This is a genomic window from Afipia sp. MLSD5-FHT05B12, assembly GCF_058793355.1.
Window position 1 is genome coordinate 1 of the sequence record NZ_JBXAFS010000025.1, and the last position, 48,249, is coordinate 48,249.

The 48,249-nt window shown below is 58.4% G+C and carries 47 protein-coding genes and 2 pseudogenes; 30 read left to right on the forward strand and 19 right to left on the reverse strand.

The window, feature by feature from the left end:
* Window positions 1–214: 214 nt before the first annotated feature.
* The 7 genes from AC1Q6J_RS20930 to dctP are packed head-to-tail and all read right to left on the reverse strand — an operon-like array spanning window position 215 to window position 6,741.
* Window positions 215–577 carry a nuclear transport factor 2 family protein gene (locus AC1Q6J_RS20930; protein ID WP_492281076.1) on the reverse strand — a complete coding sequence of 121 codons (363 nt, stop codon included), beginning with the start codon at window positions 575–577 and terminating at the stop codon, window positions 215–217.
* Between the two features lie 60 nt (window positions 578–637).
* Window positions 638–844 carry a hypothetical protein gene (locus tag AC1Q6J_RS20935; RefSeq protein ID WP_492281077.1) on the reverse strand — a complete coding sequence of 69 codons (207 nt, stop codon included), beginning with the start codon at window positions 842–844 and terminating at the stop codon, window positions 638–640.
* A gap of 26 nt (window positions 845–870) precedes the next feature.
* Complete coding sequence (locus AC1Q6J_RS20940; protein ID WP_492281078.1) at window positions 871–2,394, reverse strand: malonate--CoA ligase; 1,524 nt, start codon at window positions 2,392–2,394, stop codon at window positions 871–873.
* Entirely contained in the window at window positions 2,391–3,797 is a 1,407-nt protein-coding gene (locus AC1Q6J_RS20945; RefSeq protein WP_492281079.1) for a malonyl-CoA decarboxylase, read from the reverse strand. Before AC1Q6J_RS20945 ends, AC1Q6J_RS20940 begins: the two co-directional genes overlap by 4 nt.
* A gap of 18 nt (window positions 3,798–3,815) precedes the next feature.
* Window positions 3,816–5,171: a TRAP transporter large permease gene (locus tag AC1Q6J_RS20950; RefSeq protein ID WP_492281080.1), complete on the reverse strand. Its 1,356-nt coding sequence runs from the start codon at window positions 5,169–5,171 to the stop codon at window positions 3,816–3,818.
* Entirely contained in the window at window positions 5,168–5,725 is a 558-nt protein-coding gene (locus AC1Q6J_RS20955; protein WP_492281081.1) for a TRAP transporter small permease, read from the reverse strand. The genes AC1Q6J_RS20950 and AC1Q6J_RS20955 overlap by 4 nt, the downstream gene beginning before the upstream one ends.
* Window positions 5,722–6,741, reverse strand: coding sequence for a TRAP transporter substrate-binding protein DctP (gene dctP, locus AC1Q6J_RS20960; RefSeq protein WP_492281082.1), 1,020 nt, complete (start codon window positions 6,739–6,741; stop codon window positions 5,722–5,724). Before dctP ends, AC1Q6J_RS20955 begins: the two co-directional genes overlap by 4 nt.
* Before the next feature lie 122 nt (window positions 6,742–6,863).
* On the opposite strand from dctP, the gene AC1Q6J_RS20965 reads away from it, so the two are divergent.
* Window positions 6,864–7,547 (forward strand): GntR family transcriptional regulator, encoded by a 684-nt coding sequence (locus AC1Q6J_RS20965; RefSeq protein WP_492281083.1) that lies wholly within the window; start codon window positions 6,864–6,866, stop codon window positions 7,545–7,547.
* 390 nt (window positions 7,548–7,937) lie between these two features.
* Here AC1Q6J_RS20965 and AC1Q6J_RS20970 read toward each other — a convergent pair whose 3' ends face one another.
* Window positions 7,938–8,429, reverse strand: coding sequence for a winged helix-turn-helix transcriptional regulator (locus AC1Q6J_RS20970; RefSeq protein ID WP_492281084.1), 492 nt, complete (start codon window positions 8,427–8,429; stop codon window positions 7,938–7,940).
* Between the two features lie 70 nt (window positions 8,430–8,499).
* On the opposite strand from AC1Q6J_RS20970, the gene AC1Q6J_RS20975 reads away from it, so the two are divergent.
* The 3 genes from AC1Q6J_RS20975 to AC1Q6J_RS20985 all read left to right on the forward strand — a co-directional run bounded on the left by AC1Q6J_RS20975 (window position 8,500) and on the right by AC1Q6J_RS20985 (window position 10,856).
* Window positions 8,500–8,967, forward strand: a complete 468-nt coding sequence (locus AC1Q6J_RS20975; RefSeq protein WP_492281085.1) for a tautomerase family protein — start codon at window positions 8,500–8,502, stop codon at window positions 8,965–8,967.
* A 151-nt stretch (window positions 8,968–9,118) separates the two neighbouring features.
* Complete coding sequence (locus AC1Q6J_RS20980; protein WP_492281086.1) at window positions 9,119–9,922, forward strand: dienelactone hydrolase family protein; 804 nt, start codon at window positions 9,119–9,121, stop codon at window positions 9,920–9,922.
* Between the two features lie 37 nt (window positions 9,923–9,959).
* On the forward strand, window positions 9,960–10,856 hold the full coding sequence (locus tag AC1Q6J_RS20985; protein ID WP_492281087.1) for a ketopantoate reductase family protein: 897 nt from the start codon (window positions 9,960–9,962) through the stop codon (window positions 10,854–10,856).
* Between the two features lie 44 nt (window positions 10,857–10,900).
* Here AC1Q6J_RS20985 and AC1Q6J_RS20990 read toward each other — a convergent pair whose 3' ends face one another.
* Window positions 10,901–11,704 carry a crotonase/enoyl-CoA hydratase family protein gene (locus tag AC1Q6J_RS20990; protein ID WP_492281088.1) on the reverse strand — a complete coding sequence of 268 codons (804 nt, stop codon included), beginning with the start codon at window positions 11,702–11,704 and terminating at the stop codon, window positions 10,901–10,903.
* Window positions 11,705–11,855: 151 nt separating this feature from the next.
* Here AC1Q6J_RS20990 and gcvA point away from each other — a divergent pair, with 151 nt between their 5' ends.
* The 9 genes from gcvA (at window position 11,856) to AC1Q6J_RS21035 (ending at window position 19,324) form a co-directional block, all read left to right on the forward strand.
* Entirely contained in the window at window positions 11,856–12,740 is an 885-nt protein-coding gene (gene gcvA / locus AC1Q6J_RS20995; RefSeq protein WP_492281089.1) for a transcriptional regulator GcvA, read from the forward strand.
* Between the two features lie 174 nt (window positions 12,741–12,914).
* Window positions 12,915–13,682, forward strand: a complete 768-nt coding sequence (locus AC1Q6J_RS21000; RefSeq protein WP_492281090.1) for an isocitrate lyase/PEP mutase family protein — start codon at window positions 12,915–12,917, stop codon at window positions 13,680–13,682.
* Between the two features lie 115 nt (window positions 13,683–13,797).
* Window positions 13,798–14,148 carry an antibiotic biosynthesis monooxygenase family protein gene (locus AC1Q6J_RS21005; RefSeq protein WP_492281091.1) on the forward strand — a complete coding sequence of 117 codons (351 nt, stop codon included), beginning with the start codon at window positions 13,798–13,800 and terminating at the stop codon, window positions 14,146–14,148.
* 184 nt (window positions 14,149–14,332) lie between these two features.
* Window positions 14,333–15,235 (forward strand): NAD(P)-dependent oxidoreductase, encoded by a 903-nt coding sequence (locus AC1Q6J_RS21010; RefSeq protein ID WP_492281092.1) that lies wholly within the window; start codon window positions 14,333–14,335, stop codon window positions 15,233–15,235.
* 61 nt (window positions 15,236–15,296) lie between these two features.
* Window positions 15,297–16,130 carry a beta-keto acid cleavage family enzyme gene (locus tag AC1Q6J_RS21015; RefSeq protein WP_492281093.1) on the forward strand — a complete coding sequence of 278 codons (834 nt, stop codon included), beginning with the start codon at window positions 15,297–15,299 and terminating at the stop codon, window positions 16,128–16,130.
* A 174-nt stretch (window positions 16,131–16,304) separates the two neighbouring features.
* Window positions 16,305–16,814, forward strand: a complete 510-nt coding sequence (locus tag AC1Q6J_RS21020; RefSeq protein ID WP_492281094.1) for a VOC family protein — start codon at window positions 16,305–16,307, stop codon at window positions 16,812–16,814.
* Between the two features lie 87 nt (window positions 16,815–16,901).
* Entirely contained in the window at window positions 16,902–18,059 is a 1,158-nt protein-coding gene (locus AC1Q6J_RS21025) for an acyl-CoA dehydrogenase family protein (protein ID WP_492281121.1), read from the forward strand.
* An 11-nt stretch (window positions 18,060–18,070) separates the two neighbouring features.
* Window positions 18,071–18,604: a flavin reductase family protein gene (locus tag AC1Q6J_RS21030; RefSeq protein WP_492281122.1), complete on the forward strand. Its 534-nt coding sequence runs from the start codon at window positions 18,071–18,073 to the stop codon at window positions 18,602–18,604.
* 18 nt (window positions 18,605–18,622) lie between these two features.
* Window positions 18,623–19,324 carry a TetR/AcrR family transcriptional regulator gene (locus AC1Q6J_RS21035; RefSeq protein ID WP_492281095.1) on the forward strand — a complete coding sequence of 234 codons (702 nt, stop codon included), beginning with the start codon at window positions 18,623–18,625 and terminating at the stop codon, window positions 19,322–19,324.
* Here AC1Q6J_RS21035 and AC1Q6J_RS21040 read toward each other — a convergent pair.
* From AC1Q6J_RS21040 to AC1Q6J_RS21050, 3 genes are read right to left on the reverse strand one after another with little or no spacing between them, the layout of a single operon-like run.
* On the reverse strand, window positions 19,292–20,281 hold the full coding sequence (locus tag AC1Q6J_RS21040) for a Gfo/Idh/MocA family protein (protein ID WP_492281096.1): 990 nt from the start codon (window positions 20,279–20,281) through the stop codon (window positions 19,292–19,294). The two genes, AC1Q6J_RS21035 and AC1Q6J_RS21040, sit on opposite strands and share 33 nt — an antisense overlap.
* 21 nt (window positions 20,282–20,302) lie before the next feature.
* On the reverse strand, window positions 20,303–21,178 hold the full coding sequence (locus AC1Q6J_RS21045; protein ID WP_492281097.1) for a polysaccharide deacetylase family protein: 876 nt from the start codon (window positions 21,176–21,178) through the stop codon (window positions 20,303–20,305).
* 22 nt (window positions 21,179–21,200) lie between these two features.
* Window positions 21,201–22,307, reverse strand: a complete 1,107-nt coding sequence (locus AC1Q6J_RS21050; protein WP_492281098.1) for an LLM class flavin-dependent oxidoreductase — start codon at window positions 22,305–22,307, stop codon at window positions 21,201–21,203.
* Window positions 22,308–22,429: 122 nt separating this feature from the next.
* Here AC1Q6J_RS21050 and AC1Q6J_RS21055 point away from each other — a divergent pair.
* A pseudogene (locus AC1Q6J_RS21055) lies at window positions 22,430–22,537 on the forward strand (LysR family transcriptional regulator); the annotation flags it as partial.
* Window positions 22,538–22,808: 271 nt separating this feature from the next.
* Window positions 22,809–23,369 (forward strand): substrate-binding domain-containing protein, encoded by a 561-nt coding sequence (locus AC1Q6J_RS21060; protein ID WP_492281099.1) that lies wholly within the window; start codon window positions 22,809–22,811, stop codon window positions 23,367–23,369.
* Here the strand turns inward: AC1Q6J_RS21060 and AC1Q6J_RS21065 are convergent.
* Window positions 23,333–23,566, reverse strand: coding sequence for a hypothetical protein (locus AC1Q6J_RS21065; RefSeq protein WP_492281100.1), 234 nt, complete (start codon window positions 23,564–23,566; stop codon window positions 23,333–23,335). The genes AC1Q6J_RS21060 and AC1Q6J_RS21065 overlap by 37 nt on opposite strands.
* Window positions 23,567–23,618: 52 nt before the next feature.
* Here AC1Q6J_RS21065 and AC1Q6J_RS21070 point away from each other — a divergent pair, with 52 nt between their 5' ends.
* The 11 genes from AC1Q6J_RS21070 to AC1Q6J_RS21120 all read left to right on the forward strand — a co-directional run bounded on the left by AC1Q6J_RS21070 (window position 23,619) and on the right by AC1Q6J_RS21120 (window position 35,197).
* Window positions 23,619–24,500, forward strand: a complete 882-nt coding sequence (locus tag AC1Q6J_RS21070; RefSeq protein ID WP_492281101.1) for an FAD binding domain-containing protein — start codon at window positions 23,619–23,621, stop codon at window positions 24,498–24,500.
* A complete protein-coding gene (locus tag AC1Q6J_RS21075) occupies window positions 24,497–24,979 on the forward strand; it encodes a (2Fe-2S)-binding protein (protein WP_492281102.1) in 483 nt (160 codons plus the stop codon). Before AC1Q6J_RS21070 ends, AC1Q6J_RS21075 begins: the two co-directional genes overlap by 4 nt.
* Window positions 24,979–27,372, forward strand: a complete 2,394-nt coding sequence (locus tag AC1Q6J_RS21080; protein WP_492281103.1) for a xanthine dehydrogenase family protein molybdopterin-binding subunit — start codon at window positions 24,979–24,981, stop codon at window positions 27,370–27,372. The genes AC1Q6J_RS21075 and AC1Q6J_RS21080 overlap by 1 nt, the downstream gene beginning before the upstream one ends.
* A gap of 39 nt (window positions 27,373–27,411) precedes the next feature.
* On the forward strand, window positions 27,412–28,665 hold the full coding sequence (locus AC1Q6J_RS21085; protein WP_492281104.1) for an ABC transporter substrate-binding protein: 1,254 nt from the start codon (window positions 27,412–27,414) through the stop codon (window positions 28,663–28,665).
* 57 nt (window positions 28,666–28,722) lie between these two features.
* Complete coding sequence (locus tag AC1Q6J_RS21090; protein WP_492281105.1) at window positions 28,723–29,607, forward strand: branched-chain amino acid ABC transporter permease; 885 nt, start codon at window positions 28,723–28,725, stop codon at window positions 29,605–29,607.
* A gap of 15 nt (window positions 29,608–29,622) precedes the next feature.
* The gene (locus tag AC1Q6J_RS21095; protein WP_492281106.1) at window positions 29,623–30,609 is read left to right on the forward strand and encodes a branched-chain amino acid ABC transporter permease; all 987 of its coding nucleotides are present in this window, start codon (window positions 29,623–29,625) and stop codon (window positions 30,607–30,609) included.
* Window positions 30,606–31,373, forward strand: coding sequence for an ABC transporter ATP-binding protein (locus tag AC1Q6J_RS21100; protein ID WP_492281107.1), 768 nt, complete (start codon window positions 30,606–30,608; stop codon window positions 31,371–31,373). The genes AC1Q6J_RS21095 and AC1Q6J_RS21100 overlap by 4 nt, the downstream gene beginning before the upstream one ends.
* A 4-nt stretch (window positions 31,374–31,377) precedes the next feature.
* Window positions 31,378–32,082 carry an ABC transporter ATP-binding protein gene (locus AC1Q6J_RS21105; protein ID WP_492281108.1) on the forward strand — a complete coding sequence of 235 codons (705 nt, stop codon included), beginning with the start codon at window positions 31,378–31,380 and terminating at the stop codon, window positions 32,080–32,082.
* A 71-nt stretch (window positions 32,083–32,153) separates the two neighbouring features.
* Window positions 32,154–33,104: a cyclase family protein gene (locus tag AC1Q6J_RS21110; protein WP_492281109.1), complete on the forward strand. Its 951-nt coding sequence runs from the start codon at window positions 32,154–32,156 to the stop codon at window positions 33,102–33,104.
* Window positions 33,105–33,119: 15 nt separating this feature from the next.
* Entirely contained in the window at window positions 33,120–34,427 is a 1,308-nt protein-coding gene (gene hisD / locus AC1Q6J_RS21115) for a histidinol dehydrogenase (protein WP_492281110.1), read from the forward strand.
* Window positions 34,424–35,197 (forward strand): SDR family NAD(P)-dependent oxidoreductase, encoded by a 774-nt coding sequence (locus AC1Q6J_RS21120; protein ID WP_492281111.1) that lies wholly within the window; start codon window positions 34,424–34,426, stop codon window positions 35,195–35,197. Before hisD ends, AC1Q6J_RS21120 begins: the two co-directional genes overlap by 4 nt.
* A 21-nt stretch (window positions 35,198–35,218) precedes the next feature.
* On the opposite strand, the gene AC1Q6J_RS21125 is transcribed toward AC1Q6J_RS21120, so the two are convergent.
* From AC1Q6J_RS21125 to AC1Q6J_RS21150, 6 genes are all read right to left on the reverse strand, one after another.
* Entirely contained in the window at window positions 35,219–35,518 is a 300-nt protein-coding gene (locus tag AC1Q6J_RS21125) for a putative quinol monooxygenase (protein ID WP_492281112.1), read from the reverse strand.
* Between the two features lie 153 nt (window positions 35,519–35,671).
* The gene (locus AC1Q6J_RS21130; protein WP_492281113.1) at window positions 35,672–36,559 is read right to left on the reverse strand and encodes a 2-hydroxy-3-oxopropionate reductase; all 888 of its coding nucleotides are present in this window, start codon (window positions 36,557–36,559) and stop codon (window positions 35,672–35,674) included.
* 26 nt (window positions 36,560–36,585) lie between these two features.
* Window positions 36,586–37,371, reverse strand: a complete 786-nt coding sequence (gene hyi / locus AC1Q6J_RS21135) for a hydroxypyruvate isomerase (protein WP_492281114.1) — start codon at window positions 37,369–37,371, stop codon at window positions 36,586–36,588.
* 32 nt (window positions 37,372–37,403) lie between these two features.
* Window positions 37,404–39,203: a glyoxylate carboligase gene (gene gcl, locus AC1Q6J_RS21140; protein WP_492281115.1), complete on the reverse strand. Its 1,800-nt coding sequence runs from the start codon at window positions 39,201–39,203 to the stop codon at window positions 37,404–37,406.
* A gap of 176 nt (window positions 39,204–39,379) precedes the next feature.
* Window positions 39,380–40,231 carry an IclR family transcriptional regulator gene (locus AC1Q6J_RS21145; protein WP_492281116.1) on the reverse strand — a complete coding sequence of 284 codons (852 nt, stop codon included), beginning with the start codon at window positions 40,229–40,231 and terminating at the stop codon, window positions 39,380–39,382.
* An 86-nt stretch (window positions 40,232–40,317) separates the two neighbouring features.
* Complete coding sequence (locus AC1Q6J_RS21150) at window positions 40,318–42,486, reverse strand: acetate--CoA ligase family protein (RefSeq protein ID WP_492281117.1); 2,169 nt, start codon at window positions 42,484–42,486, stop codon at window positions 40,318–40,320.
* A 294-nt stretch (window positions 42,487–42,780) separates the two neighbouring features.
* Between AC1Q6J_RS21150 and AC1Q6J_RS21155 the strand changes: the two genes are divergently transcribed.
* The 4 genes and pseudogenes from AC1Q6J_RS21155 to AC1Q6J_RS21170 form a co-directional block, all read left to right on the forward strand.
* On the forward strand, window positions 42,781–43,506 hold the full coding sequence (locus AC1Q6J_RS21155; protein WP_492281118.1) for a GntR family transcriptional regulator: 726 nt from the start codon (window positions 42,781–42,783) through the stop codon (window positions 43,504–43,506).
* 37 nt (window positions 43,507–43,543) lie between these two features.
* Window positions 43,544–45,286, forward strand: a complete 1,743-nt coding sequence (gene oxc, locus AC1Q6J_RS21160; RefSeq protein WP_492281119.1) for an oxalyl-CoA decarboxylase — start codon at window positions 43,544–43,546, stop codon at window positions 45,284–45,286.
* 93 nt (window positions 45,287–45,379) lie between these two features.
* A complete protein-coding gene (gene frc, locus AC1Q6J_RS21165; RefSeq protein ID WP_492281120.1) occupies window positions 45,380–46,660 on the forward strand; it encodes a formyl-CoA transferase in 1,281 nt (426 codons plus the stop codon).
* A 922-nt stretch (window positions 46,661–47,582) separates the two neighbouring features.
* A pseudogene (locus AC1Q6J_RS21170) lies at window positions 47,583–48,176 on the forward strand (Bug family tripartite tricarboxylate transporter substrate binding protein); the annotation flags it as partial.
* Window positions 48,177–48,249 lie beyond the last annotated feature (73 nt).

Here is a 48,249-nt window from a genome sequence, read left to right on the forward strand (position 1 = left end):
GACGAGGCCTGCGCGGCTGCAGGTCTTGCAAAAATCAAGGGCCGGTTGCCGCAATGAATGATTCCGAAATCTCGCACACCAGCGCGGTAAGCCGCTCGGTCTTGCGGACGGTGTGCCCGTTTCGCTGAAATATCAGGTTCGGACAGTGGCGAACGGGGCATCGGCCTCGCACGATCCGGCTGTCCGCGCCGCCCATTTCGGAACCTGCCCGTCGTTACATGCGCTGTTTTCGAAACGAATTCTTCCTGACGATCTTATCGCCGCGGAAGTGGAAAATGTCGCATCCCTTGACCTCGATATACTGACCGCCTGTGTTTGTGCCGGTAAATGTCCATTCCGAAACGCCGCGCTCGCCGCTGATAAAGTGGCGGGCGTTCTTCCAGCGTGCATCGGGGACCGTCTGCCAGGCCAGCATGAAGCCGCGGCGGACAGCCTCGCGGCCTTCAAATGTGGTCCCAGATACGTCGTTGCCAGTGCCAGACTCGAACACGCAATCGTCGGTCATGAAGGACATGAGGGCGTCGATGTCATGCCGGTTCCATGCGTCCGCGAAGGCTTGAAGGACATCAATTGTCATTTGCGGGATCGTCATTGAAGTTAGCTCGTTATTGTTCTTTTGCATCAGGTGCTCGCGCTACTATGCTTCCGCTTTTGTGAGATCGGCGAGGCCAAGCCTCGCGTAGAGAAATTCGGCCATCAGAGTTTCGACATCAGTCTTGCCGCCATCCTTGCGGTCGACAACCGCAGTTCTCAGGTAGAAATGATTCTGGCCCGCGATTTCGACGCCGACCTTGGTCATGTGTTGGCGCATCTCATCGACGCCGCCAAGGATGAGGCCGTTCATGCGCTCGGGCGTGGAGGGGGCCCTTTTTATTCGGCCTTCGCTGAATAGAGATCGACAAAGCGCTCCCGCAGCAGGTTCTTCTGCACCTTGCCCATGGTGTTGCGCGGCAATGTGTCGACAAAGATAACGTGCTTGGGCTGCTTGAATTTTGCCAGCCTTCCCGACAGCGCATCGAGGATGGCGTGTTCGTCCACGGCCGATCCGGGCGCCCGCACCACGGCGGCGGTGACACCTTCGCCAAAGTCGGCGTGGGGAACGCCGATCACCGCGCTTTCGGATACGCCCGGGATCGCGTCGATCTCGGTCTCGATCTCCTTCGGATAGACGTTAAAGCCGCCGGTGATGATCAGATCCTTGCCGCGGCCGACGATATGGAGATATCCCTGCGAGTCGAGCTTGCCGAGGTCGCCGGTGATGAAGTAGCCGTCGGGTCGGAATTCGGAAGCGGTCTTCTCCGGCATGTTCCAGTAGCCGGAAAACACGTTCGGGCCCTTCACCTCGATCATTCCGACTTCACCCGTGAGGAGCCGCGCGCCGCTATCGGGATCTGCGACCCGAACCTGGACCGCGGGCAGGGCGCGACCCACCGAGCCGGCGATACGTGGACCGTCATACGGATTGGAAGCGATCATGCCGGTCTCGGTCATGCCGTAGCGCTCGAGGATTTCGTGACCCGTCCGCGCTTTCCAGTCGCGATGAGTCTCCGCCAGGAGGGGGGCGGAGCCGGCGACGAATAATCTCATTTTGGCGGTCGACTGCTCGTTCAGATTGGTACTCTGCAGCAAGCGAACATAGAAGGTCGGCACACCCATCAGCACCGTGGCCCGCGCCATCGCATCGAGGATTCGTTCGGCATCGAACTTCTGCATGAAGATCAGGCGCGCGCGGGCGGCGAATGTCACGTTGCAGGCTACAAACAGACCATGGATATGGAAGATCGGCAGCGCGTGGATCAGGACGTCGTCACGCGAGTAGTGCCATTCCTGAACGAGCGTCATGGCGTTCGAGACCAGATTGCCATGCGTCAGCATGGCTCCCTTGGAGCGGCCGGTGGTGCCGGACGTATAGAGGATGGCTGCGAGATCGTCCTTGTCTCGCCGCACCGTATCAAAATGGGTCGGGAAAGCGGAAGCCGCGTCGACGAACGATCCATGGCCGTTCTGATCGAGAGTCTCGACGCGCCCACCCGCCATCGCCGCGATGGCACGTAGATCGGAAGCTTCCCTGGGATCGCAGACGATCAAGGTCGGCTGTGCATCGCGGATAAAATATTCCGCTTCTGCCGCAGTGTAGGCCGTGTTGAGCGGCAGATAGACCGCACCTGCCCGAAGCGTCGCGAGATACAGCGCGATGGCCTCGACCGATTTTTCTACCTTGGCCGCGACGCGGTGCCCGGCACCGACGCCGATGCTTGCGAGGTAGTTGGCGAACGAGCCGCTGAGGTGGGCAAGGTCGGCATGGCTCAGCGCGGAGCCATCCTCTTTCTCTATGCAGATCGCCGAATCGGAATCCACAGAGGCCAGCAGACGATCGTACAGGTTCCAGGTCATGATGTGCTCTTTCGCGATTGGGTTTGGTTACCGGGGACGAGATCGCGCGACGACAAATTCACCCACAGCGATTTTTTCACGGCGTCGGCGGCGACGACGGTGCCATGCTCGGCAAAAGCCTCGTGGTTGGCCTCGATGTGATCGAGCGCGTAGAGATAGTTGACCATCATCCCGAACGATTGCTTCACCCCCTTCTCGGACGGATCGCCGAGAAAGTTGAGTCGCTCGAGGCGGGCGCCGTTGCCGAGATGGAAGCGGGCGACGGGATCGACCGGCTTGCCGGACGACTGCTTCGCCTTCAGGAAGTAGTAGGCGGCAAGCGAGGTCAGGGCATCCTTCGCCGCTTCGATGTTGTCGCCCTCTTCTAGCGCTGCGAGCGCGCGGCGGGTCTCCTCGTCGAGCGCCGGCGAGGCTTCGGTCTTGAGCTCGCGACGGACCCAGCCCGCAAAGCCCGGGCCTGGCGACAGGGTGACGAAGGTCTTCAGGTTGGGCAGCTCCCGCGCGAGATCCTGCACCACCTGCTTGATCAGGAAGTTGCCGAAGGTCACGCCGGCAAGACCCTTTTGCGTGTTCGAGATCGAGTAGAACACCGCTGTGGTGGCTTCGCGCGCGGCGATCGCCCGGCGCGACTTGTCGAGCAGCGGGCCGATCGCACCCGGGATATCTTTTGTGAGCGCGACCTCGACGAAGATCAGCGGCTCGTTGATGAGCTGCGGGTGGAAGAAGGCGTAGCAGCGCCGGTCCGAGGGCTCGAGGCGGTTGCGCAAATCGTCCCAGTCCTGGATGGCGTGGACCGCCTCGTACCGGATGATCTTCTCCAGGATGCTGGCGGACGTATTCCAGTCGATCGGGCGCAGCACGAGAAATCCGCGATTGAACCAGGACGAGAAGAGGTGAACAAAATCATCGTCGACCGCCTGCAACTCGGGATGAGCTGGAAGCAGCGATAGTAGAACTTGGCGCATTCGCACTAGGGCGGCGGTGCCGCCCGGGGCGAGGTTGAGGCGCCGGATCAATTCCTGCCGACGCGGCTCAGCCGCGGTGTGCAGCGCTTCGAGGTTGCTGCGGTCACCGTCCGCCTTGCGCTGATAGGCGGCGACCGCGAGCTCGATCGCGCGGCGGTCGGGCCCGAACCGGTCGGCAAGCGAAGAGAGGAACTTCAGTCGCTGCGGCTCTGCAGCGTCTGCGAAGGCACAGAGCAGCGATTGCGCCAGCGCGACGCCTGATGCTTCCCCGCGCCGCGACAGCAGCGCTTCGCCCAGGACTTCGAGATCACGATCCTCGGCCGGCTCGCGCAGCGGCTTCCTGCCGAGCACGGCGCGGCCGCGCTCGGTCAGCGTCTCGATCAACCCTTGCAGGAATTCGGGCGCTGCTATTCCCGTGGACTTGATATCTTTCAACATGGCTCGTCACCGTTTTGATTATCGGGTAGGCGGTCCCATGACCAGATTGGGTAACCAGGTGGAGATCGAGGGAACGAAGCAGAGCATCACAACGGCCAGTGCCATGAGCAGAACGAAGGGCAGCGTTCCCCAGATTACGTCGCGTAAGGGAATGTCCGGTGCGATGTTCCGGATGACGAAGATGTTGAGGCCAACCGGCGGATGGATAAGGCCCATCTCCATCACGATGGTCATCACCACGCCGAACCAGATCAGGTCGAAGCCCGCATCCTTCAGCGGCGGCAGGATGATGGGCGCGGTCATCAGGATGATGGAGACCGGCGGCAGGAAGAAGCCGAGTACCACCACCAACACCAGGATCGTTCCGAGTAGAACCCATTTTGAGAGCTGCATCGCAACGATCGCCTGAGCCGCTGCCTGGCTGATATGGAGATAGCTCATAACGTATGAGTAGAGCAGCGACATGCCGATAATCAGCATCAGCATGGTCGATTCTCTCAGCGTCGATTCCAGGATCGGCCTGAGATCGGCCGAGCGCCACACTCCGTAAATCGAGGCGATCAGGGCCAGTGCGAGGATTCCGCCGAGGCCCGCAGTTTCCGATGGCGTCGCGTAGCCGCCATACAGCGCGATCATCACACCACTGAGCAGAACAATGAAGGGTAGGACACGCGGCAGCGCGCCGAACCGCGCCGCCATCGTGAATCGCTCTTGCGACAGGATTGCGTGCTGTTCGAGATCTGCCTGATAGGCTCGCCGCGCTGCAGCGTATTCGGCCTTGAACTTCAGGACCGCGTAGGTCGCAAACAGCAGAACCAGAAAAAGCCCCGGGCCGATCCCGGCGAGAAACAGGCGCCCGAGCGACTGCTCCGCCGCAACAGCGTAGAGGATCATCGTGATCGAGGGCGGCAGCAGGATTCCCAGCGTTCCGCCGGCTGCAATGATACCCGCAGCAAAGCCGCCGGAATATCCACGCTTGCGCATCTCCGGAATGCCGGCCGAGCCGATAGCAGAGCAGGTCGCTGGAGACGATCCTGCCATCGCCGCGAACAGTGCGCAGGCAAAGACGTTGGCGATTCCGAGCCCGCCCGGAATGCGCCCCATCCAGACATGCAACGCACTGTAGAGATCCTGTCCGGCTTTTGACTTGCCGATCGCGGCGCCTTTCAGAATGAAAAGCGGAATAGCAAGCAACGTGATCGAGGCCATTTCTTCATAGACGTTCTGCGTCACCGTATCGAGCGATGCGCCGGGCATGAAGAAGTACATGAAGATGACGGCGACCGTGCCGAGCGCGAGCGCAATCGGCATGCCCGAGGCCATGATGGCAAGCGTCGCGCCGCCATACATCATTCCGATGGCAAACGTGTTCATTTGCCCCTCCATCCGTCGATCGCTGATACGAACTGGATCGCGATCTGCAGTGTCAGCAGCGTCATGCCGAGTGCCATTGTGAAGTAGGGAATCCACAAGGGTGGTGCCCAAGTTGATCCAGAGACCTGCCCATCGACCCACGCCTCGTGCAACAGTGTCCAGGATTTCCAGGAGAAGAAGCTGCAGAACAGAACGCTTGCCGCATCCACTACAAGCCTTCGGATGGCGTTTCCATGGGGCGACAGATAGCCGGTAAATGCCTCGATTCCGATATGGCCGCGGCTGGATTGAACGAAGGCGGTCGACAGGAACGTGCCGCCGACGAGCAGGAAGACCGCGGCCTCATCCTGCCAATAGGTTGCGGCATTGAAGAAATAGCGCGCAGCGACGCTGTAGCTTAGGATCGCGCTTGCGACGATGAGGGCGATCGAGCAAATCACAACGATCATCTTGTTCAACACGGCCATGGCGTTGTTGATATTCGCCATGATCGAGCCGGGTCGCGATGCCGTCACAATGACGGAATGGTCGAGGTCAACACCGTGCGCACTCATGATCCAGCCTCCATCGCAAGCTTGATCAGGCGAGCGCAGTTTTCACTCTTGTTGGTGTAGTCCTTCCAAGCTGTTTCACGCGCCAGGTTTCTCCAATTCCTGATCACACCGCTATCGAGATCGTGGATCGTTGCGCCGGCTGCCTCATAGACTTTTGCCACGCGAATATCGTCCTGTACGGCCGAGGTGCGGCCGTATTCTTCGAGTTCGGCGCCGACCGACATGATGATGTCGCGTTCCTCGGTGGAAAGACGATCGAACACGGCCTTCGACATGAGGAGTGGCTCAAGCATGAACCAGTAGCTCTTGGCTCGTCCGGTTGTCAGATGCTTGGCGATTTCTTCCAATCTGAACGACATCAGGCTTGTGGACGAGGTGAGCGCGGCGTCGCAGGCACCGGTCTGTATTGCTGCATAGAGTTCATTGGAGGGGAGTGAAAGAACGGAGGCGCCGGCGGCCTGTAACACCAGATCCATCTCGCGCGAGCCGCCACGGATCTTCATGCCTTTAGCATCGGCAACTTCGACCAGTGGACGTGAGCGGCTGGCGGCACCGCCTGCCTGCCAGATCCAGGTGACAATGACGACGCCCTTTGCCAAAAGAAACTTGCTGAGTTCCTGGCCGATTGGCTTGTTCTTCCAGCCAAGGCCTTCGTCGTAACCGGTGACGAGGCCCGGCATCAAACCGATGTTGAGTTCGGGAAGATCGCCGCCGGCGTAGGAAATTGGTATGAGGCTCATGTCGAGCGCGCCTTTCCGCATCGCCGAGAACTGCGCGTTGGTCTTCATCAGCGATGAGCCGGGATAGACGTCTGCGGTCATCGCTCCCTTGCTGCGCTCCTGGATCAGCGCCGCGAATCGTCGGCAAAGCCGGTCCCGAAAATCGCCCTCGGTGGCAGTGCCACCAGGAAACTGATGCGAGATTTTCAGTGCTGTTCCCGCGCGGACACTTTCGAACTTGAGCACGGCCGGCGCAGCGATTCCGAGCGCAAGAGCCCGTCGTCTTGAAATATTCATTCCATACCTCCCATGGTGTTATTGCATTTTTATTTGCTATTTTTGTATACAATATAGATTGAATTGCATTATGTATGTTTTGTCAAGCCCGTGGTATAGAAAAAATCGGGTAGGTGTATGCAATGAGCCAAGCCTTCAGACTGAAACAGTTGATCGAGGATGCTGTAATTGCGGGGGAATTTCTCCCCGGCGATCGGCTGGACGAAGCTTCGTTGGCGGAGCGATTCGGAGTGTCGCGGACCCCCATCCGGGAAGCACTGCTTCAGCTTGGTGCTGAAGGCTTCATCGATGTTCGGCCACGCCGCGGCGCGATCGTCAGCGTCCCTTCACCGACCAGATTGTTCGAGATGTTCGAAACCATGGCGGAGATTGAAAGCGCCTGCGGGCGACTTGCGGCACGTCGCCTGACTCCCGACCATGAAGCAGCCATTGAAGCAGCGCATCGGGGCTGTGAAATTCCGGCGAAAGCAGGCGATAGCGAACGCTATTACGAAATGAACCGCCTGTTTCACGAGGCGATCTACCGCGCCAGCCGGAACGAATTTCTGGCCGATCAGGCGTTAGCACTGCACAAGCGGTTGAGCGCTTATCGCCGCATCCAGCTGCGCGCGCGCAACCGGCTTATGCAATCGCTGCAGGAGCATGCCGGTATTCTTGAGGCGATCCGCGCCGGTGACGAGCAACTGGCGGCAAGCCGGCTTCACGACCATGTCCTGGTGCAGGGTGAGCGGTTCTCGGACATGGTACTCGGACTGGCGGGGAATGGCCGATCGGCTGCCGCTGGAAGCAGGCGTGGGACGAAATAAGGGCGTTCATCGCCTGCGGTCGAATCTTTCACCGCCGGTTTAAACTGGCGACATCACTCCAGCGCGCCGTATGTCCTCATCGCTTGGATACCATCCACCACCGGCACCTGAAGCTATGTCTGGTCAACATCAAGGGAGATAGTCAAATCCTGAACTAACATTTTGATCGGACCACGCCGCAGGGTGTCGGTCAGCATTGGTGGGAATTCTAATCGGATCTATTGATGACCAGTGTTTCGCCAATGAAACGACCACCATAGATAGAAACAAACGTGACCGAATATCCGCTAACTCGTTGATTTGTCGCAATCGTCTTGGTTGATAGGCTCGCTCATAACGGTCTGGTTGCAGGTTCGAGTCCTGCCGGGCCCACCAATCCGTCGGTTGCTGCTACCGAGTGTTCTTCGCGGATCGGCGCGAGGGGAGGGTGATAACCGTCTCAATGTCGGATTTCTTCACCGGCTTCCCATGCTCGTCAACCAGTGCGACGAAGAGCTTTTGTCCCGTTGTCTTTGATCGGAGTGTCAAAGGCCCGGAGCCGTTGCCGATCCACTGATCGCTCCATTCAGTCAATGCCATGAAGGATAGGCTGAGTGACTGGCCCATGTCGGTGAGCGGATATTCAATCCGCGCCCGCTGCCCATCCTCGCGATATTCCTGTCGTTCCATGACGCCGGCTTCGACAAGCCGCGCGAGGCGATTGCTGAGTACGCTTCGGGGGATTTCCAGCTCGTTCTGAAAGTCATCGAACCGCCTGAGCCCGTACAGCGCTGATCGGAGAATAACCAAGATCCAGCGGTCGCCGATCAGCCCAAACGCTTTCCAGAGGTTGCAATCGCCGGGCGGGACAGGTGAGCGGCGGATAAGGGGAGTATCGGTCATGTGCGCCACTTTATCTGAGTTGCAAAATTGGATCTAGGTAGTTATAACCTGAGTTCATAATTTGGACTCAATGGAAGATGACATGCCTCTCATCACGATAAAGGCTCCAGCCGGCGTATTGAACGCGGAAATCAAGGCCGCTCTGGCCAGAAATCTGGTTTCGGCGGCCGCGGAATGCGAGCAAATCCCCGACGATCCCAAGAAACGCGCTCTTTGCATGGTCATGATCGAGGAAGCGGCTGCCGGAAACTGGACTTTTGGCGGCCTCGATCTGTCGGACATGCTGATATCGTTTGTCGCCACAGTGAACCTTGCCAAAGGTGTTCTCGACGATCGAAGCCGGGTGCGGTTTGTTGAACTGGCGCATAGAGCCATCATTGAGTCGCTCCCTGGGGAGAAGCGCAGGATCAGCACCTCCATCATCATAGACGAAGTTGAGGATGGGATGTGGGGTGTTGGCGGAAGCCTCTGGGGTTTGCGCGAGCACGCTGCCGCATCCGGTTACAAGCATTTGCAGCATCTTGTCGTCAGTCGTTGACGTCAACAAGCAGCCCCGCTGTGCGGGATGCAGGGCCGGTTGCTCGCTTCATGCGTTGAGGCTGGCCGCTGTCCATCGGATGCGGAGCCGCTCTTCGAGCACTCTAGCCTGTGATACTAAACAAAGGAGTCTGATGATGCCGGATCGGTCAATGAACAAGGACGATGCTCTCGAGGATTTCACGGCTCGGGAGATCACGCTCAATGACGTCACAAAGATCGTGCATGTCGCTGGAGCCGGACCCGCTGTGATCGTCATGACGGAAATGCCTGGTATCAGCCCACATGTCGCTCGCTTCAGCCGCTGGGTCCGCGACGCAGGGTTCACTGTGTACATGCCATCGCTGTTCGGCCGTGATGGCGCCTTGCCGGGCGCGGAGGAAGGCGCAATGGTTTTTCAGCGAGCCTGCGTCAGCGCCGAGTTCCGTGCGTTTGCTGCCAACGAATCCAGTCCGGTGACTGTATGGCTCCGGGCGCTGGCGCGACATGCGCATGAGGAGTGTGGCGGCCCGGGAGTAGGTGCGATCGGAATGTGCTTCACGGGAAACTTCGCGCTTTCAATGATGCTGGAATCCTCAATGCTGGCGCCCGTCGTGTCCCAGCCGTCGTTACCGTTGAACGATCCAGCTGCTACCGGCATGTCCACTGACGAACTTGCCGCAGTTCGGGAGCGTCTCGAGAGGGACGATCTCACGGTCATGGCTTATCGCTTCGCGGGAGACAAGTTTTGCAGAGCCCAGCGATTTGCCGCCTTTTCCGAAGCGCTCGGCGACCGTTTTGTGACCCACGTACTCCCGGATAGCGCAGCCAATACGGACTTGCCTCCATTCTTCGCAACCCATGTCACCACTCCCCACAGCGTGGTGACAGCGCACCTGATCGACGAAGCGGGGCAGCCGACCATTGCCGCGCGAGACGAGATCCTGTCGTTCTTTGCTCGCCGGCTCAATTCATGACTAAATACATGCGGTCTTAACTGGTTCGAGGCGGAGCATGAAAATTGCGGTTATGGGCGCCGGCGCCGTCGGCTGCTATTTCGGTGCAATGCTCGCAAGGGCCGGGAATGCAGTGACACTGATAGGCCGGTCTCAACATGTGGAAGCGATCAGGCAGCATGGCCTCTTGCTCGAACACCGCGAGTTCAAGGATCATGTGCAGGTATTTGCCACGACCGACGCCGCTGGTGTCACGAATGCGGACGTCGTTCTGTTTTGCGTGAAATCGGCTGACACGGAAGCCGCAGGGTGTCTGATCGCACCTCACTTGAAGCACGGTGCGGTGGTCTTGTGTTTGCAGAACGGTGTCGACAATGCCGATCGCCTGCAAGCCACGATTGATCAGGCTGCTGTGCCAGCGATCGTCTACGTCGCGGCCGAAATGGCTGGACCCGGTCATGTCAGGCATCATGGCAGGGGCGAGTTGATCATCGGCGCTTCGCCATCAAGTACAGGTATCGCGGCAATCTTCACACAGGCTGGCGTACCTACAGCGGTCTCCGACAAGGTTGCCGATGAACTTTGGGTCAAGCTCATTACGAACTGTGCATACAACGCGTTGTCGGCGGTCGCGCAACTGCCTTACGGGCGGCTGTTCAAAGTCAACGGGGTAACGGAAGTCATCAGAAGTGTTGTACGTGAATGCGCGGCGGTCGCATCGGCTTTGGGCGTTGCCGTGCCGGGGAACATCGGTGAGGCCGTGTTGGCCTTGGCCGACTCAATGCCAAATCAATACTCATCCACGGCGCAAGATCTGGCGCGTGGCAAGAAATCGGAGATAGACTATCTGAACGGGTATGTCGTTCGAAAGGGAGGGGAGCTTTCGATTCCAACGCCGGCCAATCTGACGCTCCTCGTCATGGTCAAGTTGCTTGAAGAAAAAGCCGATGAGTAATCCGACTGGCCGACAGGCTGGCGCCTGCCGGCCAATCGGGGGTATCAATGTCCATTGAAGTGCGCAGGCCGGCGCTCGAGGAACGCATTGATTCCTTCGCGGATATCATGTGTGTGTACAACGCGTGCGAACTGATTGGCCTCCACGGCCAATCCCTCGTCGATGGAAAGGTTAATGCCACGCGTGACGCTCGCGAGGCAGGCACTGACGGCGATTGGAGATTTCTCGATAATTGCCGCGGCGAGACTCTTTGCTCGTGTCAGAAGCTGGACATGCGGCACGACTTCATTGACGAGTCCAATGCGCGCGGCTTCTTCCGCGGAGATCGATTCGCCAGTCAAAATCAGTTGCAACGCGCGCTTTCTGCCAATGTGGCGTGGCAGACGCTGCGTTCCGCCGAACGGGGGAGGGAAGCCGAGGTTGATCTCCGGTTTGGCAAAGCGGGAACGGTCGCTTGCGATAGCGAGCGGACACGCTTCGACGACTTCGCATCCGCCGCCGAAGGCAAGGCCATTGACGGCTGCGATAATCGGCTTTGGAAAATTTTCGACACGTCTGGTGAGGGCTTGTCCACGCCCCACAAAATCGCGCATCGCCGTTGTCATGCCGGCTTCAACGCTCGACGAGAATCCAGCAATGTCAGCGCCTGCGCTGAAGGCTTTCTCGCCGGCTCCGGTCAAGATTACGATTCGGATCGAGTCGTCCCGTTCGATGGCGTCGAGGTGCTGCTGAATTGCATCGATCGTCTCATAGTTCAAGGCATTGAGTTTGTTCGGGCGGTTGAGGGTAAGCGTGGCGATGCCATTCTCTGTTTCGATCAGGACGGGGCGTTCGGCGGACGTGGTCATGATTATCTTCCTTGTCGTGAGTTGACCGGACGTTGCAGCCATTACCGGGGGCAGACAAATTGATAATCTTCTCCGATGCATGAGAAATGTTCACTTCGGCAGACAGCCGTGATGCTGATAAGTTACAATCAGTCTTGAAGAGGAACGGGCTATGCGCCTTCGGCTGCCCCCATTGAACGCGCTTCGTCTGTTCGAGGCATCGGCTCGGTTGCTCAGCTTCAAGAATGCGGCCGAAGAGCTTCTGCTCACGCCCAGCGCGGTCAGCCATGGCATCCAATCCCTTGAGGCGTGGCTGGGAGCTTCGCTTTTTATACGAACCACGAAGGGGCTCGTGCTTTCGGAGGCTGGAACTGCGTACTATCCGATCGTTCAGCAGGCTCTCGAATTGCTGGCGAACGGGAGTGCGAAAATTGCCGGGAGGTCCAGCCTTGGTCAGCTCTCGATCAGTACGGCGCCTACATTCGCCGTCCGCTGGCTGCTACCAAGACTCCAAAAATTTCGCGAGCTCCATCCGGAGATTCACGTCATCATCGATACGGCTCAACAACGAACCGAGTTGTCTGAGATCGGCGTTGACCTTGCTATTCGAATGGGAAAAGGCAATTGGCAGGGCGTCGTTGCCGACAGGCTGTTGACGGAAGAGATGGTTCCGGTGTGCTCGCCCCTTATCTACGGTCGCGTGCGTGATCTTGCGAATATTGAGGAAGCTCCGCTGATCCACGTGACAACAGTCAGTGAGGATTGGGAGGCATGGGCGCGTGAAGCGGGCCGTCCAGGGCCGGATCCTGCGAAGGGACTACAGTTCGATACAATACAGATGGCGTTCGAAGCCGCACGCCAAGGCTTAGGCGTCGCTATTGGACGAAGGCCTCTGGTCAATTCGGAACTGGCTTCCGGTGACCTCGTCGAAGTATGGCAGGCCGTTTGCAGCACGACTTCTTACTGGCTGGTCGGCGCGGAAAGCAGGGCCGACGATCCACGAATTGCCGCCTTCCGCTCATGGATACTCAGCGAGGCCGCAGCGCCGGTCGGGTGAATTGCACTCGTCTGGTTTGCAGTATCATTCAATTGAATGTGTCGTTTGAGGCGTTAGTCTTCCTCCCGACTGATCGCTAGCTTGAGGCTGGTTCAATTTTAATGTCCCGCGCTCTCCTTCAGCCTTCGAACAAGGGAGGTGTTGAGTCTGCGTGTTGGAGCTGGAGCGAGTTTAATGTCTTCTCGTAATGCGGCGAAGCGGGCGCGCTTTCGCGCTCTTCATCAGGACGGTTGTTTCGTTCTTCCAAATCCCTGGGATACCGGGGGCGCGCGAAGATTGGAAAAGCTCGGATTTAAAGCGTTGGCTTCGACAGGAGCGGGCTTTGCGTGGTCAATTGGGCGGGAGGATGGTCAGGTATCGCGGGATGAAATGCTGGGTCATCTGCGGACCCTTTGCGCCGCCACCGACCTGCCGGTCAACGCAGATTTTGAAACCGGCTATGCGGATCACGCTGATGGAGTGTTTGCCAATGTTCTGATGGCTATTGATACCGGGGTTTCCGGGCTTTCGCTCGAGGATCGGAATGGCCCGGACCTTCTTGACTTCTCGATAGCTGTTGAGCGGGTTCGCGCGGCAAGACGCGCCATCGATCAATCCGGCGAAGATGTCATTCTTGTCGGGCGATCAGAAGGATATTTTATCGGACGGCCAGATCGCTCGGATACGATTGCCCGTCTTGTCGCATATTCAGAGGCAGGTGCTGATTGTCTCTATGCACCGGGCGTAAAGGAGCTGACGGACATCGCGAGTATTGTTGCGGCCGTCAGGCCCAAGCCGGTCAATGTCATGATAACGGGCCCCAGTCCGAGCGTGGCTGATCTCGCTGCCGTTGGAGTCCGCCGGATTAGCTCTGGAGGCTCTCTTGCCGCAGCTGCGTGGAGAGGCTTTGATGCCGCCGCAAAGATGTTGCTCGACGAAGGGCGATTACCGCCGCGACGATAATGCGAGAATCCAACCTTCTTCCCTCTAGCCCGCGTTTGGTCGGGTTAGAATCTCGTTTTGTTGACCGCTCCCGAGTTGAAGCGGTCCCTCCAGTCAAACCAATCAAGAGGCAATTATGATTGCAGTTATCTTTGAATCATGGCCGGCGCCGGGAAAGATGCAGAGTTACCTCGACATGGGAGCGAAGCTCGGTCCGCAGCTGGAGAAGATGGATGGCTTTATCTCAATCGAACGATTTCAGAGTTTCTCGAATCCAGGCAAGTTACTCGCGCTTTCGATATGGCGGGATGAGGAGGCGGTAACCGCTTTCCGGAATTGGGAGGTCCATCGCGGTGTCCAGTCAAACAGCCGCAAGGATGTTTTTACGAACTACCGGCTGCGCGTTGCTGCCGTCTTGCGCGACTACGGGATGACGGACCGCGAGCAGGCGCCTGCCGATAGCAAGGTTGCGCATTCGCCGATTTAGCAGTCGCTGCGCAACCAACCCCTGACTTGCAGAAGATTTCTCTTCGCCTTTCCGGTTAGAAGGCCTGTGCCATAACCTGAATGCGTGAACTCGGGGTTTCCGCTCCGGCAGTTTGCTGTTGTCAGATCAAGACCCTTGCTGATATTGCGCGTCACAACCATGCTGTTGACGAGAGGCGCGCAGAATGAATCAGAATGTTGGTATTGTTGGCGTCGGGATTATGGGCACCGCAATGGCGCGCAATCTGCGCGAGGCTGGTTTTACCGTCGTTGGCTATGATCCTGTGACATCGGCAGCCGAGCGTCTTATTACTTTCGGAGGGCAGGCGCTGACATCTCCTCGTGCCGTTGCCGAAGCGGCGCCGATCATCATCATGTCGTTGCCGACGGCCGAAGCGTTGACTGAGGTGATTAGCGGCGTCGATGGCATCGCTCAGGCCGATGGGGTCGGTCAGATCGTCATCGAATGTTCCACGTTGCCGCTCGATATCAAGCAGGCCGCGTTCGATATCATGGCGAAGAATGGCAAGATTCTCCTCGATTGTCCGATTAGTGGAACGGGTGCGCAGGCGGTCGCAAAGGACCTCGTGATTCTGGGCAGCGGCGACAAGAAGGCTTTTGAGCTTTGCGCTCCGGTTTTCGCCGGCATGTCCCGTGTACAGCATTACCTTGGGCCGTTCGGCCGTGGCAGCATTATGAAGTACATCGCCAATCATCTTGTCACGATCCATAATGTGGCGGCGGCGGAAGCCATGGTTCTGGGTATGAAGGCTGGTATAGAGCCCGCCGTTGTCTACGATACGCTCGCGGACAGTGCAGGCACCTCGCGGATGTTTCAGATGCGCGGCCCCTTGATGCGCGATGAAAGTTATGACGAGCCGACCGCGACGATCCGTATGCAGCTCAAGGATATATCAATCATTGACGCTTTCGCGGCGGATCTCGACTGTGCATTGCCGGTCTATGCGGCAGCATCGCAAGTCTACCACGCAGGTTCTGCGCTCGGACGCCGGGAGCAAGACACGGCAGCGGTCTGTGCTGTGCTTGAGACGATGCATGGAATTGACCGAAAGAAGCTCAGGTCGTAGAGCAGTCGGTGCTTTCGCTTCTCATTCGCTCGATTGAGCTTCACCGAAGGGTAGGGTCGGTATGGCCGATCTGACAATCATGGTCGCGCCGAATGGCGCGCGCAAGGGCCATGCCGAACATCCCAATCTGCCGCTGACAGCCGACGCGATCGCAGCGGATACGCTCGCGTGCAAGAGCGCCGGTGCGCAAGCCATTCATATGCATGTTCGCGATGCGGATGGCCGTCATACGCTTGATGCGTCGCGCTATCTAGCCGCCACCGAAGCCGTGCGGCGGCTCGCCGGTCCTGAGTTCGTTGTGCAGATTACAACCGAAGCGGTCGGCATGTTCAAGCCGGACGAGCAGATCGCCGTGGTGCGAGCGGTTTGTCCCGAGGCTGTCAGTATTGCAATCAAGGAATTGATCCCGGACGCAAGCGCGGAAAGCGCAGCTGCTGGCCTGTATCGATGGGCGCACGAACAGCGGATTGCCGTTCAGCATATCGTTTATGCGGCGAACGAATTCGATCATCTGCTCGATCTCATGAAGCGCGGGATCATCCCCGGAGATCGCCATTCCGTTATTTTTCCGCTTGGCCGCTACGCCGCAGCTCAGGAAAGCGACCCCGCTGAACTCGCTCCCTTCGTTGCGAAGGTCCGGGATAATGGAGGCGGTGAGCGTTTCGATTGGTGGGTTTGCGCGTTTGGGGCATCCGAGACGGCATCGTTGGTCGCCGCGGCGGCCATGGGCGGTCATTGCCGGATCGGATTCGAGAACAGCTTCGTCAATGCAGATGGCAGCCGGGCCGACAGCAACGCCGAGCGCGTCCATGATCTGCGGGCGGCGTTGTGCGGAATTCACCGCCCGCGTTCATCGCGCGCTCAGATACTGAGAGCGCTTGGTAAGCCAGATTAGGTTACCTCGAACGACCTAAAGGTCCGGCTTCGCACTGGAAAATTCGATATTTGAGGGGAGCAATTTTGCGCGCTGCATGCCTCGTGCGGCTCCGTGCTTGCAATTCCGGTTCCGGTGAGTTATTTATCAGGTGATAAAATAAAAAGCCTTCAACAAGCCTACGGGAGTGCAGACATGAAAGTCCTTGGTTTTAACCACCTTTCCATTGGCGCAAAGAACCTCGAAGAGTCCGCTCGTTTCTATCAGACCGTGCTGGGTATGGAGTTGATCCCGACCTACAATTTCGGTTTCAAGACCAGGTACCTGCGTTGCGGGGATCTTCAACTTCATCTTTTCGAACTTGAAGATAGTGTCCCGGTTTATCAGCACTTTGCGCTCGACGTTGACGATTTTCATGCGGCTCATGAGAGGGCGAAAGCGATCGGAGCGCTTGATTTCTCGGCGTTCCGTAATGCCGTCAACGAGTTGCCAGACGGTTGCGTGCAGATGTATCTGCGTGATCCCGCCGGGAATTTGGTCGAGATTGATTGGCCGGATGTGAATACCCTGGATCGTTCGCGTATTCCGGAGATGAAATTGCTGTCCGAGTTTGCGACTCAGGACGACGAGGGATTGAGAGCATCGCTCTATCTCGACCGTCCGCATATCAAGCCAAATGCTCCGAGGAAAGCCGCGGCGAGATAATTTTTCAGGGAGGCGAGTATGTCGGGCACTGTCCACAAGCTTGATCTGGACCGGCGTTCAAACGGTCAAGACGACGCTTATTCAGAGATGCTGGAGCGCGCACACGCGCTCGTTCCAAAGTTGCGCGAGCGTGCTGCAAAGACCGAGGAGATGCGGCGCCTTCCTCCAGAAACCGAACGGGAGCTTCATGAATCCGGTCTGTTCAGAATTCTCCAGCCCAAGAGGGTCGGCGGCTCGGAGCTCGATTATGTAGCCCTTGTTGATTTCGCGGATGTCGTCGCGCTTGCTGACGCGTCGGTCGCTTGGAATCTTGCGAACCTCGCCAGCCATCACTGGATGCTGGGCATGTTCGACGTGCGGGCACAGGATTTGATCTGGAAAGATAACGTCGATGCTCTCATCGCGTCGTCGTTTGTATTTCCCGCCGGCCGAGCAACGAAAGTGGCCGGCGGATATACCCTGTCAGGCCGCTGGCCGTTTTCGTCAGGCGTGGATTCATGCGCCTGGAACATGCTTGCAGGGATCGTTTCGTCCGATGATGATGCGGATGGCGTGGAGTACCGAATCTTTCTGTTGAGGCAATCCGACTACAAAATTCTCGACACGTGGAGTTCGACTGGCCTGAAAGGGACCGGCTCAAACGATGTCGAAGCGAAGGATGTTTTCGTTCCTGACTACATGACGCTCGCGGTGAAGGACGTTGCCGGTGGCGTGACGCCTGGGAGCGCGGTAAATCCCAGTGCGCTCTACACCTTGCCCGTATTCTCCCTGTTTCCATTCGTGCTGTCAGGCGCAGGCCTGGGCAATGCGCAGGCGTGTCTTGATGATTATGTCGGGATCGCCAAGCATCGCGCTTCGACCTACAACCGCGCGAAACTTGGCGACCTGCAAACGACGCAAATCAAGGTCGCGGAGGCCTCCGCCAAAATTGATGCCGCGCGTCTCATCATGCGCCGGACCTCTATTGAGGCCATGTCTGATGCACGCCGTGGCGCTGTCCCCGATCTTCTGGAGAAAACCCGATACCGGCGTGACGGCGCATATGCGGTCAATCTATGCACCGAAGCGGTCTCGACGCTATTTTCGGCGAGCGGTGCGCGCGGGCTGTACACCACGGGTGCCCTGCAACGGCAGTTTCGCGATGCCCATGCGATTAATGCGCACATTGCGTTCAGTTTCGACGCTGCCGGAACCAACTACGGCCGTGTCGCGCTTGATCTCCCATCCGAAAACCTGACCCTCTGAGAGGCCAGGTGATGGTTGCATCGCAGAATTCGGTGGATTTCAGGAATGAGTTGTCGAGCGATAGTTCGCCGATTGATCCGCGCGATTTTCGGAACGCGTTGGGAGCCTATGCGACCGGTGTGACGGTCATCACGGCAGCAACGCCAGATGGCAGGCAGGCGGGTTTGACCTGCAATTCGTTCTCGTCGGTTTCGCTGAATCCGCCGCTCGTTTTGTGGAGCCTGGTGTCCCACTCCCCAAGCATGAGCATTTTTCAGAACGCGAGCCATTTTGCGGTCAATGTATTGGGAGCATCCCAGCAGGGGCTGGCAAAGCAATTTGCCGCGCGCGCCGCCGACAAGTTTGCTGGGGTCTCATGGACGCCGGGTCTTGGCGATGCGCCGGTTCTCGCGGATGCGGTGGCTACATTTCAGTGCCGCAGCGCCGACCGCTATTACGGGGGCGACCACGTTATTTTCCTTGGTGCCGTCGAAGCTTATGATTACAACCGTGCGGAGCCGCTGCTGTTTGCACGCGGAAGCTTTGGTCACTTTGTTCCTGGGTAATAGTCCCAGCAGGTTTTTATGAAAAAGAAGCCGTCAGCATCGGTTGCGCGCGTCAAGCAGAAGCGCCTGTCTCCTGAAGACCGGCGTCAGGAATTCGTTCGCAAGGCAACCGAGTTCTTTTCCGAAGAGGGGTTCAATGGTGGCACGCGCGAACTCGCGCGCCGGTTGGGTGTAACCCAGCCGCTGTTGTATCGCTATTTTCCGAGCAAGGAAGAACTGATCAAGGAAGTCTATCGCAAGGTTTATCTCGAGCCGCTCGACACCGGCTGGGAGAAGCTTCTCACCAACCGCTCGCGGCCCATCCGCGAACGCCTGGTGCAGTTCTACGAGGCTTATACCAATGTAATCTTTTCGCGAAAATGGCTCAGAATCTATCTGTTCTCAGGCCTCAAAGGTCTCGACATCAATCGCTGGTATGTCGGTGTCGTGCGGGACAAGATTTTGACGCGCATCATCAAGGAAGTCAGATTCGAAGCGGGGCTGCCGACGCAAGCCAAGCCGACGGCATCCGAGATCGAAATGGCGTGGGTCTTCCACGGCGGCATTTTCTATTACGGGGTCCGAAGGTACATCTATGAGATGGAGCCGCTTCAGGAAAAAGAAGAAATGATCGCCAATGCAATCGACGGATATCTCGCTGGATTTGCCCGCGTGTCCGGCGATGGCGCCAAGCGGCCAGCTGTAAAATCAAACCGGCTCAATGCTGCCGCTGGCGGCTGATCGCTGAATGGCTTCGAACGTCCGAACATTCATCAGCATTTCTTCATGCGTTACCGGATAGAAGCTTTCGCCTAGCGCCGCCCGTCCGAAGGCTTCCAGGTTTTCGCGCACCGCTGGGTGAGGCTGATAGTAAGCGGTTTCTGGCGCCCGATCGCGCTGAACGCGCGTCACGTCCCAGCCAGTTGGATTTTCCGGATGGGTCCGGTCGCGGATTTCCATCCAGCCCTTTGACCCCAGCAACGCAAGCCGACCCATAAAGGGGGTTGCAAGGACCGCGTTCAGCGTGGCCGTCGTGCGGTTCTCGAATCCGATGGTGATCGAGAGCGTGTCCCCGTTTGCAAAACGGCTCCCGAGCGTAGCAAGCCGCGCCCAGACATGGGTGGGTTTCCCGAGAATCGCGATCGAGAGATCGACCAGATGAATACCGGTCGCCGATAGAGGGCCAACGGGATTCTCCGTATTCGACAGGCGCCAGTTGTCCGGCTGCAGCTTGAGAAACTTGTCCTGACTGAAATTTCCCTCCAGCACGAGCGCGTTGCCGAACTCGCCATCTGCGAACCGCTTGCGCATCTCGATGACGGCTGGCTCAAAACGCCGCTCATGGCCGATGCCGAGTTGCACCTTTGCCTTCGTGACAGCGGCAATGGCCCGTTCTGCATCGGCTCCTGTCGTGCAAAGCGGCTTTTCGCAGAACACATGACGGCCGGATATGGCGGCGGCTTCGATCTGCGCCGCATGGCGATCTTGGGGCGTGCAGAGGATAACGGCGTCGATGTCGGAGCGCGTCAGGGCATCCTCGAAGCGGCTGGATGTTTCAAGGCCCAGCGCGGCACCTTTCGCGCGCATCGGCTCCAGAGGGTCGATGCCCAGCACCGGCCTGATGACCTCGCTGGCCGCAAGATTGCTGGCAATGGTCTGTCCCCACCATCCCAGTCCGACAATGGCGGCTCGGATCATGTTTGAACTCCAATCTGGATTTTAAGCTTTGACCATCTGGCCGCGATACCAGTCGCCGATTTCGCTCGCGGTCATCAAGGCGACGCCGTCATGGCCGATCACATAGTCGAGCAGTTGCTCAAGATACTTGATGCGGTGCGGGACGCCTGTGATGTACGGATGAATTGAGATCGCCATCACGCGGGCATTGTCGGCGCCTTCGAGATACAGCCGGTCGAACTGGTCGATACACCGGCGCATGAATTGATCCGACGCCATGTGCTGCAATGCATGGACGACGATGTCGTTGGTCTCGACGGTGTAGGGAATCGTCGTGATCGTGCCGTGCGGGGTGTCGATGTCCTGCGGAAGATCGTCGATGACCCAATCTGCGACGTACTCGATGCCGTTCAGCCGAAGAAGATCGAGGGTGTCGTTGGTCTCCGTCAATCCGGGGCTTTCCCACGATCGGGGCGCCTTACCCGCGAATTTCGCAATGGCGTCGACAGCGCGCTTGATGGCGTCGCCTTGATTGTCGAGTTTATGCATCGGCCCTTGCAGATAGCCATGCCCCATAAATTCAAACCCGGCATCGCGTGCGGCAGCCGCCACGCGCGGATACGATGTGCAGACGTTGCCGTTGATGGCGAGTGTGGCCGGAATGCTCCGGTCCGTCAGCGCCTTCAACTGCCGCCAGAAGCCTGCGCGCATTCCGTATTCATGCCACGCCCAGTTCGGCACATCGGGGAGCAGCGGCTGCCCCATCGGCGGACTGAGAACCGTGCGCGGCATCGCATTCTCGATCCGCCATTCTTCGACATTCAGAATGATCCAGACCGCCAGCTTCTTGCCGCTGGGAAGGACCAGTTTGGGGCGGTCGATGAGGGCCTGATAGGGAACGCGGTCGGTGAGGGCCAATGGGGAATTCCTGCTTTAGCAATTACTCTGCGGCTTTTGCCTGCCCGGGCGAACCTGCGTTCACCAGCGGCAGGACTTTCTCCGCCGTCAGGATCATGGACCTTCGCCCGAGTTCGCGATCTTTCCAATCCTTGCCAGCGTAAAGCAGCGTCCCGAATGTGCCGACCTCGTCCTGAAAAGCAAGAAGCTGATCGGCAACGCTGTCCGGCGTGCCGTAGATGATCAGCTTGTCGCAGATCATTTCCAGTGTCACCTCGTCGTCGGGTTGATCGCGGCGGGTCTTGAACAGTTCGATCCGTCCGTTCTTCTTCAGCTTCGTGAACAGCGACCTATAATAGTTCACATAAGGGCCGTTTGGATCGGTGGCATAGGCTTTGGCTGTCGCAGCATCGTCAGCAACGAACACACTCTTGGCGACCCGCCAGTTCGCAGGATCCGCCGGGCGGCCGCCGCGCTCGCAGCCTTCAACGTACTTCGGCCAGTGGCTTTTGACCCATGCGGGCATCAGAAAGTTTGCAGAAATCGGATCCCATCCCCGAATGGCTGCTTCGGTAACGCCGTTTGAAAAGGGCGCGACCGCTGTCACGACGATCGGCGGATGCGGCCGCTGCAGCGGGCGCGGGATGTAGCCTTGACCGATTTCCTTGATCTGCGTTCGCCGCGTGGACACCGTCCAGTACTTGCCCTGAAGATTGTAAGGCGGCTCCCCCGACCAGATGCCGAGCACCTGATTGATCGCCTCGAGGAACATCTCGTTGCGGTTGAAATCGAGATTGCCGAACAGCTCCGCATCCGACAGAAGCCCGCCGGGGCTGATACCGAAAATGAAACGGCCGTCGAGCATATGGTCCAGCATCGCGATGGTGGCTGCGACCGTTGCCGGATGCGTGTTGGGCATATTCACAGTGCCGGTGCCAAGCCTGATTTGCTTGGTCGCAGCGGCGATCCACGCCAGGAACGTCACGCAGGACGTGATGTTCTCGGCCTTGTCGGTGACATGCTCTCCGACATAAGCCTCGGTAAATCCGAGTTCATCGGCGAGCAGAAACGCCTCGCGATCCTCGACCAGAGACTGCCGCCAGTCCTTATCCAGCGGATGGATCGGCATGGTGAAAAAGCCCAGCTTCATTGCGCATTTCCCGAAACGTTTGTGATTGAACGCAAGAGTAGCGATTGTGGGCTATTAGAAAAATGATTATTCTTACTCTCTTGCATTAGGAAAATTGATGAATGATTTCGCTTCGCCAGATCATGTCTTTTGTCGCGGTCTATGAGGAGGGATCGTTCACGTCAGCCGCGAAGCGGGAGGGGGCGACCCAGTCGGGTATTTCGCAGCATCTCAAGCAGCTTGAGTCCCAACTCGGGGCGGCGTTACTTGAACGTAATGGACGCGAGGTCGAACCAACGCTCGCCGGAAAGCTGTACTATCGCGAATGCGTTGAAGTTTTGAAGAAACTGGAGGCGGCGCAGCAGAGCGTCGCCGTCAATCATGTCCGCGGCGCGATCCGCGTGGGTTTGATGCCGACGTTCACCAGATCGCTGCTCGCTCCAGCGCTCGACAGGTTTTTGACGTCTGCTCCGGGCTCCGAGATCAGCGTCATCGAGGCCTATTCAGGGGGTTCTGACCGACATGATCCTGAAAGGCGAATTGGATTTTGCCGTTGTTCCGGCTTTCGAGGGGGCAACAGGCATATCGCATCGTCTTCTTGCTCGCGATCGGGAGATGCTTGTCAGCGCGAAGCGAACCAAGAACAATCTGAGACCGGTCAGGCTGTGCGATCTCGGCCCGCTCAAGGTGGTGTTGCCCGGTCCTCAGAATACGCGTCGTCGCAATATCGAAACATATTTCAGCGCCAATGGCGTGACGGTCGCGCAGCGCCTCGATCTCGATGCGATGATGGGCACGCTGCAATTTGTCGCAGCGAGCGACTGGGTCGCCATTCTGCCATTCGTGATGATGGTATCGGACCTGGATGAAGGACGTTTCGATGTCAGGCCGCTCGAGGATCCGCCGTTCTATTCCGAGTTCGTTTTGATCGAGCCGGCGCGCAAGGTTATGTCTCCAGCGGCGGCGCTGTTCGCGGACATTCTAAAGATGGAAGCCGAGCGATCGCGTCTCATTTTTCAGAAACGCGCTGGCGTGCAGCGAATATCTCAACGGCGCGCTGTTCGGCCGGCAGTTCGGCGATAGGAATTGTGCAGCGCGAAAGCTGCTGTGCCTCGGACCTCTCCAACTGCGAATTCCGTAGCCCTGTCTTTGATTTGTCGCATCTCGCTCACCAGGCCGAACTGGCGCATGGCTTTAACTTCCAGCCATCCGCGCATGATCTGTTCATTGTCGCGAAATAATCGTTCGATAAACAACGCTTGACCTTTGATGTCCGGCACCCTCTAATAAATCCAAGCCCATCATAAAATGAGGCGAGGGGAGGTTGCCGGAATGAAAGCTTCGGCTTTCAACTATGCGCGTGCTTCAAGCGTCAACGACGCATTGGAGTTGCTTGCGTTGCACGGCGATCAGGCGAAAGTTCTCTCCGGTGGCCAAAGCTTGATGCCGGCGTTGAATCTCAGGCTGTCCGCGCCAGCGCTGCTGGTTGATATCGGCGCCATTGCTGAGTTGCGCGGAGTCTCCGTGTCCAATGGCGTTCTCAAAATCGGCGCGCTCACCCGGCACGTCGATGTCCAGAGGTCCCCGGACATCGCCAAACATGCTCCGCTTCTGACTGAGGCTACCGCGCACGTTGCTCACCCGGCGATTCGCAACAAGGGGACCATCGGCGGCAGCCTTGCGCATGCTGATCCGGCATCGGAGCTTCCGGCGTGCGTCATCGCGCTCAGTGCAACCATCGTTGCGCGAGGCAAGGATGGCGAGCGGCGTATTCCTGCTGCGGAATTCTTCACGGGAATCTACGAGACGTTGCTGTCGCCGGAGGAGTTGCTGGTCGCGGTCGAGGTTCCTGTCGCAAAGCCGAACTCGGTTCATTTCTTTCAAGAGTATGCGCGCCGGAAGGGCGACTACGCCATCGTGGGATTGGCGGCATCCGCGATTCTGGAGCGGGATGTATTCACTGATCTCAGGCTCGGCCTTTTCGCGGTGGGCGACAAGCCGATGCTCGCGGTTGCTTCAAAGCATCTCATCGGAAAACCGGTGACTGCATCGATGCTTGCTGATGCGCAGGCTGCGCTCGATGAAGAACTCGACCCGCAGGAAGATCAGCAGGCTTCAGCTTCCATGCGCCGCTATCTGGCGCGCCAACTTATGGAACGCTGCATCGTGACCTTGCTTGGGCGGTCTGATCTCGAAGCGAGGAAGCCGGCATGACGGAGTTGATGCCGATTTCGCTGATCGTGAACGGCGAGCGTGTTTCCGCGCATGTGCTTCCACGGCTCAACCTGGCGGATTTCCTGCGAGAGCATCTGTCCCTTACGGGAACGCATGTCGGTTGCGAGCATGGCGTTTGCGGTGCATGCACCGTTCGCGTCAACGGCGATATCGTGCGCGGGTGTTTGCTGCTGGCTGTACAGGTTGAGAACGCGTCCGTCGAGACGATTGAAGGCTTGTCTGACAGCGGAGAGATTTCGGATTTGCAGGCGGCCTTCCAGGACCGCAACGCCCTTCAGTGCGGGTATTGTACGCCGGGCATGCTGATGGCGGCGCAGGATATCCTGAAGCATGAACCGCGAGCTGACCGCGAGAAAATCCGCGAGCATCTCTCCGGTAACTACTGTCGCTGCACAGGCTATCATGCGATCGTCGACGCCGTGGAAGCGACAGCGCGCGCACGCGCGGGGCGGGTGTGATGAGCGGCAGCTCGGAAAAACAGACCGGTCTCTCGGTTCTTGATCGTCCGAATTCATACATCGGAAAGACGGTGCCGCGCCCGAATCTGGGACGGCTCATGCAGGGCCGCGGTCAATATGTCAGCGACATGGCATTGCCGCGCATGGCGCACGTCGTGTTTTTGCGTTCGCCCTACGCGCATGCCCGAATCCTGAAGATCGACGGGACCGAGGCGAAAGCAATGCCCGGTGTGATCGCGGTTGTGACCGGCGCAGATCTTGCGAAGGTCATTTCGCCGTGGGTTGGCGTTCTGTCCCATCTCAAGGGGCTGAAGTCGGCGCCCCAGCATGCGATTGCTGTTGACCGGGCCTGCTGGCAGGGAGAGGCAGTTGCTGCCGTCATCGCGACGAGCCGTGCGCTCGCCGAAGATGCTGCCGAACTTGTCTCGGTGGATTATGAAGAACTTGTCCCAGTGACAGACATGCGCACGGCGCTCGATCCCGACACGCCAGTGATTCATCCCGACCTCGGAGACAATCTGGCCTTCGAGCGTAATCTCAATGCCGGAGCCGTTGATCAAGCGTTCAAGGATTCGGACGAGGTCGTGGAGGCTGAATTTGTCTTCGGCCGCCATACCGGGGTCACGCTCGAGCCACGTGCGGTGCTTGCCGACTGGAACAGCGGCGACGAGCGTCTGACCGTATATCTGGGCACCCAGGCCCCGCATATGGTGCAGAACATCGCCGCCAAGCATCTCGGGCTTGATGAAGCTCAGGTTCGGGTAGTCTGTAAAGACGTCGGCGGCTCGTTCGGCATCAAGGTCCATATCTATGCCGACGAAATGGCGACTCTTGCCCTGTCGAAGCTGCTCCGCCGCCCGATCAAGTTCGTCGCGGATAGGGTCGAGAGTTTCAATACCGATATTCACGCGCGCGATCACGTCTGTAAGGCGCGCATCGGGGTTAGCAGGAACGGGACGATCAACGCATTCGAGATCGACGACGTCACGGGTATCGGTTCGTATTCGATGTATCCGCGCACCAGTGCCATCGAAGCCAACCAGGTCGTCAATCTGGTGGGCGGACCTTACACGACGCCAAATTACCGGGCGCGAACCCGCGTCGTCTTCCAGAACAAGAATGTCACCTGCCAGTATCGCGGCGTGGGGCATCCGATTGCATGCTCGATCACAGAGGGATTGGTCGATCTCGCGGCGCAGCGGATCGGGATGGACCCGTTTGAGATTCGGCGACGCAACCTGATTCGAGATGACGCCTATCCGTGCGGTTCGCCATCGGGACTGAGGTTCGAGGCGCTGTCGCATCACGCATCGCTCGATAAATTGCATGCGATGATGAGTTACGACGCATTGCGGTCTGAGCAGGTGGCGCTGCGCAAGCAGGGGATCTATCGCGGTATTGGCATCGCCAGCTTCATTGAGGTGACCAACCCCAGCGCGGCGTTCTATGGCGTTGGCGGTGCGCGAATTTCATCGCAGGATGGTGTCGCGGTACGTCTGGATGCCACCGGCCGCGTGACTTGCCAGACCAGCATTACCGAACAGGGGCAAGGATCGGAATCCCTCACCGCGCAGATCGTTGGAAGTGTACTCGGCGTGTCGATGGAGCGCGTGCGTGTCATTCTCGGCGATACCGATAATACGCCTTACGGCGGCGGCACCTGGGCATCGCGCGGCGCTGGCATCGGCGGCGAGGCCGCGCTGCAAGCGGCCAAGGTTCTGCGCAAAAATATTCTCGATGTCGCGGCCGCCATTTTGCAAGCCAGACCGGCCGATCTGGATATTGCTGATAACGCCGTCGTTGACGTTCAGGGCGGCCAGCAACGTATTGAGCTGCATGAGCTCGCTCGCATCGTTTACTTCAGACCCGATACGTTGCCGCCGGGCTTCCAGCCCGAGTTGATGGCGACGCGCCATTTCGTGCCGCGCGAGTATCCGTTCGCGTTCACCAACGGCATTCAGGCGTCGTGGCTCGAGGTCGACACCCGGGCGGGCTTTATCAAGTTGCTCAAGCACTGGGTTGTCGAGGACTGCGGGACGATCATCAATCCGCAACTGGTGGACGAACAGATTCGCGGTGGCGTGGTTCAAGGGCTCGGCGCAGCTCTCTACGAGCACTGCATCTACGATGAGCGCGGGCAGCTCACCAACGCAAACATGGCAGACTACCTGGTGCCGATGGCGGGCGAGATGCCGGATATTGATGTTGGGCACATTGTCTCCCCAACACTGGAGAGCGAACTCGGCGCCAAAGGAGCCGGGGAGGCTGGGACCGCAGCGGCTGCCGCCGTGGTCGCTAACGCAGTGAATGATGCGCTGTCGCCGTTCAATGTCACCGTGACCGAAATTCCGCTAACGCCCAGAGTCATTCTTACCGCCCTCGGACGCATTTGATCGACGCCACAAAAAACAATATCAACCCCGGAGGAATACATGGCCAAAAAGACGATAGGTTCCAACTCGATCTCGCGCCGCCGCCTGCTGACCACTGCCAGCGCTGGTGCCGTTCTGGCGGCAGCGCCGTTTCGCCTCAACCTTCTTCAGGCGCAGGAAGCAACCATCAAGGTCGGATTTCCTGTTCCGCTGACAGGCCCCTACGGTACCGAAGCCCAGGACCAGGTGCGTGCGGCGGAAGTAGCCATTGCCGAATTCAACGAAGCTGGTGGCCTTAACGGGCGCAAGGCCGAGTTGCTGGTCCGCGACGACAAGCTCAACCCCGGCGAAGCAGCGACCCGTACCCTGGAACTGATCGAGAAGGAAAAGGTCAATTTCATCGTAGGCAGTCTGTCGGCGTCCGTTCAGCTGGCGGTGAACAACGTCACCAAAGAACGCAAGATCATCTACAACTCGATCAGCCAGTCCGACGAAATCAACGAAGCCAAGGATTTCAGCAAGTACACGTTCCACGAGGCGCTCACGCCCCATCTCACCGCAGGCGCTGTCGGACGTTACGCGTTCTCGAAGTTCGGCAAGAAAGTCGCTTTCCTCACCGCAGACTATGCTTATGGTCATGAAATGGTGCGCGGTTTCCAGGAAGCTGGAAAGGCATTCGGTATCGAAAGCCTCGCCGACATTCGCCATCCGCTCGGCACTACGGACTTCTCGGCGTTGTTGCCGCGCATTCAGGCGTTGAAGCCGGACATCCTCGTTATCAGCAACTTTGGCCGCGATCAGCAGATCGCGCTCAAGCAGGCGACCGACTTCGGCATGAAGAAAAGCATGAAGATTGTCGCGCCGATCCTGCTTTACACCGGCCGTCTTGCTGCCGGCGCGCAAGCATTCGAAGGAGTCATTGGCGGCACCTCGTACTACTGGGGCATCGAAGACAAGGTTGCCTCCGCGAAAGCGTTCAACGATCGCTTCCGCAAAATGCATGGCGGCAAGGTGCCGTCGGACTACGGTGCCTTGGGTTATGCCGGCGTGAAGACGCTGTTGATGGGAGCCAAGGCTGCCGGAAGCCTCGATACCGACAAGGTCATCGCCGCAGTCGAGGCATTGAAGTACGACTACTACAAGGGCCCTGAATACTATCGCAAGTGCGACCATCAGGCCGTGCAGTCGGTTCTCATCATTGAGTCCAAGTCGAAGCCGGAGAAGGGCGAGTCCGACGTGTTCAACGTGCTGGCGACCGAAGAGCCGAGCGAAAAGAACCTGCGCACCTGCGAAGCGCTCGGCCACAAGTCCTGAACTGTGAGCTAGCGGACGCGCGTCCGTCACGGGCGCGCGTCTTATCTGGAGATATCCATGGCCGGCCTAAGCTTTGATCTGATCGCCTTGCAACTCTTTACGGGGCTGGCGCTCGGCGCGATCTATGTGTTGTTTGCCATCGGCTTGTCGCTGATTTTCGGCATGCTGACTGTGGTGAACTTTGCGCATGGCGCCTTCTATATGGTTGGGGCCTATGTCGGGCTGTTTCTCCTCTCGTTGGGAGGAAATTTCTGGCTCTGTCTGGTTGCTGTTCCGCTGATTGTCGGAACTATCGGACTCGTCGTCGAACGGTTTCTGATCCGTCCACTCTACGGCCGCGGCATCGACTATCCGTTGCTGCTGACATTTGGCCTCAGCTATGTGATGGTTGAGCTTGTTCGCATCGCTTTTGGAAAGAGTGGCTATCCGTTCGATACACCGGAGCTTCTTCAAGGAGCGGTCAATATCGGTGTTGGCTACTTTCCACTGTATCGCTTGTTCATTATCGGCATCGCAGCAGTGGTTCTGCTTGGCTTGTGGCTCTTCCTTGAGCGGACGAGCTTCGGCCTGATTATCCGTGCAGGCGCGCGCGATCCGCAGATCGTTCGCGTGCTTGGTGTCAATGTGGCGCGGGTCTGGCTGTTCGTATTCGGAATCGGCTCGGGAATCGCCGCGCTTGCCGGGCTTCTCGCTGCCCCCCTGCAAGGTGTCATTCCGGAGATGGGTGCGACCATTCTTGCCGAGGCTTTCGTCGTCACGGTTGTCGGTGGCATGGGCTCGATCGGGGGCGCGGTCATCGCGGGGCTGCTGGTCGGCGTGGTCGTCAGCATGACTTCACTATTTGCACCGGAAATGGCCAAAGTTTCGATTTTTGCTCTTATGGCAGTTGTTCTCCTCATCCGTCCGCAAGGTTTCTTTGGCCGCGCGGGTCTTATGAGCTGAGATGGATACAAGGTAATGAATGAGCTTTCTCAGACCCTGACCCGGCCGAACGTCGTATCGTCGAGTTGGTTCGATTTCGCCAAGCGTCATCGCTCGATTCTTGCGAGCATTTTCGTGCTGCTGTTTCCGCTCGTGATGCCGTTTACCGCGCTGGCGGTGAACATCCTGATTTACGGGCTCTACGCCGTCGGCTTCAATCTGCTGTTCGGATACCTTGGCCTGCTGTCTTTCGGTCATGCCGCGTTGTTCGGTACTGGCGCCTATCTCTGCGGCATTGCGATCGTTCATTTCGGATGGCCGTGGTATCTGGCAATCGGCATGGGCATTCTCGGCGGCACTGTGATGGCCGCCGCCATTGGCTCGCTGGCGATCCGCACCCGCGGTATCTATTTCGCCATGGTGACGATGGCGTTGTCGCAGTGTGTTTTTTATCTCTTCTATCAAGCGGTCGACTGGACCGGCGGTGAGAATGGCCTGCGCGGCATCAATGTACGGATCATCGACATCCTTGGCTTCAAGTTCGACTTCATCAATCCGTTGACGCGCTACTATGTCGTCGCTGCATTCGTCATTATGGCGCTGTTCGTCCTGTCGCGGATTCTGGCCTCGCCATTCGGTGCCGTTATCGAAGCCGTTCGCGAGAACGAGGCGCGGGCTCGGGCATCCGGTTATAATGTGACGCTGACGCGGCTGATCACATTCATTCTGTCAGGTGCATTCTGCGGTCTGGCCGGTGCGCTGATGGCACTGCACCTGTCCATCGTGCCGATCGAGATCCTGCACATTGAAACGTCTGGTATGGTTGTCATGATGTCGCTGCTGGGCGGGATGGGTACTTTCTTCGGCCCATTCGTCGGCGCGGCTGTTTTCCTTCTGTTGGAGAATCTGGTGTCGCTGTGGACCGTCCACTGGCAATTGATCGTCGGCGCGGTGTTCATGATCTGCGTGTTGTTTTTCCCTGCGGGAATCTGGGGAACGATCTTGAAGTGGATCAACAAATGATGACTTCGACCGATACGTCACAGGTCATCCTGCGCACCACCGGCGTGAGCAAGTCGTTCGGGAAATTCGTAGCCCTGAACAACATCTCTGCTGAGTTTTCGCGCAGTGCGATCACATCCATCATTGGTCCGAACGGTGCCGGCAAAAGCACGTACTTCAACTTGTTGTCGGGCGCGTTTCCGCCGTCCAGTGGTAAGGTCGAATTCGAAGGCCGCGATGTTTCGAACATCGCACAGCACGAGTTCGCGCATATGGGGATCGCAAAATCGTTCCAGATCACCAACGTGTTCCCGTTGTTGACGACGCGGGAGAACGTGCGTGTCGGATTGCAGGCCTTCGTGTCGCGTTACGATATCTGGCGTCCGCGGTCCAAGCTTTCAGGTCTCATCGAAAAGGCGGATGCGCTGCTTGCGTTGGTAGGGCTTTGGGATCGCCGTGAGCGGTTAGCCAAGGAACTTGCGCATGGGGAGCAGCGTGCGCTTGAAATTGGGATGGCGCTGGCCAGCAATCCTCGTCTGCTGCTGCTCGACGAGCCGACTGCGGGAATGAGCCCCGAAGAAACCCGCGTGATGATGGATCTGATCGTCAAGCTGTCGAGGGAGCGCACCGTTATTCTGGTCGAACATAAGATGAAGCTGGTCATGGGTATTAGCGACCGGGTGCTTGTGCTTCACCATGGCGAACTGCTCGCGCAGGGGACCCCGACGGAGGTCCGCCAGAATGAACAGGTCAAGCGTGTCTATCTTGGCCAGCGGGAGCACTGAAGCGATGTTGCGCGTCGAAAATCTGAACTCCTGGTATGGCGCAAGCCATGTGCTGCAGAACATCGGCCTTGAAGTGAACAAGGGCGAGATCGTTTGTTTGATTGGCCGCAACGGTGCGGGCAAGACCACGACGCTCAAGTCGATCATTGGCTTGCTGGACAAGACGCAGGGATCGGTCATGTTCAAGGGGAAGGAAGTCTTGGGCCAGCCTGCTCATATCCGCTTCGGTCTGGGTTTGGCGTATGTGCCGGAAGAGCGCCGCATCGTGCAGGGACTGACTGTGCGCGAGAATCTGCGGCTTGGCCTGGTCGCATCGCCTGAGAAGAGGGAAGAGGTCCGTCACATCGCACAGATCGCGGAGATATTTCCTCGTCTGGCGGAGCGACTGGATCAGGAAGCCGTCACGATGTCTGGCGGCGAACAGCAGATGCTGGCGATTGCACGCGCGATGATATCGAAACCGGATATCATCATGCTGGATGAGCCATCGGAAGGCATTATGCCAGTGCTCGTTGACGAGATGTTCGAACTGTTCCGCAAGATGAAGTTGGAAGGCACGACGATTCTGCTGGTCGAACAGAACGTCGAACTGGCGCTCGATATCGCGGATCGTGCCTACGTGCTGGACCAGGGCTCGGTTGTGCATCACGCGACCGCGGCAGCTTTGCTGGCCGACGACGAGATCAAGGAACGCTACTGCTCGGTGTAGCCCAGCGAGGCTGCCGGAGTTGCCGTTCGTCAATAAAATTATCACTCGATAAATAATAAGGAAACATCTTCATGAAAGTCGACAGAGCAGCAATCTATGAAGCCGCCAAGAAGCTCTCGAACTGGGGCCGTTGGGGCGCTGACGATCAGATCGGGACGCTCAATAATGTTAGTCCCGAGGACGTCGTCAACGCCGGGAAATTGATCAAGAAGGGGAAGGTGTTTGCGCTCGGCCTTTCGCTGAAGGAGCCGATTCAGTCCGGGTTGTTCGGGGGCCGTTGGAACCCGATCCACACCATGCTGGCGACGGGGACCGACGCTGCTGCGGGCAATCAGGACGTTCCTTCGCCGTATCTGCGTTACGCCGACGATGCGATCAACATGCCCTGTCAGGCTTCGACCCAGTGGGATGCTCTCTGCCACATCTTCCTCGATGACAAGATGTACAACGGTTACGATGCCAAGCTGGTCGACGCCCGCGGCGCGAGGAAACTCGGAATCGAGCATGTGCGCGACAAGATGGCGGGCCGTGGGGTCTTGCTCGACATCGCCCGGTTCAAGGGCGTGGATTCGCTCGACGACGGCTATGCGATCACCAACGCTGATCTCGACGCCTGCGCAAAGCAGCAGGGCGTTGAAATCCGCAAGGGCGATTTTGTCATCGTCCGCACCGGTCACCAGGAGCGCTGTCTGAAGAAAAAGGACTGGTCGGGATACGCCGGTGGCGATGCGCCGGGCATGGCGTTCGAAACCTGTTACTGGATTCGCGAGAAAGACATCGCCGCGATCTGCACCGACACTTGGGGATGCGAGGTCCGCCCAAACGAGACCAACGAGGCCAATCAGCCATGGCATTGGGTTGTGATCCCGGCGATCGGAATCTCGATGGGAGAGATATTCTATCTGAAAGAGCTCGCTGAGGATTGCGCGCAGGACAAGGTTTATGAATTCTTTTTCGCCGCGCCGCCGATGCATCTGCCCGGCGCGGCCGGGTCGCCGATCAATCCTCAGGCAATCAAGTAATCGCGGAGAAATCTGATGGCAAAATATCTCAAGCGCAGCCGTGATGCTGCCCAACGGGCTGAGGACGATACAAAGGTCCGTACCGCAGTCGAAGGGATTCTAGCGGACATTGAGAAGCGCGGCGATGACGCGGTTCGCGAACTTTCGGTAAAGTTCGATCAGTGGGACCGCAAGGATTATCGGCTGACCGATGCCGAAATAAAGGATTGCATCGGGCAGCTTTCCAAGCGGAACATCGACGATATCAAGTTCGCCCAGGAGCAGGTGCGCAATTTCGCCCAGCACCAGCGCGACTCGATGAAAGACGTTGAGATCGAGACGTTGCCGGGTGTCGTCCTTGGTCACAAGAACATTCCGGTCAATTCCGTGGGGTGCTATGTGCCGGGCGGCAAGTATCCGCTGCTGGCATCCGCGCATATGTCGGTCATCACCGCAAAGGTTGCCGGTGTTTCGCGCATCATCACCTGCGCGCCGCCGTTTCAGGGCAAGCCGGCTCCCGCTATTGTCGCCGCGCAGCACCTCGCTGGTGCGGATGTCATCTACTGCCTGGGCGGAATTCAGGCAGTCGGCGCAATGGCAATCGGTACCAGATCGATCGCACCGGTCGATATGCTGGTGGGGCCTGGTAATGCCTTCGTGGCCGAAGCCAAGCGGCAGCTCTATGGCCGTGTCGGTATCGACCTCTTCGCCGGACCGACTGAAACGCTTGTGATAGCCGATGATACGGTGGACGGTGAGATCTGCGCCACCGATTTGCTTGGACAGGCAGAGCACGGGCCGAATTCGCCCGCGATCCTGTTGAGCAATTCGGAGAAGCTTGCGCGCGAGACCATGGCCGAAATTGAGCGCCTTCTGAAGATTCTGCCGACCGGCGCTGTCGCGGCAAAGGCGTGGGAGGAATATGGCGAAGTGATCCTTTGCGATTCCGAGGAGGAGATGGTGAAGGAAGCCGACCGCATCGCTTCCGAGCATGTGCAGGTGATGACCCGGGATCCGGATTACTTCCTGAAGAACATGACCAACTACGGCGCTCTGTTTCTCGGGCCGCGAACCAACGTGGCTTACGGGGACAAGGTGATCGGCACCAACCACACGCTCCCGACCAACAAGGCGGCGCGTTACACTGGGGGGCTGTGGGTCGGAAAGTTCCTCAAGACCGTGACCTATCAGCGCGTTCTGACGGATGAAGCGTCAGCGATGATCGGCGAGTATTGCTCGCGACTCTGCATGCTTGAGGGCTTTGCAGGTCACGCCGAGCAGGCCAATGTCCGAGTCCGGCGCTATGGCGGGCGCAACGTGCCGTATGCGAGCGCCGCGGAATGAGCGGCCAATCGCTGCCGACAACGCCGACGTTCCGCCTCGACGGACGGCGTGCGCTGGTCACCGGGGCAGGCCGAGGCATCGGCCTGGCCGCGGCGGCGGCGCTGGCGGAAGCGGGCGCTCACGTTACGCTTTGCGCACGCACCGCAAGCGAGATCGATGAAGTTGCTGCGGCCCTTCGCAAGAAGGACCTTTCGGCGGATACCCTCGCTCTCGATGTGACGGACGTGGCGGCGTTTCGTGCCGCTGTCGCCGGACGCGAGCCATATCATACTTTTGTCAACAATGCCGGCACCAATCGCCCAAACCCCTTTACTGACGTGCCGGTGGAGGATTTCGATGCCGTCATGAATCTGAATGTACGAGCTGCGTACTTCGCAGCCCAATCCGTTGCACGGCGAATGGTCGCTGCCGGTGTGTCCGGTTCGATCATCAATATGTCGTCGCAGATGGGGCATGTCGGTGGGGTCAATCGCTCACTTTATTGCGCCTCGAAGTGGGCGATGGAAGGGTTTTCGAAGGCGATGGCGCTCGATCTAGCCGCCAGCAAAATTCGCGTCAACACTCTCTGTCCAACCTTCATCGAGACACCGATGACGAAACCATTCTTTCAAAACGCAGCGTTCAAAGAAAGCGTATTGCAGAAGATCAAGCTTGGGCGCCTTGGTACGGTCGAGGATCTGATGGGCGCGATCGTTTTCCTCGCCAGCGATGCGTCTGCGCTGATGACGGGATCATCTTTGATGATCGACGGCGGATGGACAGCCGATTGATGCCGTCCTGAGCGTTACGAGTTAAGGAATTTGCAGGGATGTGGTGTCGTAGATCTGAATTGTCGATGCTTCCGAAAGCAGCCCACGCAGGGTTTTGACGAAATTGCGAGATGCGGGCACCTGAAAGTGGGCCAGCAGCGCCTGTTTGTCGGCCCATTGCTCGACAAACACAAAACGAAGCGGATTGTCGCAATCGATATGCACGGCATGCGAAATGCAGCCGGGTTCTGTGCGCGAGCGGTGAACGTGTCCCAGGCTTAGCCTGCGAACCTCGTCAAAGGTCTCAGGTTTAGCGATCGCGTCTCCGGTCACGACAATCATGTGTCTCCTCCAGGGCGCTTGTTTCACCAGGACGGTTTTTGCCGCCGGGTGGATGGCATGGGGCAGACTAGCCCATCGGGACGCGGATGGAAGAGCGGCACGGTGTTGTTTCACCGCGCCGCTAAATTAAGCTTCAGGCGCTTGTCGCAGATCCTAGGCCTTGGCGACCTCGTGGTTGGCCATTGTTTCCAGCGCTTTCACCATTGCGGAATGATCCCACGCCTTACCGCCGTGAGCTACGCAGGAGTTGAAAAGTTGCTGGGCCGTTGATGTATTTGGCAACGACAGGCCAAGTGCTCGCGCGCCATCCAGGGCGAGGTTGAGATCCTTCTGGTGCAGTTCGATGCGGAAGCCGGGGTTGAACGTGCGCTTGATCATGCGCTCCCCGTGCAATTCGAGAATGCGCGACGTCGCAAGACCTCCCATCAGCGCCTGCCGAACCAATGTCGGATCGGCTCCCGCCTTGGACGCGAACAGCAGACCTTCGGCGACAGCTTCGATGGTTAGCGCCACGATAATCTGGTTGGCAACCTTGGTGGTCTGGCCATCGCCGTTGCCGCCGATCAGGGTGACATTCTTGCCCATCTTGTCGAACAGTGGCTTGACGGCATCGAAAGCACCTTGCGGTCCGCCTACCATGATGGTCAGTGATGCGGCCTTCGCACCGACTTCACCGCCGGAGACCGGCGCATCCAGATAATCAGCGCCTTTCGCATTGATCTTTTTTGCAAATTCCTTCGTCGCGATCGGCGAAATCGAACTCATGTCGATGACGACTTTTCCTTTTGAAAGTCCCTCCGCCACACCGCCTGCATTGAAGAGCACTGACTCAACGTCAGGTGTATCGGGCACCATGATAATGACAACGCTGGCTTTCTCCGCGATCTCCTTGCCGGACTTGCAGGCAATAGCCCCGGCGGCAACGAGGTCCTTCGATGCGGCGGATTTCTCCAGGACAAACAGGCGATGTCCGGCGGCCTGCAGGTGGCCCGCCATCGGCCGCCCCATAATGCCCAAGCCGATGAAACCGATATCGGTCATTCTTTGATCTCCCTGCTTCTTCTTGATTACGCATCGACTGTGTGCGGCTGGTACCACCCAAGACCTTCAAGGGTGGTGGTCTTCGGCTTGTATTCACAGCCGATCCAGCCACGATACCCGATTTCGTCCAGATAGCGAAACAGGAAGGGATAGTTGATCTCGCCAGTGCCGGGCTCGTTGCGGCCGGGGTTGTCGGCAAGCTGGATATGCGCAATGCGGCCAAGATGCTTTTTCATTGTCGGGGCGAGATCACCCTCCATGATCTGCATGTGATAGATATCGTATTGAACAAAGAGGTTCTCGGAGCCGACCTCCGAAATGATCTGGATCGCCTGTTCCGTTCCGGTGAGGAAGAAGCCGGGGATGTCGCGGGTGTTGATCGGTTCGATCAGCAGCCTGATGTCATGCTTAGCCAGGGCATCGGCGGCGTAGCGGAGATTTTGCACAAACGCGGCACGAAGCTCCGCTGAATCGGCACCAGCCGGTGTAATGCCGGCAAGGCAATTCACCTGACGGCAATCCAGCGCCTTGGCGTATTCGATGGCGCGGTTGACGCTATCGCGGAATTCCGCGACGCGGTCGGGAAGGATGGCGATCCCGCGTTCGCCCGCGCCCCAGTTGCCTGCGGGCAGGTTGTGCAGCACCTGGGTGAGACCGTGCTGCTGCAATTGTTCGCCAAGGATTGCTTTTTCGAAGTCATAGGGAAACAGATACTCCACACCCGCGAACCCGGCAGCTTTCGCGGCTGCGAATCGTTCGATGAACGGCAATTCGTTGAAGAGCATGGTCAGATTGGCTGCGAACTTCGGCACGGCGGAATGTCCTTTTCTTGTTTGTCTTGTTGCTAGACGGGCAGCAGCTTGCCACGGGATATTTTCTCCGGGCTTGCTGGCGTGTCATCGAGCGGCAGATCGAGTACCTCCTCAAACTCGATGATGTTGTCGATCTCGGTCCCCATCGCGATGTTGGTGACACGCTCGAGGATGAACTCGACCACCACCGGCACGCGATGCTCCGCCATCATCTCGCGGGCCGTTGCAAAGGCGGCCTGCGCATCGTCGGGATGAGTGACACGGATTGCCTTGCAGCCAAGACCTTCCGCCACGGCGATATGATCGACACCGTAAATGCCAAGCTCCGGCGCGTTGATGTTCTCGAACGAGAGCTGCACATGGTAGTCCATGTCGAAGCCGCGCTGGGCCTGACGGATCAGGCCCAGATAGGAGTTGTTCACGACGACGTGGATGTAGGGCAGCTTGAACTGCGCGCCGACGGCGAGTTCTTCGATCAGGAACTGGAAATCGTAGTCACCCGACAGCGCCACGATCTCGCGTTTCGGGTCGGCAGCGCGGACGCCGAGCGCGGCGGGCAGGGTCCAGCCGAGCGGGCCGGCCTGACCGGCGTTGATCCAGTTGCGCGGGCGGTAGACGCCAAGGAATTGTGCGCCGGCAATCTGCGACAGCCCGATTACGCTGACGTAGCAGGTGTCGCGACCGAACGCCTTGCTCATCTCTTCATAGACACGTTGCGGCTTGATTGGGACGTTGTCAAAGTGGCTCTTGCGCAGCATCGTGCGCTTTCGATCCTGAACGGCCGCAGGCCAAGCCTGCCGCTCTTTCAGCTTGCCGGCCTTGCGCCATTCCCTTGCCACCGTAACGAACAGGTCGAGCGCGGCTTTCGCATCGGAGACGATACCGAAATCCGGGTTGAACACGCGGCCAATTTGCGTCGGCTCGATATCGACATGCACGAAGGTGCGGCCCCTGGTGTAGGTCTCGACCGATCCGGTGTGGCGGTTGGCCCAGCGGTTGCCGATGCCGAGCACGAAATCCGACTCCAGCATGGTCGCATTGCCGTAACGGTGGCTGGTCTGAAGGCCGACCATTCCAGCCATCAGGATATGATCGTCCGGGATTGCGCCCCAGCCCATCAGCGTTGGCACCACGGGAACATTGACGATCTCGGCAAACGCCACGAGAAGGTCAGATGCATCGGCATTGATGATGCCGCCGCCGGCCACAATCAGCGGGCGCTCGGCAGCGTTGAGCATTTCAAGCGCTTTCTCGACCTGCTTGCGCGTCGCTGCCGGCTTGTAGACCGGCAAGGGTTCGTATGTCTCATCGTCAAACTCGATTTCGGCCAATTGCACATCGAGCGGCAAATCAATGAGTACCGGGCCGGGGCGGCCGGAGCGCATGATATGAAATGCCTGACTGAAGACCCGCGGCACCAGCGCGGGTTCGCGCACGGTGACGGCCCATTTCGTCACGGGCTTGGCGATCGATTCGATGTCGACGGCTTGGAAGTCTTCTTTGTAGATGCGGGCGCGGGGTGCCTGTCCGGTGATGCACAGGATCGGAATCGAGTCCGCGATGGCCGAATACAGACCGGTAATCATATCGGTTCCAGCCGGGCCGGATGTTCCGATGCAGACGCCGATATTGCCTGCCTTGGCGCGGGTATAGCCTTCGGCCATGTGAGACGCGCCTTCGACATGACGCGCGAGAATGTGATTGATTGACCCGCGTTTCTTGAGCGCTGAGTACAATGGATTGATTGCGGCGCCAGGAACGCCGAACGCACACACGACGCCTTCCTTCTCAAGGATACGCACCGCCGCATCGATTGCCCGCATCTTCGCCATGTCACACCTCGAATGGTTAGGTTCGGATGCAATCATCGCGAGGCATGCAGAGCGGCTCAACGGCCTTGAATTTGTTTCCCGCGATACGACGCCCGTGCGAAAATATCTCACGGGATCAGATAGCTAGGGCGATGTGAAAAGTGAAAATGGTTCGCGCGAGCCGAGTCGCGCCGCGATTAGTTTTTGCGCGCCGAAGCCGGCATGACTCCGCCCAGTGCCACTGTCAGTTCGGCTGCGACATCGCGCACGATATTGCCGATGACCGGCAGTCGTTCGTCGGTTACGCGGGACGTCATTCCTGACACTGAGATCGTGGCGAGGGGCTCGCTGCAATCGTTATAGACCACGGCCGCAACGCATCGAAGCCCGATACGGGCTTCTTCGTCATCCACCGCATAGCCCTGCTGCCGGATTGTTTGCAGCGCCTTGAACAATTCTCCGGGCCGCACGATAGACTTTTCCGTCAGACGCGGCATGCCCTGGCGATGGATAATCGCGCTCACGTCTTCGTCGGAATAGGTCGCAAGCACCGCTTTGCCGACGCCGGAGGCCACCATCGCTACGCGACCGCCGACCTTGGTCAGCGAGCGCATGATCTCGCGGCTTTCCACGCGGGTCAGGACAATGATGGTCTCGTCATCGACCACCGCGAGATTGGCAGTTTCTCGCGTCTGGTCGCGAAGCTTGCGAAGGTATGGCATAGCGTGAGCGACGAAGTTTCGCCGCCGCGCGAACGTCGAGCCGACGGAGAAGCTGCGCACGCCGATGTGCCACTTGGCTTCGCTGCGGTCGAACTGCACGAACCGGCGCTTCTCAAGTGTCGTCAGTAGCCGATGCACGGTTGAGGTGGAGAGGCCGGTGCGCACCGCCAGGTCGGTGAGCCGGTAGCCTTCATCGTCTTCGGCAAGGGTTTCTATCAACGTCAGGGCGCGGTCGACGGACTGGACGCCGCCGTCCCGGCCTTCGGCCTCTGCCTCAATGCCGCCCCGCGGCTCGACCGATTTTCGCCGGATCACGCTTTTCTTCATCGCCTACCTACGGCCCGCGGATAGAAGTGAAGGTCGTGCTGGGAATAAGCGGGTGCCGCCTTTGGAGGCGGCACCGTCGTCAGAACTTACAGCAGGCCGGCGCCGCGTGCCCACTTATATTTTGCGCCGAGGACTTCGACCGGAAGTTCGGTCGAGTAGGCGTAAGCTGGAATGCCGTTCTGATAGAGGTATTCAGCGGCTTCTTCGACCTCGACGTCACCAGCCAATGAGGCGACCATCGGCTTGCTGATGCCCTTGGCCTCCATCTCCTTCTTCACCTCGACCATGTTCCTGGCGAAAACCATCGGCGGCGTGACGATGGTGTGCCAGTAGCCGAGGATCAGCGAGTGAATGCGGTCATCCGACAGGCCGAGCTTCACCGTGTTCACGTAAGTGATCGGCGGTTCGCCGCCGGTGATGTCCACCGGGTTGCCGGCCGCGCCAAACGGCGGGATGAACTTGCGGAACGCCGCATCGAGGTCCGGCGGCATCGCCATCAACGACAGGCCATTATCGACCACCGCATCCGACAGCAGCACGCCTGAGCCGCCCGCACCGGTGATGATGAGAACATTCTCTCCCTTCGGCGTTGGCAATACCGGGATGCCGCGTGCGAATTCGAGCAACTGCCGCAGCGAGCGGGCGCGAATGACGCCCGACTGCTTCAGCACGTCCTCATAGATTTTGTCGTTGCCGGCAAGGGCGCCGGTATGTGACGAAGCTGCCTTGGCACCGGCCGAAGTACGGCCAGCCTTCAGCACGACAACCGGCTTCCTCTTGGAGACGCGCTTGGCAGCTTCCGCGAAGGCGCGGCCGTCCTTCAGATCTTCGCAATGCTGCGCGATGATGGTGGTGTTCGGATCCTGTTCGAAGAAGGCGAGCAGATCGTCTTCGTCGATGTCGGACTTGTTGCCGAGGCCGACGATAGCCGATACGCCCATCTTGGCGGAACGGGAGAAGCCTATGATGGCCATGCCGATGCCGCCCGACTGCGACGAAAGCGCCGCCGAGCCCTTGACATCATAAGCGGTGCAGAAAGTCGCGCAGAGATTCGACGGCGTATAGTAGAAGCCATAGATGTTCGGCCCCATCAGACGCACATTATATTTCTTGCCGATCTCGACGATTTCTTCCTGCAAGGCAGGCTCGTTCGCTTCGGCAAAACCCGACGGGATCAGGACGGCACCGGGGATTTTCTTCTCGCCACACTCGGTAAGCGCTGCGGCAACGAGTTTCGCAGGAATTGCGAAGACGGCGGTATCGATGGTGCCGGGAACGTCCTTGACGCTTTTATAGGCCTTGATACCCATGATCTCGTCGGCCTTGGGATGGATTGGATAGATCTGTCCCTTGTAGCCGCCGTTGATAAGGTTCTTCATCACCGAGTTGCCGATCTTGCCGGCTTCGGCCGAGGCGCCGATCACCGCGACCGCTTTCGGCATCATGATGCGGTTCATCGCGGTGACGATTTCTTCGTTCGAGCGTGGAGCAGGACGCGGCTTGTGATCGAAATCGACGACAATTCGCACGTCCGCGGCGATTGCGTCTTTCTTGGTGGCGAAAACCGGATTGAGATCGAGTTCGACGATTTCAGGGAAGTCGCTGACAAGCTGGGAAACATTGACGATGATGTCCGCGAGCGCTTCGCGGTTGACAGGGTCGCCGCCGCGAACGCCGTTCAGCATTTCGTGGGCCTGAATTCCGTCAAGCATCGAAAGCGCATCGGCATTGGTCGCGGGCGCAAGGCGGAAGGTGACGTCTTTCAGCACTTCGACCAGCACACCGCCGAGGCCGAAGGCCACGAGTTTGCCGAATGAGCCGTCGGTGATCGAACCAACGATGACTTCGGTGCCGCCCAGCAGCATCTGCTGAACCTGGATGCCTTCGATCTTGGCGTCGGCCTTGTACTTCTTGGCGTTTGCCAGAATGGTCTCATAGGCCTTTTCAGCGTCGGCGGCCGTTTTCACGCCGACGATCACGCCGCCCGCTTCAGTCTTGTGAAGAATGTCGGGGGAAACGATCTTCATCACCACCGGGAAACCCATGCCGGTCGCTATTTTCGCGGCCTCGGCGGCGGACTTCGCCACGCCTTCCTTCGGGACCGGAATTCCGTAAGCATCACAGACCAGTTTGCCTTCCGGCGCCGTCAGACTGGTGCGTTTGTCGGCCTTTACGGTGTCGAGAATTCTCCGGACTTCAGCCTTTGCCTGTTGTCCGACGTCGATCTTGCGAACTGCGTCCTGCGAATGAGCCATTACTTCCTCCTGTCACGTCCATTTTTGAAGTTTGGGGTCGCGCGCGGGCTGTCGGACGGCCATTCCCGGCGCTTAGATCACCACATCTTGGCGTTTGCTTGCACGTGTTCAGGGACGCGCAGTCAACAATGCCTACCATTGGTATTTGGTATGCCAAGAACCATCTTTGTCAAGCCTCTTAGCTAGGCTCTGGGGTACCTGCCGCCGTGCTTGACATTCTGGCATCTGGTATGCCAAGAACTTGAACAACGCTTCCGTGGTATACAGCCCCTCTGGAAGAGAGGGAGATGATTCATGGTTACTCAGAAAATCTCGAAGGCACCATTGAATGAGCAGGACATTGCGATTGTTCGCATTGCGCCTGAGGCAAGTTTCAAAAACAAGGCCTATGACGCTTTGAAAGAAGCCATCCTCAAAATGGATATCTACGCCAGCCCCGAGCCCGTCATGCTCGACGAGCGCGCACTGTCCGAGCATCTGGGTGTCAGCCGCACACCGATCCGCGAAGCGATCGCGATGCTGGAGCAGGATGGTTTCGTCAAGACGGTTCCACGCCGTGGCATTGTCGTTGTTCGCAAGACCAAGGCCGAAATTGTGGACATGATCCGGGCATGGGCAGCGCTCGAGAGCATGGCGGCGCGCCTCATCACCACCACGGCGCGCAAGAAAGACATTTCCGCGCTGCGCAACTTCTTCAAGGACTTCAACAAGGATCGGCTGCCGCAGGATCATATCCAAGAGTACTCGAAGGCGAACATCGCGTTCCATCAGGCGCTGATCTCGCTGAGTGAATCCCCCGTCCTGGTCGACATGACCAACGACATTCTGCTGCACGTGCGCGGCTACCGGCAATTGACGATTGGCCGGGTAGAGCGCACCGCGGTGTCCTTGCCGGAACATCTTGCCATTATTGAAGCGCTCGAGGAGCGCGACACCGAGCTCGCTGAAAAGCGTGCCCGCGATCATACGCTTGGGCTTGCGACCTATGTCGAAACCCACGGACAGGAAATCTTTACGTAGACCAAACGATCAAAAAAAGAGACTAGGGAGGCCACCGATGCTGACGGCAGCGAGTAAGTTAGAGGCGACGACTGCGAACGATGCAGAGCAGGAGTTGACAGATGGTTTTCATCTGATCATCGACGCGCTCAAACTTAACGGCCTCAATACAATCTATGGCGTGCCCGGTATTCCGATCACGGACTTCGGTCGTATGGCGCAAGCGGAAGGCATTCGTGTTCTTTCGTTCCGTCATGAGCAGAATGCCGGTTACGCCGCATCGATCGCAGGTTTCCTCACGAAGAAACCGGGCGTGTGTCTGACGGTATCGGCGCCGGGCTTTCTCAACGGGCTCACTGCGCTCGCTCACGCCACGACCAATTGCTTCCCGATGATCCTGATTTCCGGCTCGTCGGAACGTGAAATCGTCGACCTTCAGCAAGGTGACTACGAAGAAATGGATCAGCTCGCGGTTGCGAAGCCGCTGTGCAAGGCTGCGTTCCGCGTGCTGCATGCGCAAGACATCGGCATTGGTGTCGCGCGCGCGATCCGCGCTGCGGTTTCGGGCCGTCCCGGTGGTGTCTATCTCGATCTGCCGGCGAAGCTGTTCGGACAGGTGATGAACGCGGACGCTGGCAGAAAATCGCTTGTGAAAGTCATCGACGCGGCGCCGGCGCAGATTCCGGCTCCCGAATCGGTAAAGCGTGCGCTCGACGTACTCAAGTCGGCGAAGAAGCCGCTCATCATTCTCGGCAAGGGCGCAGCTTATGCACAGGCCGACGATGAGATCCGGACTCTGATCGAGAAAAGCGGCATTCCGTTCCTGCCAATGAGCATGGCCAAGGGTCTTCTGCCTGACACGCATCCGCAATGTGCCGGTGCAGCGCGCTCAACGGTGCTGAAGGATTCCGACGTCGTCATGCTGATCGGGGCCCGCCTCAACTGGTTGCTGTCGCATGGCAAGGGCAAGACGTGGGGCGCCGCGCCGAAGAAATTTATCCAGATCGACATCGAGCCGAAGGAAATGGACTCCAATGTCGAGATAGTAGCGCCAGTGGTCGGCGATGTCGGCTCGTGCGTCTCGGCTCTCGTGCAGGGTATGGGTGGTAATTGGCCAGTCCCGCCGGCGGATTGGACCAAAACAGTCCAGACCAAGCGCGACGATAATATCGCCAAAATGGCTCCGCGCCTGATGAACAACAATTCGCCGATGGACTATCACGGCGCGCTCGGCGTTCTTCGCACCATCATCAAGGAGCGTCCCGACGCGATCCTTGTCAACGAAGGCGCAAACACGCTCGACCTCGCGCGCGGCATCATTGATATGTATCAGCCACGCAAGCGCATCGACGTAGGCACCTGGGGCATCATGGGTATCGGCATGGGCTATTCCATCGCCGCTGCGATTGAGACCGGCAAGCCGGTGCTCGCGGTCGAGGGTGACAGCGCATTCGGTTTTTCTGGCATGGAGGTCGAGACGATCTGCCGCTACAAGCTGCCGGTCTGTGTTGTGATCTTCAACAATGACGGCATCTACCGCGGCACTGACGTCAATCCCTCAGGGGGCGCGGACGTCGCACCTACGGTATTTGTGAAGGGAGCGCGTTACGACAGGATGATGGAAGCCTTCGGCGGCGTCGGCGTCAACGCCACGACGCCCGATGAGTTGAAGCGGGCGGTCAACGCAGCTATGGATTCAGGCAAGCCGACACTCGTCAACGCCGTGATCGATCCGGCAGCGGGCAGCGAAAGCGGCCGCATCGGCAATCTCAATCCACAAAGCGTCTTGAAGAAGAAATGATTGGGTCATACGGCTGGGTGCATGTCGCCCCCAGCCGATTTCAGTCCTCGCACTCGGCGTCAGAAGGCGTCGACCGATACGGAGTATTACACGATGACACAGGCGCTGAAGGGCGTTCGAATTCTCGATTTCACCCACGTTCAGTCAGGCCCGACATGCACGCAGTTGCTGGCATGGTTCGGCGCGGACGTGATCAAGGTGGAGCGTCCCGGCGTCGGTGACATCACCCGCGGTCAGCTTATGGATGTCCCCAATGCGGACAGTCTCTATTTCACGATGTTGAACCACAACAAGCGTTCGATCACGCTCGACACCAAGAACCCGAAGGGCAAGGAAGTCCTCACCGAGTTGATGAAGAAGTGCGATGTGCTGGTCGAGAACTTCGGTCCGGGTGTGCTGGATCGCATGGGCTTCCCCTGGGAAACCATCCAGAAGATCAATCCGAAGCTCATCGTGGCATCGATTAAGGGCTTCGGTCCCGGTCCTTATGAGGATTGCAAGGTCTACGAGAACGTCGCGCAGTGTACCGGCGGCGCGGCATCGACCACCGGCTTCCGCGATGGGCTTCCTCTGGTGACGGGTGCGCAGATCGGCGACAGCGGCACCGGCCTGCATCTGGCGCTTGGTATCGTCACCGCGCTCTATCAGCGCACGACCACCGGCAAAGGACAGAAAGTCACTGCGGCAATGCAGGACGGTGTACTCAATCTGGCACGCGTCAAGATGCGCGATCAGCAGCGTCTCGCTCATGGACCGCTCAAGGAATACAGCCAGTTTGGTGAAGGCATTCCGTTCGGCGATGCGGTTCCGCGCGCCGGCAACGATTCCGGCGGTGGCCAGCCGGGCCGCATCCTGAAGTGCAAGGGCTGGGAGACTGACCCGAACGCTTATCTCTATTTTATTACCCAGGCTCCGGTTTGGGAAAAGATCTGCGATGTGATCGGCGAGCCTGGCTGGAAGACGCATCCGGATTACGCCAAGCCGGCAGCACGTCTGCCGCGTCTCAATGAGATTTTCGGACGCATCGAACGGTGGACCATGACCAAGACCAAGTTCGAGGCAATGGAAATTCTGAACAAGGACGACATTCCGTGCGGCCCGATTCTGTCGATGAAGGAAATTTCCGAAGACAAGTCGCTCTATGCCACCGGTACGCTCGTCGAGGTCGATCATCCGACTCGCGGCAAGTACATTTCGGTCGGTAATCCGATCAAGCTATCGGACAGCCCAACCGTGGTGACGCGCTCACCCTTGCTGGGCGAGCACACCGACGAGATCCTGAAGCAGGTGCTGGGCTTTAATGACAATCAGGTTGCTGAGACCCACAATTCGGGGGCTCTCTCGCCACCACGGAAGGTCGAAGCAGCCGAGTAAAGCCATCAACATGCGAGATCAAAGGCCGGCGTGCTCCGCCGGCCTTTTTTGTGGTTTTTAGATACCTTCATGTCTTTGATACTGTGTGGGGAAATTGAGACATTTTGTCGCGATAGAGGTTCATGCTGCGATGCAATAAGGCAAATGCTGCCATGCGAAATCCCTGGTTTGGTTTGGCATTTGGTATACCTATACTGAATGCAGTACGGCGCTTGCAATGCAATGCAGGTGCTGAATTCATCGATTTTGAAAGGCCCTCCAATGTCCAAGACTGCTTCCATCAGCTTCGCTTCTTCAAACGGGCTGCTCCGTCAGCTGCTTGCTTTCGTTGATAATTTCCTGATGAGGAGCGCCCAGATCTCCGCCAAGAATGGCGATCTGCCGAGGTTCGGACTCTGAGGATTAAGTTACTGAGCGCTCGCAGATAATCGCGGGCACCGTTTTGCGAGCGTCATGAAAGGCCCCGGTTTTCCGGGGCTTTTTGCTGTGCGGGTTTTGCCGGTTAATGCCGCAGTGCCGCACAGTGGCGTCCAGAATAACTCTTGTGTCCTGGCATATCGCATACAACGATGCGTCTCAGGCAGCAGCTGTCGGTCTTCAATGGAACAGCGCGCCTCGGGAGAGGGACCATGGCTGATACCGTTCTCGCGGTGTCCAAGCGGCCGCGCCGAAAGGCGGATGGCGGGGCCATGTCTGTTGGCGCGAACTTCCCCACAATGGTTTTACTGACCGGTTGCAGCGACGTGGCTGTGAAGTTGCCATGCAGCGTGCATCGGAACCAGACATGAATACTCTTCACGAACATTCCTGGAGGTAGGCAAACAGGCGTCACCAGGGATCGATATCCGCAGGCTGCCGCAAGGTAGAATTTTGAAATTAAGCCGCCGTTGAGCGGCGTGAAACAACGGATGGGAGAAACGCAATGATGTGGTCGTCTTATCGAACGTTAGGTCTTGCACTTGGTGTTGGAGCTTCGCTAGGCGCGGGTTTCGCATCCGATTCTGCTTCGGCAGCATGGGAGCCGACGCGGCCGGTGGAGATCGTTGTCCCGGCAGGCACCGGCGGTGGCGCGGACCAGATGGCCCGCACAATCCAGGGTATTATCACCAAGCACAGCTTGATGAAGCAACCGTTGGTCGTGGTGAACAAGGCTGGTGGCGCCGGGGGTGAAGGTTTCCTTGACGTCAAAGGTTCAGCGGGCAATCCGCACAAGCTGGTGATTACCCTGTCCAACCTTTTCACGACGCCATTGGGAACGGGCATTCCATTCAGTCACAAGGATCTGACGCCAGTCGCGATGATGGCGCTCGATGAGTTTGTTCTCTGGGTGAACGCGGACAGCCCCTACAAGTCTGTGAAGGACTACATCGAGGCTGTGAAGGTGAAACCCGGTGAGTTCAAGATGGGTGGTACCGGATCGAAGCAGGAAGACCAGATCATCACGGTGGCGATCGAGAAAGCATCCAATACCAAGTTCACCTACATTCCATATCGTGGCGGTGGCGAAGTCGCAGTGTAGCAGCAAAGCTAAAATGTCAGCACTGAGCAAAGTTCAAATGTCAGTCTCTGGTCCCTTTGGGGACTTTGGA

What these genes read in the sequence shown, in the direction of transcription:
- AC1Q6J_RS21080 (WP_492281103.1), top strand. Translation starts at nt 24,979, where the DNA reads ATGAGCGGCAGCTCGGAAAAACAGACCGGTCTCTCGGTTCTTGATCGT.
- AC1Q6J_RS21040 (WP_492281096.1), bottom strand. Translation starts at nt 20,281, where the DNA reads ATGATCCGAGCCGCCATTGTCGGACTGGGATGGTGGGGACAGACCATT.
- AC1Q6J_RS21020 (WP_492281094.1), top strand. Translation starts at nt 16,305, where the DNA reads ATGAAAGTCCTTGGTTTTAACCACCTTTCCATTGGCGCAAAGAACCTC.
- AC1Q6J_RS20985 (WP_492281087.1), top strand. Translation starts at nt 9,960, where the DNA reads ATGAAAATTGCGGTTATGGGCGCCGGCGCCGTCGGCTGCTATTTCGGT.
- AC1Q6J_RS21060 (WP_492281099.1), top strand. Translation starts at nt 22,809, where the DNA reads ATGATCCTGAAAGGCGAATTGGATTTTGCCGTTGTTCCGGCTTTCGAG.
- AC1Q6J_RS21035 (WP_492281095.1), top strand. Translation starts at nt 18,623, where the DNA reads ATGAAAAAGAAGCCGTCAGCATCGGTTGCGCGCGTCAAGCAGAAGCGC.
- AC1Q6J_RS21070 (WP_492281101.1), top strand. Translation starts at nt 23,619, where the DNA reads ATGAAAGCTTCGGCTTTCAACTATGCGCGTGCTTCAAGCGTCAACGAC.
- AC1Q6J_RS21090 (WP_492281105.1), top strand. Translation starts at nt 28,723, where the DNA reads ATGGCCGGCCTAAGCTTTGATCTGATCGCCTTGCAACTCTTTACGGGG.
- AC1Q6J_RS20980 (WP_492281086.1), top strand. Translation starts at nt 9,119, where the DNA reads ATGAACAAGGACGATGCTCTCGAGGATTTCACGGCTCGGGAGATCACG.
- AC1Q6J_RS21010 (WP_492281092.1), top strand. Translation starts at nt 14,333, where the DNA reads ATGAATCAGAATGTTGGTATTGTTGGCGTCGGGATTATGGGCACCGCA.
- AC1Q6J_RS20935 (WP_492281077.1), bottom strand. Translation starts at nt 844, where the DNA reads ATGAACGGCCTCATCCTTGGCGGCGTCGATGAGATGCGCCAACACATG.
- AC1Q6J_RS21085 (WP_492281104.1), top strand. Translation starts at nt 27,412, where the DNA reads ATGGCCAAAAAGACGATAGGTTCCAACTCGATCTCGCGCCGCCGCCTG.
- gcl (WP_492281115.1), bottom strand. Translation starts at nt 39,203, where the DNA reads ATGGCGAAGATGCGGGCAATCGATGCGGCGGTGCGTATCCTTGAGAAG.
- oxc (WP_492281119.1), top strand. Translation starts at nt 43,544, where the DNA reads ATGCTGACGGCAGCGAGTAAGTTAGAGGCGACGACTGCGAACGATGCA.
- AC1Q6J_RS20950 (WP_492281080.1), bottom strand. Translation starts at nt 5,171, where the DNA reads ATGAACACGTTTGCCATCGGAATGATGTATGGCGGCGCGACGCTTGCC.
- AC1Q6J_RS20955 (WP_492281081.1), bottom strand. Translation starts at nt 5,725, where the DNA reads ATGAGTGCGCACGGTGTTGACCTCGACCATTCCGTCATTGTGACGGCA.
- AC1Q6J_RS21120 (WP_492281111.1), top strand. Translation starts at nt 34,424, where the DNA reads ATGAGCGGCCAATCGCTGCCGACAACGCCGACGTTCCGCCTCGACGGA.
- AC1Q6J_RS21155 (WP_492281118.1), top strand. Translation starts at nt 42,781, where the DNA reads ATGGTTACTCAGAAAATCTCGAAGGCACCATTGAATGAGCAGGACATT.
- gcvA (WP_492281089.1), top strand. Translation starts at nt 11,856, where the DNA reads ATGCGCCTTCGGCTGCCCCCATTGAACGCGCTTCGTCTGTTCGAGGCA.
- AC1Q6J_RS21150 (WP_492281117.1), bottom strand. Translation starts at nt 42,486, where the DNA reads ATGGCTCATTCGCAGGACGCAGTTCGCAAGATCGACGTCGGACAACAG.
- AC1Q6J_RS20990 (WP_492281088.1), bottom strand. Translation starts at nt 11,704, where the DNA reads ATGACCACGTCCGCCGAACGCCCCGTCCTGATCGAAACAGAGAATGGC.
- dctP (WP_492281082.1), bottom strand. Translation starts at nt 6,741, where the DNA reads ATGAATATTTCAAGACGACGGGCTCTTGCGCTCGGAATCGCTGCGCCG.
- AC1Q6J_RS21015 (WP_492281093.1), top strand. Translation starts at nt 15,297, where the DNA reads ATGGCCGATCTGACAATCATGGTCGCGCCGAATGGCGCGCGCAAGGGC.
- AC1Q6J_RS21125 (WP_492281112.1), bottom strand. Translation starts at nt 35,518, where the DNA reads ATGATTGTCGTGACCGGAGACGCGATCGCTAAACCTGAGACCTTTGAC.
- AC1Q6J_RS20940 (WP_492281078.1), bottom strand. Translation starts at nt 2,394, where the DNA reads ATGACCTGGAACCTGTACGATCGTCTGCTGGCCTCTGTGGATTCCGAT.
- AC1Q6J_RS21095 (WP_492281106.1), top strand. Translation starts at nt 29,623, where the DNA reads ATGAATGAGCTTTCTCAGACCCTGACCCGGCCGAACGTCGTATCGTCG.
- AC1Q6J_RS21110 (WP_492281109.1), top strand. Translation starts at nt 32,154, where the DNA reads ATGAAAGTCGACAGAGCAGCAATCTATGAAGCCGCCAAGAAGCTCTCG.
- AC1Q6J_RS20970 (WP_492281084.1), bottom strand. Translation starts at nt 8,429, where the DNA reads ATGACCGATACTCCCCTTATCCGCCGCTCACCTGTCCCGCCCGGCGAT.
- frc (WP_492281120.1), top strand. Translation starts at nt 45,380, where the DNA reads ATGACACAGGCGCTGAAGGGCGTTCGAATTCTCGATTTCACCCACGTT.
- AC1Q6J_RS20930 (WP_492281076.1), bottom strand. Translation starts at nt 577, where the DNA reads ATGACAATTGATGTCCTTCAAGCCTTCGCGGACGCATGGAACCGGCAT.
- AC1Q6J_RS21050 (WP_492281098.1), bottom strand. Translation starts at nt 22,307, where the DNA reads ATGAAGCTGGGCTTTTTCACCATGCCGATCCATCCGCTGGATAAGGAC.
- AC1Q6J_RS20965 (WP_492281083.1), top strand. Translation starts at nt 6,864, where the DNA reads ATGAGCCAAGCCTTCAGACTGAAACAGTTGATCGAGGATGCTGTAATT.
- AC1Q6J_RS20945 (WP_492281079.1), bottom strand. Translation starts at nt 3,797, where the DNA reads ATGTTGAAAGATATCAAGTCCACGGGAATAGCAGCGCCCGAATTCCTG.
- AC1Q6J_RS21105 (WP_492281108.1), top strand. Translation starts at nt 31,378, where the DNA reads ATGTTGCGCGTCGAAAATCTGAACTCCTGGTATGGCGCAAGCCATGTG.
- AC1Q6J_RS21075 (WP_492281102.1), top strand. Translation starts at nt 24,497, where the DNA reads ATGACGGAGTTGATGCCGATTTCGCTGATCGTGAACGGCGAGCGTGTT.
- AC1Q6J_RS21025 (WP_492281121.1), top strand. Translation starts at nt 16,902, where the DNA reads ATGCTGGAGCGCGCACACGCGCTCGTTCCAAAGTTGCGCGAGCGTGCT.
- AC1Q6J_RS21145 (WP_492281116.1), bottom strand. Translation starts at nt 40,231, where the DNA reads ATGAAGAAAAGCGTGATCCGGCGAAAATCGGTCGAGCCGCGGGGCGGC.
- AC1Q6J_RS21100 (WP_492281107.1), top strand. Translation starts at nt 30,606, where the DNA reads ATGATGACTTCGACCGATACGTCACAGGTCATCCTGCGCACCACCGGC.
- AC1Q6J_RS21005 (WP_492281091.1), top strand. Translation starts at nt 13,798, where the DNA reads ATGATTGCAGTTATCTTTGAATCATGGCCGGCGCCGGGAAAGATGCAG.
- hisD (WP_492281110.1), top strand. Translation starts at nt 33,120, where the DNA reads ATGGCAAAATATCTCAAGCGCAGCCGTGATGCTGCCCAACGGGCTGAG.
- AC1Q6J_RS20975 (WP_492281085.1), top strand. Translation starts at nt 8,500, where the DNA reads ATGGAAGATGACATGCCTCTCATCACGATAAAGGCTCCAGCCGGCGTA.
- AC1Q6J_RS21000 (WP_492281090.1), top strand. Translation starts at nt 12,915, where the DNA reads ATGTCTTCTCGTAATGCGGCGAAGCGGGCGCGCTTTCGCGCTCTTCAT.
- AC1Q6J_RS21030 (WP_492281122.1), top strand. Translation starts at nt 18,071, where the DNA reads ATGGTTGCATCGCAGAATTCGGTGGATTTCAGGAATGAGTTGTCGAGC.
- AC1Q6J_RS21130 (WP_492281113.1), bottom strand. Translation starts at nt 36,559, where the DNA reads ATGACCGATATCGGTTTCATCGGCTTGGGCATTATGGGGCGGCCGATG.